Consider the following 54,918-nt stretch of genomic DNA (forward strand, 5'->3'; position numbering starts at 1 on the left):
GTTCTGAAACGCTTCCTGCGCCGCGCGCCGCCGCCCGCCGCCGCCCATGCCCTGCGGCTTGCCGCGGTCGAAATCCTGGCGCTGGGCGAGGCCCCGCATGCCGCCGCCGGCGGCGCGGTCGAGGCGCTGCGCGCCCAGCCGGGCGGCGAGCGTCTGACCGGCTTCGTCAACGCCGTCGCCCGCCGCATCGCGGCAGAGGGCCCCGCCCCCTGGGCCGCCCAGGACGCCGCCCGCGCGAACATGCCGGGCTGGATGTGGGGGCGCCTGTCGTCCGCCTGGGGCGCCGGCGCCGCGCGCCGCATGGCCGAGGCGCATCTGCTGACCCCGCCCACCGACCTGACCCCCAGGGACCCCGCCCGCGCCGCCGAGCTCGCCGAAGCGCTGGACGCCGAGCTCCTCCCCACCGGATCGCTCCGCCTGCGCGGCCGCGCCCAGCTCACCACTCTGCCTGGCTATGAAACCGGCGAGTGGTGGGTGCAGGACGCCGCCGCCGCCCTGCCCGCCCGCCTGTTCGGCGACGTCCGCGGGCTCCGCGCGCTCGACCTCTGCGCCGCGCCCGGCGGCAAGACCATGCAGCTCGCCGCCGCCGGCGCCCATGTCACCGCGCTCGACCTCATCGCCCAGCGGCTGGAGCGGGTCTCCGAAAACCTCGCCCGCACCGGCCTCGCCGCCGAGATCGTCCACGCCGACGCGCTGGACTGGACGCCGGACGCGCCCTTCGACGTCATCCTGCTCGACGCCCCCTGCTCGGCCACCGGCACCGCGCGCCGCCACCCCGACATGCCGCATCTGCGCGCGACCCTCGACCTTCCGGCCCTGACCGAACTGCAGGATGCGCTGCTCGATCGCGCCGCGGGCTGGCTCGCGCCCGGCGGCAAGCTGGTCTTCGCCACCTGCTCGCTGCTGCCCGAAGAGGGCGAGCAGCGGGCCGAGGCCTTCGCCGCCCGTGGCGCTTTGGCCACGGTCCCGATCGACCCCGCCCCGCTCGGCATCCCGTCCGAATGGGTCTCGGACCGTGGCTTTCTGCGCACGCGCCCGGATTTCTGGCCCGATTCCGGGGGCCTGGACGGGTTTTTCGCCGCGATCTTCAGCAAGGCCCCGTGACAGGAGCGGCCTCGCGCGCCATGTTGCCTCGAATCGTCGGTCATGGCTGCGCGGCATCGCTCCGCGCGGTCCTACCTGCGTTCGACGTCCCACAAGGGCGGAATGCGACGATGGGGGAGGCGAGACGCCGGTGAGCGGGTTGCTCGACAGTCTGGGATTGGGTCTGCGCGTGCCGGAGACGCTCGCCTTCCGGCCCGAGCCCCTCTGGATCGGCGACGCCGCCGCCGCCCGTCGCCTGATGGAAGGCCGTTTCCGCTTCGCCGGCGAGGAGGTGCAGGCCAGGGACCTCGGGCCGTGGCGGATCCCGCCCCCCTCGGACGCCTTCGCCGACGCGCTGCACGGCTTCGCCTGGCTCGACGATCTCGCCGCCGCCGGCACGCGGGAGGCGCGGCGTGTGGCGCAATCCTGGCTCTTCGGCTGGATCGCCCAGTTCGGCGATGGCGCCGGCCCCGGCTGGGGACCCGAGACCGCCGGCATCCGCGCCACCGCCTGGATGGAGCGCGCCGATTTCGTGCTGCGCGACGCCTCCGCCGACCTCGAACGCCGGTTTCTGCGCGCCCTCGCCCTGCATGAGCGGCGGCTGAAGAAGGGGATGGAGACGGCGCCCGAAGGCCTCGCCCGGATCCGCGCCGCCGCCGGGCACCTGAATTGCGTGCTGGCGCTGCATTCGGATGAAGCCCCCCGCCGCGCCGCGGCCAGACGGCTCGCCGCCGCGGCCTCGCTGGCGGTGGACGAGGCGGGGGGTCTGAATTCCCGCGCGCCGGAGCGGCTGTGCGAGGCGCTGATCGCGCTCGCCGCCGCCGCTCGCCATCTGAGCGCCGCGGGCCTGGACCCCGAGCCCGACCACGCCGCCGCCATCGCCCGCGCCCAGGGCGCGCTGCGCGCGCTGAGAATGCGCGACGGCGGGCTGCCGCGGTTCCATGGCGGGGGCGCGGGGGCGCCGGGCCGGCTCGACCATGCGCTGTCGCTGGTCCATGCGCGCAAGCCAGCCGCCGCGCGCGAGCGGGCGATGGGCTTCGTCCGCCTTTCCGCCGGGCGCGCCACGGTGGTGGTGGACGCGGCCCGGCCGCCGGCCACGCCGTCGGCGCATGCGGCGACGCTCGGCTTCGAACTGGCCTTCGGCGCGCTCCGGCCCATCGTCAATTGCGGCCCGGCCGGGATCGCGTCGGGCGACTGGGCCGCCGCCTGCCGCGCCACCGCCGCCCAGTCGACCCTGTCGCTGGAGGGCGTCAGCTCCGCCCGCATCGGGCCGAACGCCCGCGGCCCCGGCCCCCACCCCTTCGGCGAAGGCCCAAGGGTGGTGGAGGCGGAGACGGCGCAGGACGGCGACGGCTCGTGGTTTCTCGGCTCCCATGACGGCTATCTCGGCTCGCACGGGCTGGTGCATCATCGCCGCCTGTTCCTCAGCCATGACGGCCGCGACTTCCGGGGCGAGGACGTGCTGGAAAGCCCCGACGACGCCGCCCGCAGGCGGTTCGAGCGCGCGTCGAAGACCGGCGCGGACCGCGGCCTCGCCTTCGCGGCGCATTTTCACCTGCACCCCTCGGTCGAGGCCGCGGCCCGCGCCGACGGGACCGTGACCCTGACGATCGAGCGGACCGCCTGGGTCTTCTCGGTGATCGGGGGCGAGGCGCGGGTGCGCGACAGCGTCTATTTCGAAGCGGACCAGACCGCCCCGCGCGCGACCAAACAGGTCGTGGTCTCCGCCCGCGCGGTGGAGTATGGAGGCCGCGTTTCCTGGGGCCTGCGCCTGGGCGACCCGGCCTGAAGGCCTGGCCCGCCCGCCGACCGGCGCGCGCGACCCGGCCCCGACCCATCCTCCGCCGGCCCGCGCCCCGCAGCCGGCGTCATCGTTCCGCCCGGCCGCTCGCGCCGGCGCCGACCCGAGGCCAGAGCCCACCGATGACCGATACCCGCACCGATGCCCGCATTCCTGTCCGCCGCGCGTTGCTTTCCGTCTCCGACAAGGCGGGGCTGACCGATCTCGCCGCCGCCCTGCATGCGGCGGGGGCGGAGCTCGTCTCCACCGGCGGCACCGCCGCCGCCATCCGCGCCGCCGGCCTGCCGGTCCGCGACGTGGCCGAGCTGACCGGCTTCCCCGAGATGATGGACGGCCGCGTGAAAACCCTGCACCCGATGGTGCATGGCGGCCTGCTGGCGCTGCGCGACGACGCGGGCCATGCGGCGGCGATGGAGGCGCATGGCATCGCGCCGATCGACCTGCTGGTGGTCAACCTCTATCCGTTCGAGGCGACGGTCGCGAAGGGCGCGTCGCCCGAAGACTGCATTGAAAACATCGACATCGGCGGCCCGGCGATGATCCGCGCGGCCGCCAAGAACCATGGCCATGTCGCGGTGGTGACCGATCCCGAGGACTACGGCCCCCTGCTGGCGGAACTCGCCGAGGGCGGCACGACCCCGGCCTTCCGCACTCGCCTCGCCGCGACGGCTTACGCGCGCACCGCGGCCTATGACGCCGCGGTGTCGACCTGGATGGCCGCGCATGCCGGCGACGCGACGCCCCGTCGCCGCGCCTTCGCGGGCACGCTCGCGCAGAGCCTGCGCTACGGCGAGAACCCGCACCAGTCCGCCGCCTTCTACCTCGACGGCTCGGCCCGCCCCGGCGTGGCGACCGCCACCCAGCTCCAGGGCAAGGAGCTGAGCTACAACAACATCAACGACACCGACGCCGCCTATGAATGCGTGGCCGAGTTCGACCCGGCCGAGGGGCCGGCCTGCGTCATCGTCAAGCACGCCAATCCCTGCGGCGTCGCCAAGGGGTCCAGCGCGGCCGAGGCCTGGGGGCGGGCGCTGGCCTGCGACTCGACCTCCGCCTTCGGGGGAATCGTGGCCCTGAACGTGGCGCTGGACGCCGAGACCGCGGCGGAGATCGCGAAGATCTTCACCGAAGTGGTCATCGCCCCCGACGCGAGCCCCGAGGCGCGCGAGATCTTCGCCAAGAAGAAGAACCTGCGCCTGCTGACCACCGGCGGCCTGCCCGACCCGACCTCCGCCGGGCGGACGTTTCGACAGGTGGCGGGTGGATTTCTGGTGCAGGACCGGGACTCGGGCCGGGTCGAGCTCGCGGACCTGAACGTGGTGACGCGCCGGGCGCCGACGCCGTCGGAGCTCGCCGACCTGATCTTCGCCTGGCGGGTGGCCAAGCATGTGAAATCGAACGCCATCATCTACGCCAAGGACGGGGCCACGGTCGGCGTCGGCGCCGGGCAGATGAGCCGGGTCGATTCGACCCGCATCGCCGCCCGCAAGGCCGAGGACATGGCGAAGGCCATGGGCCTTTCCGAAGTCCCGACCCGCGGTTCGGTCGCGGCCTCCGACGCCTTCTTCCCCTTCGCCGACGGTCTGCTGACCACGGCAGAGGCCGGGGCGACCGCGGTGATCCAGCCCGGCGGCTCGATGCGCGACGCCGAAGTGATCGCCGCGGCCGACGAGGCGGGCCTCGCGATGGTGTTCACCGGGATGCGCCATTTCCGGCATTGAGCCCGCGGGCGCGGCGTGGGGGCCGGGAAGGCGGGTTCGCACCCGCCCTACCCTCTTTACGACGCCGGCGACGGTTTTCGACCCGCCGCAAGGCTGGTAGGGCGGGTGCGAACCCGCCTTACGCCGCCTCCGCCTTACGCCGCCCTAGACCCGCGCGCCCTTCGGCCGCTTCACGCCGCTGGTCAGCCGGTCGAGGCCGCCCATCACCATCTTGCCCAGCGGATTGCGGCGCACCGCGGCCTTGGCCTTCTCGATCCGCATCACGTCGCCGATGCGCCGGTCGAGATAGGCCCAGGTGTCGGCCCGCCCCTCGCTTTCGTCCCCCAGCCAGTAGAGCGTGACCGAGGAGATCACCCCCGACAGCGTGGCCCGCTTGGTGTACCAGTTCAGATCGTCCGAGCCGTCGCCCAGCGCCGTCCACACCGCATCGGCGGTGTTCCACACCATCCGTGCGCCGTGGCCGGCATTGACCGGCAGCGCGAAGAGCGAGGCCGCGCGGCGCACCGCCTCCCGGTCGGGCTCCGCCAGTTCCAGCCGCAGGCGCACGGCGTGGGTGATGCGGTCGGTCATGCCCATGCCGCCCATCGGGGCTGCGGCCAGCCCCTCGGCCATCCTGCGGTCGCCGCGCGCGTGAAACGCCATGGCGGCGTCGACCCCGCGCGGGAAGGCCAGGCGCGACATCTCCGGCGAGATCCCGGCCGCGGCGCCGGCGGCGGCGATGGCGGCGGGCGACCAGCCGTCGAAGGTCGCATGGTCGGCGATCGTCTCCAGAATCGCCTCGCGCGCCTCGGCGAGGCCGTCGGCGACGGGGGTGACGATCTCCGGGTCCACCGGGTCGTAGGCGGGGGCGTCGTGCTCGATTTCGCTCATGGCAGGCTCCTGCTTTCGGCTGGGGCTCGGGTCGGGCGCTCTCCCCAAGATAGGCCTGCGCGCGGGCGGTGGACAGGGGCGAGACCCATTGATATATAGCCCGCTCTTGCGACCCGTCAGCTTAGAAAGGTGGTGAAGTCCGTGCAGGTGATGGTCCGCGACAACAATGTCGATCAGGCTCTTCGCGCTCTGAAGAAGAAGATGCAGCGCGAGGGTGTTTTTCGGGAAATGAAGCTCCGACAGCATTACGAAAAGCCGTCGGTGAAGCGTGCCCGTGAACAGGCCGAAGCGATTCGTCGTGCCCGTAAACTCGCGCGCAAGAAATTGCAGCGCGAAGGTCTCGCCTGAGGCTTGCCCGAGCGGGGTGATGTCGCGCCCCGTGAACAAAAATCACGAAACCCCCGGTCCTGGTGGCCGGGGGTTTCGCATATCCGGGGGCGGCCGTTCGACCGACTCTCCCGGCCGAGCCCGGTCGGCGCCTCGGTCAACGTCATGCCGTCGCCGTCTCGGCGACGCATTTACGCCCGATAAGGCGCCATTGTTCGCGCCGTGACACATGATGCCGCGCCCCCCCGCCTGTCGAACAGCCCGGAGCTGTCTTTCACCGCGTCGCGCCCTCCGATCAGGGCCCGCCAGACCCGGAGTTCCACGATGAAGCTTCCCCGCCTCGCGCTCGCCGCCCTGCTCGCCGGCTCGCTCAGCGCCTGCGCCGCGCCCACCACCACGCCGCAGGGCCCGCGCTCGGCCTCCGCCCTGGCGGTGGAGAACCAGCAGTCCGAAGCGCTTCTGGCCGAGGCCCGCCAGAAGAACATGCTGCTCAAGGACCCGCAGCTGAACGGCTACATCAACGCCATCACCGCCCGGATCGACGCCCAGCGCGGCAAGCAGGCCTCGCGGCTCAAGACCTACATCCTCAAGGATCCGTCGGCGAACGCCTTCACCTCGGGCGCCGGCTACGTGTTCATCAACGCCGGCATGCTGGCCACGATGGAGAACGAGGCCGAGTTCGCCATGGTTCTGGCCCATGAGATCGCGCATGAGGATCTGGGCCATGTCACCGCCGGGATGCAGCGACGCCAGCAGGTCGGCATGGTCGGCGCGCTGCTGTCGATCGGGGGCGCGGTCGCGGGCCTGCCCAGCCAGCTGGTCGAGGGCGCGGTCGGGCTCGGCGCCCAGGCCTACACCGCCGACTTCTCGCGCGATCAGGAATCGGCGGCCGACCAGCTCGGCATGAAATATCTCGGCGGCGCGGGCTATAACGGGCTGGCGGGCGCGAAGTCCTTCGAGGTGCTCAAGCGCATGTATGGCGACTCCACCGGGGTGGCGGCCTTCTTCGCCGGCCATCCGGCCAGCGGCGACCGGCTCAATGACATGCAGGCGCTGGCGCGGGCGCAGGGCGCGACCGAGGGTCGGGTGGCCGAGAGCGAATATCTCAGCAAGACCAATCAGCTCCGCAAGGAGGTGCTGGCCTATTACAAGTCCAAGGGCGGCGCCGGTTCGGCCAATGTGGTCAACCAGCTGCGCCAGAACCTGAAGGCGGCGCGCTGAGGATCACCGGCGGCGCCCCGCCGCGCCGCCCGAAGACGCGAAACGCCGCCGCCCGGTCCCGGGCGGCGGCGTTGTCATGCGGGCCGGAGCCATGCCCTGCGGCCGGCCCCCCGACGCCGGTTCAGCCGTTGACCAGCGCCATGAAGATCAGCGCCAGGATGGTCAGGGTCGTGCCGATCATGATCACCCGCAGGAAACCCGCGAAGGTCTTCTCCTGCTCGGTGATGTCCATCTTGCCGTATTCGTGGTCGGCGCCGTGGCCGTCATGGCTGTCGTGATTGTCGGACATCCGGGCTCTCCCTCCGCGCGCGGGGCCTCGCCCCGGGCGCATGTGTTCGGTGGTTGACCGTCGAATAGCCCCGAGGGGCGCGCGCGATCAAGGCGGAAATCGTCGCGGTTGCGCCGATCAGGCGGCGAGTCGCCACCAGAGCGCGCCATCTTCGCGCAGCTCATGCGCCACCTCGCCCCGCTTGAGCATGTGGTTGAGGTGGCCGTAGGTCTCGTTGAGCGCGAGGCCGAAGACGTTCTCCTCGATCTCCCGCCCGAAGATCGGCACGAAGCACTGCACGGCGGTCCGCGGCTCGGTCAGGTGGCCGCGCAGGCGCTTGATGGCGCCGTGATGGTTGCCGATCAGCTGCTCGAACCGGGTCGGCAGGCCGGTGAACACCGCCTTGTGGCCGGGCAGCGCGATGTGATCCTCGCGCGCGAACTGCAGCAGACGCTCGCAGCTTTCCAGCCATTCGCCGACCGGATCGGCCGCGGGCTCGGTCGGGTGCACGCCGAGATTGGAGCTGATGCCGGGAATCGCCTGATCCCCGACGATCACCAGATTGCAGTCCTGCGACCAGAACGTCGCATGCTCGGGCGCGTGGCCGTTGCCCATCCGCACATCCCAGCGGCGGCCGCCCATGGTGATGACGTCGCCTTCCTCGATCCGGGTGTAGCCCTGCGGGATCCGGTAGGTGGCGTTGGAGAAGTTCATCGGCGCCTTCGCCGCGAAGCGTTCCACCATGTCGGGCGCCATGCCGCCGCGCACCCAATGGGCGACCTGCTGGGGCGGGTGGGTTTCGTTGTGGTCGAGCTGCAGCATCCGCGTCATCAGATAGGCGGTGCGGGTGGTCCAGAATTCGGCGTCGTCATGTTTCATGAAGCGGCCGACCAGCCCGATATGGTCGGGGTGGTGATGGGTGCCGACGATCCGCCGGATCGGCTTGCCGGCGAGCGGGCCCGCGCGCAGCTTCTCCCAGTCGTCGAGGCACTGGCGGTGGCGCAGCCCGGTGTCGATCACCGTCCAGCCGTCGCCGTCGTCCAGCACGTAAACGTTCACATGGGCGAGCCGGTTGGGCATGCCGATGCGGGTCCAGAGCACGCCCTCGGCCAGTTCCACCGCGGCTCCGTTCTCCGGCGGTTCGGCGACCGGGAAGCGGACGCCGGTGCGGGCGGCGGTCGTCACGCCGGCCATCAGGCGAGCGCCTCCGCGTCGAGCGCGTAGAGCGCGGACGCCCCCTCGGTCGCGGCGTCGCAGAGCGCCGCGACCAGCGGCAGTTCGCGCCCGAAATAGTAGCGCGCGAGGGCCACGCGGCGGCCCTGGTCCGCCCCGCCGACGCCCGCGCCCTTCAGCAGATAGCCGCCGCCCAGCAGCAGCGCCCAGGCGCGCAGATAATCGACGGCGCCGGCGGCCCGGTCGTTGGGCTCCGCCGCCAGCATCCAGTCCGTCGCCGCCTCCACCGCGTCGATGGCGAGGGCCAGTTGCTCGCCCAGCGGCTCGAGCGGCCCTTCGGCGGCCTTGACCGCGGCGCGCAGCTCTTCGATCAGGGCCGCCGCGGCCTCGCCCCCGTCGGCGAGCTTGCGGCCGACGAGGTCCATGGCCTGCACGCCGTTGGTGCCCTCGTAAATCGCGGTGACGCGGACGTCGCGGGAATATTGCGCGGCGCCGGCCTCCTCGATGAAGCCCATGCCGCCATGGACCTGCACGCCGATATAGGCGACCTCATTGCCGATATCGGTGCCGAAGGCCTTGGCGATGGGCGTCAGGAATGCGCCCCGCGCCTTCCACGCCTTGCCCTGCGCCCCGCCCGCGGCCCGCGCCATGTCGAGCGACAGCGCGGTGTCGAGGCAGATCGCCCGCGCCGCATCGGTCAGCGTGCGCATCTTCAGCAGCATCCGCCGCACATCGGCATGACCGACGATGGACTTCGAGCCGTCGGCGGTTTTGCCCTGCACCCGGTCCATCGCGTAGCCAAGGGCCTTCTGGCAGGCGGCCTCGGCGATGCCGAGCCCTTCCACGCCGACGCCCAGCCGGGCATTGTTCATCATCGTGAACATCGCCGCCATGCCGCCGTTCTCCGGCCCCACCATCCAGCCGGTGGCGCCTTCGTAGGCCATCACCGCGGTCGGCGAGCCGTGCAGGCCCATCTTGTGCTCGAGGCTCACCACCTTGAGCGTATTCGCCACCCCGGGGCGGCCCTCGGCGTCGGGGATGAATTTCGGCACCAGGAACAGCGACACGCCGCGCGTGCCGGGGGCCGCATCCGGCAGACGCGCCAGCACCAGATGGCAGATGTTCTCCGCCACGTCGTGATCGCCCCAGGAGATGTAGATCTTCTGCCCCGACACCGCGTAGGTCCCGTCGCCGTTGGGCCTGGCCTGCGAGGCCAGCGCGCCGACGTCGGATCCCGCCTGCGGCTCGGTCAGGTTCATGGTCCCGGTCCACTCGCCCGAAATCAGCTTGGGCAGGTAGAGCGCCTTGAGCTCGTCGGACGCATGCGCCTCCAGCGCCTCGATCTGGCCCTGGCTGAGCAGCGGGCAGAGCGACAGGCTGAGATTGGCGGATGCGAACATCTCCCCCACCGCGGTCCCCAGCGTCAGCGGAAGGCCCATGCCGCCATGCTCGGTCGAGGCGGCGAGGCCGACCCAACCGCCCTCGGCGATCTGACGATAGGCGTCGACGAAGCCCGGAGAGGCGCGGACCACGCCGTTCTCCAGCCGCGCCGGGGTCAGGTCGCCGTTGCGGTTGATCGGCGCGAGCACGCCGGCGGCGAGCTTGCCGGCCTCGTCGAGGATCGCGGCGCGCGTCTCCTCGGTGGCGTCGGCGAACAGCTCGGTCTCGGCCAGACGGTTGGCCCCGATCACATGGTCGAGGCAGAAGGCGAGGTCGCGGATCGGGGCTTGGTAGGACATGGTCATCGCTCCCTTGGCCGGGGGCGGCGGACGGCGGGTCGTCCCGGACCGCCCTGCGCCGGCTGGATGGCCGCTCTCGGGGTCGTCGGACACGCCAGCGCGCGCCGCCGCCCGTCGGGCGCGTTTTGCCCGGAAGCTAGGCGCGGGGCGGGGTCCTGTCCAGCGGAGACGCCGACGCAGGGGCGCCGTGATCCGTCGCCGGTCCGGCGGTGGTCGGGGGGGGCCGCGGCCCCGCCTGCGCGGGGATGGGGGCTTGCGGCGGCGCCGGCGACGCGGGATCAGGGGGAGAGCGGCCGCCCGGGCGAAGGGCGGCCCGAGCGGCGGAGGGCGCATGACCGCGAAACGCACCGCATGGCTGGCCCCGGACAGGGCGGGGATCGCCGAGGCCGCGCGCATCCTGCGCGACGGCGGCCTCGTGGCCTTCCCGACCGAGACGGTCTACGGCCTCGGCGGGCGCGCGGACCGCGAGGCCTCGGCCGCCGCGATCTACGCCGCCAAGGGCCGGCCGTCGTTCAACCCGCTGATCGTGCATGTGGCCGACCTCGCCGCCGCCGAGGCGCTGGCCGAGATCTCCGCCCCCGCCCGCGCGCTCGCCGCCCGCTTCTGGCCCGGGCCGCTGACCCTGGTGCTGCCGCGGCGCGAAAACTCCGGCCTCGCCCCCGCCGTCACCGCCGGCCTCGCGTCCGTCGCCATCCGCATCCCGGCCCATCCGCTGGCCCGCGCGTTGCTGGAGGCGGCTGGCGTCCCCGTCGCAGGCCCCTCCGCCAACCCGTCCGGCAAGGTCAGCCCGACCACCGCCGAACATGTGGCCGAGGGACTCTCGGGCCGCATCGACGCCATTCTCGACGGCGGCCCCTGCCCGGTGGGTCTGGAAAGCACCATCCTCACCTTCGACCCCGACGGGACCCCGCGCCTGCTCCGCCCCGGCGGCCTGTCGCTGGAGGCCATCGCGGAGGCCTGCGGCGCCCGGCCCGTGCTGGGCGGGGTGGGCGGGCGGGAGCCCAGCTCGGGCCGGGCGCCGCAGGCCGGCGCTCCCGCAGATCCCGCGAACCCCGCGCCCGCCATCGTCGCGCCCACGATCGTCGCCCCCGGCATGCTCGCCTCCCATTACGCCCCCGGCGCCGCCCTGCGCCTGAACGCGCCCGCGCCGCGGCCGGGCGAGGGCTGGCTCGGCTTCGGTCCCGACCCGACCGAAGCCGCCGCCGCCGCCCACGCGCTGAACCTCTCCCCGGCCGGCGACCTCGCCCAGGCCGCCGCCGCTCTCTTCGCCCATCTCCGCACGCTCGACGCAAGCATGGGCGGCGCCGGCGTCATCGCCGTCGCCCCCCTGCCCGAGACCGGAATCGGCCTCGCCATCAACGACCGGCTGGCCCGCGCCGCCGCCCCAAGGGACTTTTCCGATGCCCCGTGAAGACCTCGCCGCGCCCTCCCCCGCCTTTCTCGCCGCGCTCCGCGAAAAGCTCGGCCCCAAGGGCCTGCGCGAGGGCGACGACGCCGCCCCTTATCTGCGCGAGCCCCGCGACCTCTCCCAGGGCCAGGCCGCGCTGGTGGTCCGCCCCGGCTCGGTCGAGGACGTGGTCCATATCGTGCGGGCCTGCGGCGAGGCCCGCGTCGCGCTGACCCCCTGGGGCGGCGGCACCGGCCTCGTCGGCGGCCAGGTCCGGCCCGAAGGCCCTCCGGGCTTGCTGCTGTCCGTGGAACGCCTCAACCGCATCCGCGCCCTCCATCCCGACGACGACGCCATGATCTGCGAGGCCGGGGTGATCCTCGCCGACGCGCAGGCCGCGGCCGCGTCCGTCGACCGGCTGTTCCCGCTCTCCATCGCCTCCGAAGGCGCCGCGCGGATCGGCGGCGTGCTGGGGACCAATGCCGGGGGCGTCAACGTGCTGCGCTACGGCATGACCCGCGACCTCTGCCTGGGGCTCGAGGCGGTGATGCCCGACGGCTCGGTGTTCAACGGCCTCAAGCGGCTTCGAAAGGACAACACCGGCTACGACCTGCGCCACCTGCTGATCGGCTCCGAGGGGACGCTCGGCGTGATCACCGCCGCCTCGCTCCGCCTCCATCCCCGTCCGACCGAGATCGCGACGGCCTTCGTCGCCGTCCCCTCCCCCGCCGCCGCGCTCGAGCTTCTGCACCTGCTGCGCGGCCGGGTGGGCGAGCAGATCTCGGCCTTCGAGCTGATGCAGGGCTCCGGCATCCGCTTCTGTCTCGACGAGATCCCCGGCGCCCGCTGCCCGCTCGACCCGATCCCCGAATGGTCGGCGCTGGTCGAGGTCGGGGGCGGCGCGGGCTCCGGCGCCGCCGCGGCGCTGGAAGCCGCGCTGGAGGAGGCGTTCGAAAGGGGCCTCGCGCTCGACGGCGCGCTCGCCCAGTCCGAGCAGCAGCGCGCCGATTTCTGGCGCCTGCGCGAGACGATTCCGGAAGCCAACCGCAAGATCGGCTCCATCGCCTCGCATGACATCTCGGCGCCGCTCAGCGAGGTCGCGGCCTTCGTCACCGCCGCCTCGGCGCGGCTGATGCAGGAAGCGCCGGACATCCGGATCAACGCCTTCGGCCATCTCGGCGACGGCAACCTGCACTACAACCTCTTCCCCGCGAAGGGCCGCAAGCGCGACGACTATGCGAACCTGAAGCCGGTTCTGACCCGGATCGTGCATGACCTGATCGACGCGCATGGCGGCTCGATCAGCGCCGAGCATGGCATCGGGCGGTTCAAGACCGCGGATCTCGCGCATTACGGCGACCCCGCGAAGCTGGCCGCGATGCGCGCGATCAAGGCGGCGCTGGACCCGGCGGGGATCATGAACCCGGGGGCGGTGCTCGCCTGAGGCGCGCGCGCGCACGAAAAAGGGCCGGGCGATTCCCGCCGCGGCCCTGAATTCGTCCGGGTTCACCGGAATGTCGCTGGTCGCCCGGTCGCATCCGCGGCGCGTGCGCCCGCATGACCGTCCTGTCCATCGCCTACGCCCGCCACCTACGCCCGTCGTTTTCGCCTGCGGCCGTCACGCGGCGCCGCAGCCCCGATCCCACCCGGGCGCCGCGATGTTTTCCTGCAGGCCGCGGCGCCTCAGGCCGTCCCGTCCTCCGTCACACTTACCGCCGCGCAATTCCAACGCTTACGCCCTTTGCGCAACACCACGCATCCTTCGACCTACGCCACCACGCTCCGCCCGTCCGTCACACACGCCGTCTCACGCTCACGCCACCCCAACCACGCCACACTTCGCTTCACCCGCCGAACGCCACGCAACTCCACTCGACCACAAACACGCCACGCACTTGCACCCGCCTTTCCCGAGGCCCGCCCACACCACGGTCCCCGGGTCGCCGCGCGGGATCCGACCCCTCGATCCCGCATCTGAAGGAAGCCGACCTCGCCGGCGTCACGCCACTCACCCCAAACGCTCCGACGCCGTCCAAACACGCGCGAAGCGGCTTCCCCCTTACGCCCCGGCGGACGGCGGCCCGGGCCGTTCACCCAGGCCTGGCCGTCGTCCCCTCCGGCCAGACCGTGATAGGCTCCGCGGTCTCTACGCAGAGTAAATATCCAACATTTTCAAGGCTAAGCTCTGGTTACGGAGCATGGCTGACGAATCCTTTCACCGGACCCGAAACGCAATGGGGCGGCGCCCTCCGCAGGCGCCGCCCCGAGGCGGAGGGGGCGCGCCGGGCCCCGGCTCAGCGCGGCGCCATGTTGTGCGCGTCGCCGCCGCCGGGGCGGGTCATCTGGAAGAGCTCGCGCACCACGGCGTAATCCTTGTAGCCGCAGCGCGCGACCGGGTGGAACTTCTCCAGGTCGAAGATCCCGTCGGTCAGCATGGCGTCGTGGATATGCACCGCGACCACCGAGCCGAAGACCACCACATTGTCGGTGTCGGGCCCGGCCGTGGGCAGCGCCACCTCCTTCCACAGCCGGCATTCCAGCGTGGCGGGCGCGGCGGCGACGCGGGCGCAGTCGATCTCGACGCAGTCGGCCTTCTCCAGCCCGGCCAGCGCGAACTCGTCCTCCTCATGGGCGTAGCCGCCGGAGGTGAGGTTCATCGCGTCCTTCAGCTCCCAGCTCACGATATTGACCGCGAACACGCCCGAGGCGCGGATGTTGGCGAGGCTGTCCTTGGTCTCGGCCTCGCGCCCCACCTTGCGGCCGGTGACCGAGAACATGATCATCGGCGGCGCGTCGGCGACCCCGTTGAAGAAGGAATAGGGGGCGAGATTGTCGCGCCCCTGCGCGTCGCGGCTGGAGATCCAGCCGATCGGGCGCGGGGCCACGATGGCCTTGAACGGGTTGTGCGGCAGTCCGTGCCCGTCCTGGGTGAGGTAGTGCATGTGGGCGTCTCCATGATCGCGTCCCCCCGCTTCTAGACGAAACCGGCGAGCGCATGCTACGGGCCGGACCCGTCGCCATCCCCCGCAGCGTGGAAAAGGACCATCGATGTTCCGGATCATGCGCGAGCGCCCGCAGGACGAGCCCGAGGTGGAATGGCTCTACGACACCTGCTTCGCGCCGGGCCGCACGGCGCTCAGTTCCTATCGCCTTCGCGACGACGTGGCCGCGGTGCCCGAGCTGTGCATGCTCGCCCGCGACGAATACGACGCGGTGGCCGGCGCGATCCGCTACTGGCCGGTGCGGATCGGCGAGGCGGGGACGCCGGCGCTGCTGCTCGGCCCGGTGGCGGTGCACCCGACGCGGCAGGGCGAGGGGCTGGCCGCGATGCTGATCGGCGCGACGCTGGACGCGGCGGCGGATCTCGGCTGGACCCGCGTGGCGCTGGTGGGGGACGAGCCCTATTATCGCCGCTTCGGCTTCACGCGGGAGCTGGGCAAGGGCCTGGCGTTTCCCCCGCCGACCAACCCGGCGCGCGTGCTGGGGCGGGAGCTGGCGCCAGGCGGTTGGGATGGCGTGGCGGGCGAAGTGCGGCGCTGGGTGGACTGACCGACGGTCGGGCCTTGCGGCCCGCGTTCCCCGGTCACGCCGCCCGCCCCTCCTCCCGTGACGGAGGTCCGAGCAAGCCGACCCGCGCCTCGCACGTCCGGTCGGCGTTCCGCGGCCGGGTCGGGGGCGGGGACGCGTCAGCGGCCCTCGCGCCGCCAGGCCAGCAGGGCGAGCCCGGCCGAAAGGATCAGCATCAGCCAGCCCGGCGCCAGCGGGGTCAGCGCGATGTCGCGCACCGAATAGGCGTCGGCCCGGGCCAGCCCGATCCAGCCGCGCCCCGCCGCCGCCCGCCCCGGGCGCACCCGGCGCAGGTCGGGCATGCCGTCGGCCACCCGCATCACGCCGCCGCGCGTCGCCTCCGACAGACCCGCCAGCAGCGCGCCGGTCGACACCGGGTTCTCGAACTCCTTCGGCGCCGGTGGGCCGACCGCGGCCACACCCTCCAGCACCCCGTCGGTGAGGGTCCAGAGGCCGGTCTCCTCCGCCTCGAACGCCGCGCGCCAGAGGCCTGGACCCGACGGCTCGAACCGCGTCTCGATGGTTGCGCCCGAGGGCGAGACCGCGGTCAGCCGCCCCGGCTCGGTGGCGACCGAGCGGCGGGTGACCTCGACCTCGGCGCCGGCCACTTCGGCGGTCAGCGCCTCCTCCTCCAGCTCCGGCTCCTTCATCAGCCAATGCGCGAGCCGGCGAAGCAGCTCCGCCTGCGGCCCGCCGCCCTCGAAGCCTCGGGTCCACAGCCAGGCGTGGTCCGAGGCCAGCGCCGCCACCCGCCCCTTGCCGACCCGGTCGAGGATCAGCAGCGGCGCCCCCGCCCCGCTCATCACCGTCTGGCCCGAGGTCGGCTCCATCTCGATCACCCGGAACCAGCGGCCCCAGTTCGGCTGGGTCCCGCTCGGCGCGCCGCCGGCGACCGGCGAGGGCCCTTCATGGGTCAGGCCGGCGGTGACCGGGTGGCGCTGGCCGAGCTCGGTGATCTCGGGCCGGAATCCTTCCTCGATGATCCGCGCCGTGGGGCGCCCGGGAAGAATGTCGCGCAGCGGCGTGCGGTAGAGGCTTTCCACTCCCGCGAAGGCGGGCCCCGAGGCGATCAGCACCGCGCCGCCGTCGCGCACATAGCGCGCCACGTTCTCGATATAGGCGTTGGGCAGCACGCCGCGGCGGCGGTAGCGGTCGAAGATGATCAGGTCGAACTCGTCGACTTTGTCCATGAAGAGCTCGCGCGTCGGGAAGCTGATCAGCGACAGCTCGAACACCGGCACACCGTCCTGTTTGGTCGGCGGGCGGAGGATGGTGAAATGCACCAGGTCGACCGAGGGGTCGGCCTTCAGCAGGTTGCGCCAGGTGCGCTCGCCCGGATGCGGCTCCCCGGACACCAGCAGCACGCGCAGCCGGTCGCGCACGCCATTGACGGTGAACACCGCGGCGTTGTTGCGGTCGGTCAGCTCGCCGTCGCGCATCGGCATCGACAAGGACACCACGTTGGCCCCGCCATGCTCGATCTGCATCCGCAGCCGGGCCGAGCGTCCCACCGGAACCTCCGGCGTCGCCACCAGCCTGCCGTCCACCCGCATCTCGATCCGGGCGGAGCCGGTGGCGGCGGCGGGCGCATCGCCCAGCGCCTCGATGCGGAAGGCGACCTCCACCGTCTCGCCGACGATGCCGAAGGCGGGGGCGGCCTCGAGCGCGAGGCGGCGATCCCATTCGCCCTCCCGCCCGGTCACCAGCACATGCACCGGGGCGGGGAAGCTCTCGAGCGCGTCGGCGTCATGCGCCTGGCCGTCGGTGATCAGGATGGCGCCGGCGAGCCGGTCGGGCGCGACCTCCGCCGCGGCGGCTTCCAGCGCCTCCAGCAGCAGCGTGCCGCGATCCGCGTCGGCGACGCCGCCGGAATGCGGGGCGACGCGGGCGTAGCGGACCTCCAGCGGCGCATCGGGGTCGGCGGCGAGCGCGTCGAGCGCCGTGCGCAGCTCCCCCTCCGCGGCTTCGGTCTGCGCCGCGCGGCCGTCGATGGCGTTGGAGGCCGACGCGTCGGTCACCACGATGGCGACGTCAGGCAGGGGGTCCCGCAGCTCCTGGCGCAGCGACGGGTTGGCGAGCGCGACCAGCAGCGCCCCCGCCGCCAGCGCCCGCAGCGCCCAGCCGGGCGCCCCGCGCCACAGGCACAGCACCACCGCGGCCAGCGACAGCGCGCCCAGCGCGATCAGCGCCTCGAGCGGCAGCAGGGGGGCGAAATCAAGCTCGGCGTTCATGCGCGGGCTCCGTTCGCGCAGCCGGCCGCGGGGCGGGAGGCCCCGCGGCGATGCGCGTCAAAGGTCAATTTCCAAGCCGCTCCAGCAGCGCCGGCACATGCACCTGGTCCGACTTGTAGGAGCCGGTCAGCACATACATCACCAGGTTCACGCCGAAGCGGAACGCCATCTCGCGCTGACGGCCGCCATCGCGCCCCACGGGGGCGAGGAAGTCGCCGCGGTCGTTCACCGCCCAGGCCGCGGCCCAGTCGGCCCCGCCGATCACCACCGGCGACACGCCGTCGTTGAGGGCCCGGAACGGGGTCTCGCCGGCCGGCTGGTCGGCGGGGTCGGGGGTCGCCTCCAGCCACAGCTCGCCCCCGCGCCACCGGCCCGGGAAGTCCTGCAGCAGGTAGAAGGTGCGGGTCAGCACATGGTCGGAGGGCGCGGGCTCCAGCGGCGGCAGGTCGAGATCGGCGGCGAGGCGCCGCAGCGCCCGCCCCTCCGGCGTGCCCGAACCGGGGCCCGAGGCGAGATTGGCGTCGCGGGTGTCGAAGACGATCATGCCCCCGGTGCGGGTGAAGGCGTTGAGCCGCGCGTAGGCCGCGTCCGAGGGCGTGGCCATGTCGGCGGAGATCGGCCAGTAGAGCAGCGGGTAGAAGGCGAGCTCGTCGCGTTCCAGATCCACCCCGATCGGGTCGGCCGGCTCCACCGCCGTGCGCGCGGCGAGCACGCGCGAGAGCCCGGTCAGCCCGGCGGCGGAGGTCCGGTCGACCTCCGCATCCCCGGTCAGCACATAGGCGAGCACGGTGTCGCCGGTCGCGGCCAGCGCACGGGCGTCGGCCTCCCGGTTCGGGGTCGTCTCCTGGGCCTGCGCCGGCGCGACGCCGGGCGGCAAAGCCAGTCCCGCGGCCAGCGCCAGGGCGAGACCCGCGGCCGTCCGCATCCGGGCGCCGCGCAGCCGGCCGGAGACGGCCAGCGCCGCCACCGCGTCCACCGCCAGCAGGATCAGGGCCAGCGCCAGCAGCGGGCCCTGAAGGTCGCGCTCTTCGGCCCGGGTCATCCGCTCCACCCGCGCGCCGGCGGGGGGGGCGGGGGCGGGCGAAAGCTCGGCGTCCGCGGCGGAGAGGTTCACCGCCACCGCCCGGTCGCCGGAGATGTAGATGCCCGGAGGGGCGTCCGGCCCCGGCCGCGCCTCCACCAGCCGCGCGCCCTGCACGCCGCGCAGACGCCCCGGCTCCGCCGGGCGGCCATAGCCGTCGAGCACCATCGAGGGAGTCCAGATCGCGCCCTCCAGCGCCTCCAGCGTGGCGCTTGATCCCGCGGAGGCGGCCAGCGCCAGCCGCTCCAGCATCTGCACGAACAGGCCCGAGAGCGGCAGCGTCGACCATTCGGCGTTGGCGGTGACGTGGAAGAACACCACCCGGCCGAGGCCCCGGTCCGCCGCCGTCACCAGGGGCGTGCCGTCGGCGAGCGTCGCCAGCGTGCGCGCCGCCAGATCCGGCCCCGGCTGCGCCAGCACCTGACGCGAGACGGTCACGTCGGGGGCGACGGCGAGGCCGGCGAACACCCCTTCGGGCGGGAACGGGCGTACGGCCTGCGGGGCCTCCCAGCTCATCGCCCCGCCCACGGCGCGGCCGCCCGCGCGCAGGCGCACCGGCATCAGCGGGTCTTCGTCGGTCCGGCCGTCGCGCAGGGCGTCGGTCTCGGCCCGCGCGGTGCGGGGGCCGGCGAAGCGGACCAGCAGGCCGCCGGCCTCCATCCAAGCGGTCAGCGCCGCGCGGTCGGTGTCGTTGATCACGCCCAGATCCGCGAGGATGATCGCGTCCGGCCCGCTTTCGATCAGCATCGCCAGATCGCCCTCCACCACCTCCGCCGTCGGCTGCAGCGCCGAGCGGAGGTAATGCAGTTGCGAGGTCAGCGGCCGGGCGCCGGCGTCGTCCTCGCCCGAGATCAGCCCGACCCGTTTGCGCCGCACCGCGTCGTCGGCCAGCGCCACGCCGCCGGCGGAGGCGCCGGTGAGGATGGCGATCCGCTCCACCTGATTGCGCAGCTCCAGCGGCAGATCGAAGACCAGATCGGCCTCGTTCCCGCCTTCCTCGAACCGGGCTTCGGCGAGGGCCAGCCGACGCTCCCCCCCCTGCGGCCCGCGGCCGATGGCGGCGGCGGAAACGGGGCGCGGCCCTTCGGCGGCGTCGGCGCGGAACGCGGTGGCGACCAGCGCCCCCTCCGCCAGCACCGGCGGGCGCAGCCCAAGCGCCAGACGGTCGGGGCCGATCACGGTCAGCGGGCCGGCGGCGGACAGCGCATCGGCCAGATCGCTCTCGACCTCCTGCGCGTCATGGGCGAGGCCGTCGGTCAGCCACAGCGTCTCATAGCCGCCCAGATCCTCGGCCATCGCGTCCGCGGTTTCGGCGAAGCCGGCGCGGTCGGGGGCCCAGGCGGCGGGGGCGAGCGCCTCCAGCGCGCCGCGCCATTCGGCGGCGGGGCGGGGGTTGGGGCGTTCGCCCGGCGCGCGGGTCTGGGCGAGGTCGACGAGGATCACGGCGCGGTCCGCCCGCTCCGCCTGATCCAGCGCCTCCATCGCCCTTGCGCGGCGCGCCTCCCAATCGGGCGCGGAGCCCCAGCCGCTGTCCATCAAGATCATCAGCGGCCCCGCCCCCGCGAGGTCGGCCGAGGGGTTCTGGATCGGGCGGGCGAAGGCGAAGATCACCGCGGCGATGGCCGCGAGGCGCAGCAGCAGCAGCCACCACGGCGTCCGCTCCGGCATCCGCTCCGGGTCCTGGAGGCCGAGCAGCAGGCGCACGCCGGGGAAGAGCACGCGCCGCGGCGCGGGCGGCGTGGCGCGCAGCAGCCACCACAAGAGCGGCAGCGCGGCGAGCGCCGCCAGCAGCCAGGGGTTGAGAAAGGCGACGGCCCCGACGCTCAGCATGACGCGGCCTCCCGGGACGGGGAGAGCGCGCGATGAGCGGAACGCGGGGCGCGGCGGGTCAAATCAAAAATCTCCGATGGCGCCGTAGAGCCACAGCAGCGCCTTGCGCGGGCTCTCGTCGGTGCGGTGGATCAGGCAGCGCCAGCCGCAGCGGCGGGCGGTGTCCATCAGGTCGGCGCGGCGTTCGGCGAGACGTTCCAGATACGCCTCCCGCAGCCCACGGGCGCGGTGGGTCTCGAAGCTGACCGCGCCGCCGAGGCTTTGCAGCACCAGGCGTCCGTCGAAGGGAAAGCTCTCCTCCGCCGGGTCGACGATCTGGACATAGGCGCCCGACACGCCGCGTTCGGCGGCATGGATCAGCGCGGGGAACACCTCTTCCCGCGGGCCCATGAAATCCGACAGGAACACCGCCTTGCCGCCCGAGACCAGCGCGGTGCGGGGCGGCGCGCCGAAATCGGGGCGATCTTCGGCCACGCGCGACAGCTCCAGCGCCATGCGCATCAGCTGCGGCGACCCGGTGGAGGGGCGCGCCGCCTGGGTGCCGAGCAGGCTGGTGCGTTCGCCGCCGCGGATCAGCAGCACGCCCAGCGCCATCGCCAGCAGGCGGGCGCGCTCGGCCTTGGAGCGGGGCGCGAGGTCGGAGCGGTAGTCCATGCTCTGCGCCGGATCGACCCAGAGGGTGACGGTCTGCGCCGCCTCCCACTCCATCTCCCGGATGTAATACTGGTCGGAGCGGCCCGAACGGCGCCAGTCGATGGCGGTGGCCGGGTCGCCGGGCATGGCCTGACGATACTGCCAGAACGTCTCCCCCGGACCGGACCGCCGCCGCCCGTGCACGCCGGGCACGGTCGAGGCGGCCAGCCGTTCCGCCGCCGCCAGCAACGGCGGCAGCGCGCCCGAGACCTGCTCGGCGTCGCGTCTGAGCCAGGCGGGGCTGCCGCGGTCCGTGGAGGTCCCGGGCGCGCCGCTCACGCGGCGGCCTCGCGCGGGGCGTCGAGCGCGCGGGCGGCGAGATCGTCGATCACCGCCTCGATGGTCTGCCCCTCGGCTTTCGCCGAGAAGGTCAGCGCCATGCGGTGCTTGAGCGCCGGGCGGGCGAGCGCCCTGACGTCGGCCACCGAGGGCGCCAGCCGCTGTTCCAGCAACGCCTTGGCGCGCACCGCCATCATCAGCGCCTGGGCTGCCCGGGGCCCGGGACCCCAGGCGACGGTGCGGTTGACCTCGTCGGTCGCCTCCGGCTCTCCGGGACGGGCGGAGCGGACGAGGGCCAGGATCGCCTCCATCACGCTGTCGCCCACCGGCATCCGGCGGACGAGACGCTGGGCCGCGATCAGCGACGCGGCGTCGAACACCGGCTCCGCCATCGCGTCGTCGAGCCCGGTGGTCGCCATCAGGATCGCGCGTTCGGCATCCAGCGTCGGGTAATCGACGTCCACCTGCAGCAGGAAGCGGTCGAGCTGCGCCTCGGGCAACGGATAGGTGCCCTCCTGCTCGATCGGGTTCTGGGTGGCGAGGACGTGGAAGGGTTTGGGAAGCGGACGATTCGCGCCGGCGACCGTCACTTCGCGTTCCTGCATCGCCTGCAGCAGCGCCGACTGGGTGCGGGGCGAGGCGCGGTTGATCTCGTCCGCCATCAGCAGCTGGCAGAAGATCGGGCCCTGGATGAAGCGGAAGGCGCGGCCGCCGCCGGCCGCCTCCTCCAGCACTTCGGCGCCCAGGATATCGGCCGGCATCAGGTCCGGCGTGAACTGGATGCGGTTCGCGTCCAGCCCCATCACGCCGCCCAGCGTCTCCACCAGACGGGTCTTGGCGAGTCCGGGCGCGCCGACCAGCAGCGCGTGACCGCCCGACAACAGCGCGTTGAGCGTCAGGTCGACGACCGTCTCCTGCCCGATCACCCGCCGCGCCACTTGCGCGCGCGCCCGGCTCAGGGTCTCCCCGAGCCGTTCGATTTCGGCCACGAGGTCGTCGCTTGCATCGCTCATCAGATCTCTCCGGCAGGCGCGGGGCCGCGACGCATTGGGCGCGGGCGGGCGCGGAACTTGGTCCGGTCGGGGCGCGCGTCGTGTCGCAAGGATCGCGTCCCGGTCTTTGAAACAGTAGGGCGGGCGACTAGCTTGTCCAAGGGCGCTGCTGTCGCCGCACCCGCGAAACGGAGGAAACCATGGCCCCCGCCGATCAACAGGTCGCGAGCCCGACCCCCGCGCCCGATGCCGAGGGACTGGCCGCATCGATCAAGCAGGCCGGGACGCGCACGCGCGGTCCGGCCCCCGTCCACCTTTGGAACCCGCCCTTCTGCGGCGATCTCGACATCCGAATCGCCCGGGACGGGACCTGGTGGTATCTGGGCACACCCATAGGCCGGATTCCGTTAGTGAAACTTTTCGCTTCGGTGCTCCGGAAGGACGGAGACGACTATTTTCTCGTCACTCCGGTGGAGAAAGTCGGAATCCGGGTCGATGACGCGCCCTTCCTGGCCGTCGACTTCACCATAGCCGACCCCGGCGGCCCGGCGCAGGCGCTCACCTTCTCCACCAGTCTCGACGACGCGGCGGAGGCCGGACCCGACCACCCGATCCGCGTCGCCCGCGATCCGGAGTCCGGCGAGCCTTCGCCCTACATCCTGATGCGCACCAATCTGGAGGCGCTGATCGACCGCAAGAGCTTCTACCGCCTGATCGAGGTCGGCGAGCATCGCGAGATCGACGGCGCCCGCTGGTTCGGCCTGCGGTCCCACGGGGAATTCTTCCCGATCATCCCCTCGGCCGAGTTGCCGGAAGACTGAGGCCCCCGCCTCCGCCCTGCCCGCCCCTGCCCTGCCCCGTCGAAAGGATCCGGCCTGACCGAAAGGATAGGGCGGCGGCGCGGAAGGGTGCGGCGGCGATCCGGCCGCACGCTCGAACCATGTCGTAAACCCGGGCAAATCTTTCCTTGCCGCCCCGACGGAGCCCGCCGCTCCTCCCGCCCAAGCTGCAAGGAATCCGCCATGACCTCTCCCGCGTTCACCGCCGCCCTCGCCGCCGACGACGTCCCGCCGACCTTGCGGGCCGATGTGGTCGAGCGTCTGGCGCTGGCGGTTTCGGCCCGGCTGCGCGGCCGGCTGTTCGCGGCGGAGACCCGGATCGAGGCGGCCCTGACCGACGACGAGCGCTTCCTGGCGCAGGATGCGGCCGACGAGCTGGTCTGGCTGCTGGGCCGGATCGACCTGCATGTCGCCATCGCCCGCGACAGCCGGGGCGGGATGGTCGAGCTCGACCCCGCCCTGCATGAGGTGCTGACCGCGAGCGGCAAGCTCGCCCCCTTCCCCACGCGTCGCAGCCCCGCGCCGGAGCCCGGGACCCGCGCCCCCTGCGCGGCGGGCTTCACCGTCGCCTGAGCCCGCCGCCCCGTCGGGCGCGTCGAACGCCCGCCGGCCGCAATCGGGAGGGGACTTGCCCGCCCCCCTCTCTCCCGGCGCCCGGGTTTCGCCTGCGCGGGGCATGCAGATGCTTGCCCCATCGCTCGAGTTGCGCCACTTGATGGGAATGACCGACGCGATTTCGCCCCAATTCACCGCACCACCCGCCGGCGACGCGCCCTTCGCCGCCATCGACGCGGCCATGGTCCGCGCCGCGGTGCTGCACGGGCGCCCGGGCGAAAGCTCCGACTTCGACCTGCTGCCCGGCGGCCGGCCCGGGCGCGCGACCGCCCCCCTGCGGCTCGCCGGGGTGCTCTGCCCGCTGGTCGACCGCGGCGACGGGCTGCGCGTGATCCTCACCCGGCGCGCCGATCACCTGCGCCAGCATGCGGGCCAGGTCGCCTTCCCCGGCGGGCGTATGGACCCGACCGACCCCACGCTGCTCCACGCCGCCCTGCGCGAGGCGGAGGAGGAGATCGGCCTCCTGCCTCGCCAGGTCGATATCTTCGGCCGGATCGACGGGCATGAGACCGGCACCGGCTACGCCATCACCCCCTTCGTCGGCCTCGTCGACCCGGATTTCGCGCCGCGCGCCGACCCTTCGGAAGTGGCGGAGGTGTTCGAGCCGCCGCTCGCCTTCCTGATGGATCCCGCCAACCGGCGGATGGAGACGCGCTTTTTCCAGGGGCGCGACCGGCATTATTACGCGATGCCGTGGGAGGGGCGGTATATCTGGGGCGCCACCGCGCGGATGCTGGTGGGCCTGTCGGAGCGGCTGGAGATGCTGGCCGGCCGCGCGCCCGACCGCGAAGACCCGGTCCGCGGCGCGCCCGACCGCGACGCCCGCTGATGCCGCCGCCCGCGCCGTTCGCAAAAAACACGCCGTTCGCCCACGAAAGGACGTCATGACCATCGAGGCCGAAGACGCCCGCGCCAACCGCGGCGGATCGCCCTCCGTCGCCGATGACGAGGCCGGGGGCGGCGCCGACCGGCTCGACGCCGCCTGGCTGCGCGATCCCGCGGCGCGCGAGATCTGCGCGGCGCTGGAGGCCGGCGGCGCCCGGCTCTATTTCGTCGGCGGCTGCGTGCGCAACGAACTGCTGGGTCTGCCGGTGCGCGACCTCGACCTCGCCACCGACGCCGAGCCGGAGGAGGTCCAGCGCCTGCTCGACGCCGCCGGGATCCGCCATGTGCCCACCGGGGTCGAGCACGGCACCGTCACCGCCGTCCTGCGCAATCGTGGCTTCGAGATCACCACCTTCCGACGCGACGTGACCACCGACGGGCGTCATGCCGAAGTGGCCTTCGGGGCGAACCTGGTCGAGGACGCCGCCCGGCGCGATTTCACCATGAACGCCCTCTACGCCGCGCCCGACGGCACGCTGCTCGACCCGGTGGGCGAGGGGCTGGCCGACCTGCGCGCCCGGCGCGTCCGCTTCATCGGCGACGCCGACGCCCGCATCGCCGAAGACCGGCTGCGGATCCTGCGCTTCTTCCGGTTCCACGCGCTTTACGGCGATCCGTGGCGGGGGATCGACGCGGGCGGGCTCGCCGCCTGCGCCGCCGCCGCCGAGGGGGTGGAGACGCTGGCGCGCGAGCGGATCGGGGCCGAGATGCGCAAGCTGCTGGGCGCCGACGATCCCGGCCCCGCGCTTTGCGCCATGCAGGCCTGCGGGGTGCTGGCGCGGGTGCTGCCGGGGGCCGACGCGGCTTCGGTGGCGCCGCTGGTGGCGATGGAGGCGCGCACCGCGCCCCTGGTCGACTGGAAGCGCCGACTGGTCGTGATGGGCGTGACCCCCGACGACGCCGCCGCTTGGCTGCGCCTGAGCCGGGCCGAGCTGCGTGCGCTGCGCGCCATCCGCGCCGCGCTGGCGGAGGACGCCCCGGCCGCCCAGACCGCCTATCGCCACGGGGCCGAGGCCGCCCGCGACGCCGCCCTGCTGCGCGCCGCGGCGACCGGAGCGCCCCCGCCCCGCACCCTGCAGCGCGACATCGCCCGCGGCGCGACCGCCAGCTTCCCGGTCGCCGCCGACGACCTTCTGGCCCGCGGCATGAAGCCCGGCCCCGCGCTCGGCCGCAGGCTGAACGAGCTCGAGAACCTCTGGGTCGCCTCCGACTTCACGCTGTCGCGGGGCGCGATGCTCGACAGCTGACGCCCCCTCGCGCCGCTTATGAGCCTGTTCACAACCCGTGATTTGACCTTTCGACCGCTTGCCCGCAGGCTCCGTGAAAAGTCAGTTCTGCTGACGTATAACCGGCATGGGAGGCCCCGGTGATCCAGACGATGTTCGACGGCGTGTCGCTGGAAACCGTGGCCGCCATCGGCGCCATGGCGCTGGCCGGGACCTGGTCGCCGGGGCCCAACAACGCGCTGCTTTCGGCCTCGGGCGCCCGTTTCGGGTTCCGCGCCACGCTGCCGCATGCGCGCGGCGTGGCGCTGGGCTATCCGGTGATGCTGTTCGCGCTGGCGCTCGGGCTGGGGGCGGTGTTTCGCCAGAGCGAGCTGCTGCGCGAGACCCTCCGCTGGGGGGGCGCGGCCTTGCTGCTCTGGCTCGCCTGGCGGACCGCGACGGCGCCGGCGCCCGGCAAGGGGCGCGGGCGGGACCGGCCGTTCACATTCCTGGAGGCGGCCGCCTTTCAGTGGGTGAATCCCAAGGCCTGGGTGATGAGCCTCGCCGTGATCTCGCAATTCGCCGATGGCGCGGCGCCGGTGCGCGACGCAGCTGTGATCACGGCCGTCTATGTGTGTTCGGGACTGGGTTCGGCCCATGCCTGGGCGGGGCTGGGGGCGGCGATCGGGCGGTTTCTGGGCGAGGGCTGGCGGCTTCGGGCGTTCAACGTGGCGATGGCGCTTTTGCTGCTGGTCGGGGTCGCGGTGCTGCTGACCGAGGACCTGACCCCCCCGCCCGCATAGGAAAATCAGAGCCCGGCCACCCGCGCCGCCTCCGCCCGCCACCAGGGGAGGCTCGTCAGCCGACGGCGCAGGGCGGTGTCGGTGGCGGCGGGGGCGTTTGCGATGTAGCGGACCGCCTCGTCCCGCGCCGGGCCGGTCAGGGACAGCAGCCAGGCCTCCGCCGCCGCGTGGTCGAAGGGGCGGCCGGCGACGTCCGAAAAATTGGCGGGGAGCTCGGTCCAGACCACACCGGCGGCGCCGGTGGCGGCACACCACGCCTCGGCCGCCGGCGCGATTTTCCCAACGATCACAGATCCATCCCGGCTCCACGCGCCGATATTCGCCTCGGCCGAGCGTTCGCGCCGCGCCAGATCCGCCCGCGCCTCCGCCACCGACCCGCGCACGGAAACAATGGCGTGGGAGGGGCATGGCGACCCGTGCTCGGGGTCGACGCAGACCACCAGCCCCATCAGCCGCTTCGGCGAGATCCGCGAGAATTCGAGCGGCATCGCCGGGCCGGCATCCATGAACCACGGGCCCGAAACATGGGGGGCGAGGTCGTCCAGATCCCAGATCAGCGAGCCATAGCCGAGGATGACCACCCGGTCGCGAAACGCCTCGATCATCGCCCGAAACCCCCGTGTGAAAAGCGTGCACCGAACGTGCACCGAGCGTGCACCGGTTTCGGGCATACGACGACGGGCGGCGCACGGCCAGCCCGTCGCCGTCCCGTTCCCAAAGGGCGCGTGCGCGCGAAAGATTTTCGTCACAACACGCACGAAGCATCTGCGCAAAGCTGCCGATCCGCGCTAGCGATGAGCGCGTCGCAACGCGTGCTCACCAGAAGGCTGTTCCCAGATGAGATCCAATATCGCGGCCCTTGCGCTGGGGATCCTCGCGATCGCCGCTTCGCCCGCCATGGCGACGGTGGTGCAGGTCGGCGACGTCGCCGGCATGACCCAGGGCGCCTACACGCTCGACAACCTCGACGACCTGACCTTCGTTCCCGGCTTCACCGCCTCGAGCGCGAGCGGGCTCCTCACCGCCAATTCGGATTGGGCGCCCGCCTACCATTCAGGTTCGGCAGGGCTCGCCACCGGCCGCACCGCCGACGTGACCCCGCTGACTCTGAGCTTCGCGACGCCCACCTCCTCGGTCGGCCTTTGGTTCGGCAATGACGACGCGTGTTGCGAGACGGCCTTCGAGGCGGCGATGGACATCTTCGGCGCCGGGGGCAGGTTCATCGACACCATCGCCGTCGCGGCCAACATGAACGACGCCGTCGACCAGTTCATCGGCTTCGTCAGCGACGAGGCGATCTGGTCGGTGACGATGCGCTACGGCGGCGGCGTCTCCGGCGGGCCATACGCCGAGCTCTTCGTCGTGGTGGACGACCTGATGTTCAACAGCGTCGGCGCGTCCGCCGTGCCGCTTCCCGCCGCGGCGCCGCTGCTGATCGCAGGCCTCGGCGGGCTGGCGATGATCCGGCGGCGGCGCCGCGCCTGACGAGAGCGGCTTCGAGGATGACGCGCCGCCCCCTGCCCTGGGGGCGGCGTTTCTCATTCCGCAGGGGCCGGGGCGATCAGGCGGACCCGGCACGCCGAAAACTTGAATTCGGGGATCTTGCCCACCGGGTCGAGCGCGGGGTTGGTGAGCAGGTTGGCGGCGGCCTCGACGAAGGCGAAGGGGATGAAGACCATGTCCTCGGCCACCGCCCGGTCGGCGCGGGCCGAAAGGCGGATGGCGCCGCGGCGGGTCTCGACCTCCAGCAGGTCGCCGGGCCAGGCGCCGAGTTTTTTCAGCGTCTGGGGGTGGAGGGCGGCCGTCGCCTCTGGCTCCAGCGCATCGAGGGTGGTCGCGCGGCGGGTCATGGCGCCGGTGTGCCAGTGCTCCAGCATCCGGCCGGTGGTGAGGATCAGGGGGTAGTCGGCGTCGGGGACCTCGGCCGGCGGGGTGATGCGGGCGGGGGCGAAGCGGGCGCGGCCTGACGGGCGGGGGAAACGGTCGCCGAAGACGACGGACGCGCCGGGGTCCGTGGGGCCGGTGGTGGGGTAGGTGACGGCGCCTTCGGCGGCGAGCCGGTCCCAGGTGATGTGGTCGAGCGACGGCATGCCGGCGGCCATCTCGGCGTAGATCTCGCGCGGGTGCGCGTAGCGCCAGCCGAGGCCGAGGCGATTGGCGAGGTCTTGCGTGATCTCCCAGTCCGGGCGCGCCTGCCCCGGAGGGGCGACGGCGGGGCGGCCCATCTGCACGGTGCGATTGGTATTCGTCACCGTGCCGGTCTTTTCCGGCCAGGCGGCGGCGGGGAGGATCACGTCGGCGAACATCGCGGTCTCGGTCAGGAACACGTCCTGGACGATGAGGTGTTCGAGGCGGGCCAGCGCCTCGCGCGCATGGGCGGCGTCGGGGTCGGACATGGCGGGGTTCTCGCCGAGCACATACATGCCCTTGATCTCGCGGGCGAAGGCCGCGTCGATGATCTCCACCACCGTCAGGCCGGGTTCGGGGGAAATCTGGGTTCCGCCCCAGAGGGTTGAGAAGAGCTCGCGGGCGGCCTGCGACGTGACGGGCTGGTAGTCCGGCAGCACCATCGGGATCAGGCCGGCGTCGGAGGCGCCCTGGACGTTGTTCTGGCCGCGGAGCGGATGCAACCCGGTTCCCGGTCGCCCGACATGGCCGCAGAGCAGCGCCAGCGCGATCAGGCAGCGCGAATTGTCGGTGCCGTGGATGTGCTGGGAGACGCCCATGCCCCAGAAGATCATGCCGGCCTTCGACGTGGCGAAGGCGCGGGCGACCTCGCGGATGGTCTCGGGGGGGACGCCGCAGAGGGGGGACATGGCTTCGGGGGTGAATTCGGCGACGTGCTCGGCGAATTCGGCGAAGTTCTCGGTGAAGGCTTCGATATACTGGCGATCCTGCAGGCCCTCGGCGACGATCACCTGCATCAACGCGTTGAGCAGGGCGACGTCCGTGCCCGGGCGGAACTGCAGCATCCGCCAGGCGTGCCGCTTCAGGCCCTGGCCGCGGGGGTCCATGACCACCAGCTTGCCGCCGCGTTTGACGAACTGCTTGAAGAAGGTGGCGGCGACCGGGTGGTTCTCGGTGGGGTTGGCGCCGATGACGATGGCGATGTCGGCATGCTCGATCTCGTTGAAGGACGCGGTGACGGCGCCGGAGCCGACGTTTTCCATCAGGGCCGCGACCGAGGAGGCGTGGCAGAGGCGGGTGCAGTGGTCGAGGTTGTTGTGGCCGAACCCCTGCCGGATGAGTTTCTGGAAGAGATAGGCCTCTTCGTTGGAGCATTTGGCGGAGCCGAAGCCGGAGACGGAGGCCCCGCCATGGACGTCGCGCAGGCGCGCGAGGCCGTGGGCGGCGTGGTCGAGCGCCTCGTCCCAGGTGGCTTCGCGGAAATGGGTCCAGGGGTTGGCGGGGTCGACGTTCAGGCCCTTGGGCGGCGCGTCGTCGCGGCGGATCAGGGGCCGGGTCAGGCGGTGGGGATGCGCGACGTAGTCGAAGCCGAAGCGGCCCTTGACGCAGAGGCGGGACTCGTTGGCGGGCCCGGGGGCGCCGTCGACCCAGGCGATTTTGCCATCCCGCAGGCGATAGTCGATCTGGCAGCCGACGCCGCAATAAGGGCAGACGGAGCGGACGGCGTCGTCGACCGCGGCGCTGTCGCCGTGGCCGGCCGCGTCCACCGCGGTCGCGGGCATCAGCGCGCCGGTCGGGCAGGCCTGCACGCATTCCCCGCAGGCGACGCAGGTCGAGGCGCCCATGGGATCATTGAAATCGAACACGATCTCGGCCGCGGCGCCCCGGCCCGCCATGCCGATCACGTCGTTGACCTGAACTTCCCGACACGCCCGGACGCAGAGCGTGCAGTGGATGCAGGCGTCGAGATCGACCCGCATCGCCACATGGCTCGCGTCCGGCGCGGGGCGGTCGGCGTCGGGTCGGGCGGGGAAGCGGGAAGCGGCGATGCCGGCGAGATCCGCCATGGCGCGGAGGTGGGAGGAACGGTCGGGCGCGGCCTCGCGCGCCGGCTGATCGGCCATCAGCAGCTCGAGCACCATGGCGCGGGCCTTTTCGGCGCGGGGGGAGGCGGCGCGGACGGCCATGCCCTCGGCCGGGGTCCGGCGGCAGGAGGGGGCGAGGACCCGCTCCCCCTCGATCTCCACCATGCAGGCGCGGCAATTGCCGTCGGCGCGATGGCCCGGCGCCTCGGTCAGGCACAGATGCGGCAGGCGGCGGCCGAGGCGCAGCGAGACCTCCCAGAGGGTCTCGTCGGGGCGGGCCTCGACCTCGGCCCCGTCGAAGGTGAAGCGGATCGGCTGGTCCATGGTCTGCCCTCCTTCGCCGGTCGCGGCATTGCGCGTCCCCCCGGCGCCCCGTCCGGTTCGCACCAGCTTAGCGCGCCCGCGGGGCGAGGTCGCGGTCCGATCGCATCCGGGGCTCGGCGGGCGCGAATGCCCCCGCATAGGGATGCGGTCAACCTAGATCGTCAAAGTATCGAAACCTTATTTTCAGCGGATACGATTCCGAAAAACGTTTCGCTCCCCTTATATATGCGCACGTAAGCGATTTGATCTGGATCAAGGTTCGTAAAGCTTCGGGGACTATGGTGGCGGACATCAACCATACCGCCGCGCCAACGGTAGTCATGAAGAACTGATCGGGAATCGTCCATGCAGCTTCAAGCTTTCCTGCCGTTCCGGCTGTCCCGGCTCGCCGCCAAGACCACCGCCGCCGTCGCCCAGATTTACGGCGAACGATTCGGGCTCACCCGGGACGAATGGCGCGTGCTCGCCGCGACCGGAGAGGCGAGGGACCAGCCGACCCGCGCCATCGCCGAGCGGACCGGGCTCGACAAGGTGGCGATCAGCCGGGCGGCGTCGAGCCTCGAGGATCGCGGCCTGATCCAGCGCTGGGAGGACCGGCGCGACCGGCGGATCAAGATGGTGCGGCTGTCGCGCGAAGGCGCCCGCACGCTCGCCGATATCGAGCGGATGGCCCGGGCCCGGGAGGCCTACCTGCTCGACGGGCTTACCGCAGAGGAACGCGAAGTCCTGGAGCGTGTGATCGAGAAGCTGGCGCAGCGGGCCGAGGCGCTTGCCGATCCCGCCTTCGCCGGGCGCTGCCGGCCCGATTGCGAGGGCGATTGCGCCGGCCATGCCGCGCGCGACGCCGACGAGATCGCGGCGCCGGACGTGGCGCCGGGCGTGGCGGGGGCGGGGGCGGTCCACTTCGTCGACGCCCAGAACAATCGCGACATCCGGATATCGGGCCCGAGCCAGAGCGACAGCGCCCCGAGGGCGATGCGCGGGGCCGAGGCCGCGCCCCAGGTCCGCCGCGCAGCCGTTCATTGCCAATGACTCAGGGGCCGCTGCGGGGGCGTCGACCAGACGACTTCGCCGGGAGAGGCCCGGTCAGTCCAGGGATTTCGGCGTGGCATGGGCGATGACCCGCGCCGCGCCGAATTGCGTTTCGGCCCAGCGCGCGGCCGTCGCCTCCATCGCCACGACCGCGGCGGTGGGAAAGCGGGCGAAGGCCTCGGCGAAGGCCGCCGCCGGCGGGCCGGCCTGCATCCGGCGCAGCATCGCGGGCGTGCCGGGCTCGTGACCCAGCATCAGCACCGTGCGCGCCTCGGGCGGGGCGGCGCGCAGATGCTCCAGCATCGTCGCCGGCTCGGCGAGATAGAGCGCGCGTTCGGTTCGCGCCGGCGGCGGCGCGGCGGAAAGGCCGGCGCCCTCGAGGAGCCCCGCCCAGGTCTCCTGCACCCGTCGGGCCGAGGACAGCAGGGCCGCGTCGGGCAGCAGCCCCTGCGCCGCCAGCCAGGCCCCCATGCGCGGCGCGGCGCGGCGGCCGCGGGCGTTCAGCGGGCGGTCGTGGTCGGACATCTCCGGGTCGCCCCAATCCGACTTGGCGTGGCGCATCAGCACGAGGCGGAGCATGACGGGAACCTCTGGATCGGGGGATCGGACCGGCGGATCGCGAGCCTAGGGGGTGCGGCGGCCGGCGTCCATGGCGGGACCGGGGGCAGGCTCATCGCGCGCGGAACGGGAAGGCCAGAGACCAGAAAAGGCGGGAGGGCGCGTCGTCCTGATGCGCCTCGAGCCCCAGCCGCAACCCGGCCTCGCCGCCCTGGGCCCGCGCGGTGTAGGTGCCGAACAGGCGGTCCCACCAGCTGACCGAGAAGCCGTAATTGCTGTCGGTCTCCTCCCGCCGCACCGAATGGTGGATGCGGTGCATGTCCGGCGTCACCAGCAGCCAGCGCAGCGGGCGCTCGACCGAAGCGGGCAGGCGGATGTTGGCGTGGTTGAACATGGCGCAGCCGTTGAGCAGCACCTCGAAGGCCAGCACCGCGGCGGCGGGGGCGCCGAGCGCGTAGACCAGCCCGATCTTCAGCAGCATCGACAGCGCGATTTCGACGGGGTGAAAGCGGATGGCGGTGGTGACGTCGACGTCGCGGTCGGCGTGGTGGACCCGGTGCAGACGCCAGAGCCAGGGGACCTTGTGGGTGGCGACATGCTGGGCCCAGATCGCGAGATCCAGCACCACGAGGCTGAGGACGAAGGCGAGCCATCCGGGCGCGCCCAGCGCGGGAAACAGCCCCCAGCCCTGCGCCTGCGCGTCGAGCGCGGCCCCCACCGCGGCGGCCGGAAACAGCAGCCGCACCACGACCGAATCGACCGCCACGATGGCCCAGTTGGTCAGCCAGCGCCGGGCCTTGGGCTGAAGGGCGGGCCGGGCGGCGCGCGCCAGCTCCCACCCCGCCATGACGACGAAGATCCCGATGAAGACCCCGAGGCGGATGAACGGCTCATGTTCCATGCCCCCAGCAAGTGCGGCCGGGGGCGGCGGCCGTCAAGCGCCGGGCGCGCCCTGTCGCGAAGCCGTGTTCAGCGGCGCGACTTCGCCCGGGCCTGATCGCGGACGCGATGACGGAAGAAGAGGTAAAGCGGCAGCCCGCAGCTGACCCCGATCAGGAAAGTGGCGGGGATCACCAGCAGGACCCAGGACAGGCCGCGGCGCGCGACATCTGCCGCCACCGCCACCGTCAGCGCGAGGGCGGCGAGGCCGAGATCGTAGAGCATGCCCTCCGCCGCCTCGTTCACCGTCCAGGCGTCGAGCAGGCCGGAAAGCGAGACGCCGTTCGCCTCGAACCAGAGCAGGAACTTGCGCATGGGAATGATCGCGCCGACCACCGCGAGCAGCAGGTAAATCACCGAAAAAACGGGCATGTCGTCCCCCCCTGAAAGCCGGTTGTCGTCACACGGCCGGAGTTCCCCAACATGGACCGCGCCGCGCATCTCTCAAGATGCGCGGATGACGAAACTCATACGGCTCCCATCAGCTCAAACGAAAACGACCCTGATTTCATCCCGCGGACCCGAACATGCCGCACCGACGCCGCCGGGCCCCGCCGAACACGCCCAACAGGGACAGCCCCCCGGCCAGCAGCGGCGCGGCGCCGGGCAACGGAGTCGTGACCGGGGGCGGCGCTGCGAAATAGGTCAGGTCGTCGATGGCGAACAGGTCCTGCCCGACGATGAATTCGTCCCAGTTCAGCACGATGGAGAAGCCGGTGATCGCCCCGTAGACGCTGAGGTCGATGGTCTCGGCCGTGAAATGATCGTGGTCCCAGGCATGATGCAGCAACTGGACCGGCGCGGTCGCGGTCATCACCTCGATCTCCGCCGGACCGTCGTCGCCGATGAGCGAGAAGGAGACCCCGATCGCCGGCATCAGAAAGGTGACGGTCAGCACCTCGCCGAAGAAATCGGAGAGGTTGTCGTCGTTGATCAGCACATTATGCGCGGACGTCGCGTAGGTCGCGTCGTACGTCATCGGCGAGCGTCCGCCGGGCAGCGAGAACATCACCCCGGGGAACTGAGCGGACACCGGGGTCAGGTTGGGAAGGCCGTCGAAATCGATGGTCAGGGCCGAGACCGGCGCGCCCGACCCGAAGGCGACGCAGGCGACGAGAACAGCGACGGCGCGCTGTGCGATGGACATGGGATGTTCCGGAGGAGAAGCGGACCGAGCGTCGGCCATCGCGAAGCGATCCAGAAGGCGTCTCCCGTCGGCGACGCTCTCATTTTTGCGACGCTACGTAAAGTGCCGGGGGTCACATCTCACTCGGTGCGGTCGCGGATCGGTTCGACCACCTCGCCCGGGGCCAGCAGGCGCGGGGCGTCGGAGCGGTAAGCGCCCGGGGGCGGGACCGGATCGGCCTTGCGGGCGCAGGCCGCGGGGACCAGCGCGGCGGCGGCCAGCAGGGTCAGGAGGGCGGCGCGGGTCATGCGGATTTCTCCGCGGCGAGCTGCGCGCGCCAGCGGGCGGCCTGCTCGCGCACCCGGGTCGGCGAGGTGCCGCCATGCGACAGGCGCGAGGCGGCGGAGGCCTCGACGGTCAGCACGTCGAACACGCCCTCGGTGATCTTGGGGTGGGCGGACTGCATCTCGGCGAGCGTCAGGTCGGGGAGATCGCGGTCGGTGTCCTCGGCGAGCTTGACCAGCGCGCCGACCACATGATGGGCGTCGCGGAACGGCAGGCCCGCCTCGCGCACCAGCCAGTCGGCGAGGTCGGTGGCGGTCGAAAAACCGGAGGCGGCGGCGGCGCGCAGATTGGCAGGCAGCGGGCGCATGTCGCGGACCATCCCCTCCATCGCCGCAAGGGCCAGCATCAGGCTGTCCGCGGCGTCGAACACCTGCTCCTTGTCCTCCTGCATGTCCTTGGAATAGGCGAGCGGCAAGCCCTTCATCACGGTCAGCAGGCCGACCATGGCGCCGGTGATGCGGCCGACCTTGGCGCGGGTCAGCTCGGCGGCATCCGGGTTGCGCTTCTGAGGCATGATCGAGGAGCCGGTGGAGAAACGGTCGGACAGGCGCACGAAGCGGAACTGGGCGGAGGACCAGATCACCAGCTCCTCGGAGATCCGGCTGAGATGGGTGGCGCAGATCGTGGCGGCGGCGAGGAATTCCAGCGCGAAGTCGCGGTCGGCGACGGAGTCGAGCGAGTTCTCGGTCGGACGGTCGAAGCCCAGCGCCGCGGCGGTCATGTGGCGGTCGATCGGGAAGCCGGTGCCGGCGAGCGCGGCGGCGCCGAGCGGGCATTCGTTCATCCGGACCCGGGCGTCGGCGAAGCGGGCGCGGTCGCGGGCGAACATCTCCGCATAGGCCAGCATGTGATGGCCCCAGGTGACGGGCTGCGCGGTCTGGAGATGGGTGAAGCCGGGCATGACCATGTCGGCCCCGGCCTCGGCCTGACCCACCAGCGCCTCGATCAGCGCGGTGAGGCCGGCGACGGCGGCGTCGGCCTGGTCGCGGACCCACATCCGGAAATCGAGCGCCACCTGGTCGTTGCGCGACCGCGCGGTGTGCAGGCGCCCGGCGGCGTCGCCGATCAGCTCGCGCAGGCGGGATTCCACGTTCATGTGGATGTCTTCGAGCGCGGTGGAGAAGGCGAAGGTCCCGGCCTCGATCTCTGACAAGACCGTGAGCAGGCCGGCGTCGATCTGGCGAGCGTCGTCGGCCGTGATAATGCCTTGGGCGGCGAGCATCGCGGCATGGGCCCGCGAGCCGGCGATGTCCTGGGCGGCGAGGCGCTTGTCGAAGCCGATCGAGGCGTTGATCGCCTCCATGATCGCATCGGGGCCGGCGGCGAAACGGCCGCCCCACATGGCGTTGGCGGCGGCGTTCGATTTGCTATCGTCGCTCATGGTCGGGGACCTCGTCCTCGCGTGGAAAGGATCTGGGGGAAGAATATGAGCATGCGCGCACCTCTTCTGGCGCTCGTCATAGGCGCCTTCGCGACGCTTGGAAACCCTGCGGGCGCGGGCGAGGCGGGTCTGGATCCCGCCGCGCGTGCGAAGATCGAGGCGCTGCGCGGCCAGGCGATGGGACGGCTGGTGCTGCTGGACGCGCCGCGGGAACTGCCGGCGGCGGAATTCGAGAACCCCAACGGCGGAACCGTCACGCTGGCCGATTTCGCCGGACATGTGACGCTGGTGAACCTGTGGGCCACCTGGTGCCCGCCCTGCCGCGAGGAGATGCCGAGCCTGGATGCGCTGCGCACGCGGATGGAGGGCTCGGGGATCGAGGTGCTGACGGTGGCGGTGCAGCCCGGCGCGCGGCAGAAGGCGAAAGCCTACATGGAAGAGATGATGCTCTACGCGCTGGAGCCCTATGGCGACGGGCGCAACGCCCTGCCCCGCGCGGTGGGAATTCTGGGGCTGCCGACGACGATCATCCTCGACCCTGAAGGGCGCGAGATCGCGCGGCTGCAGGGCGATGCCGACTGGGCCTCGCCGGAGGCCGAGGCGGTGCTGCGCGCGCTGGCGGAGCGTTTTGGCGCGGACGGCTAGGCCGGGGCATTTGGAAGGGGGAGCGCCGCGTCGACGGCCCGCCGGTCGGGGCGGGGCGCCCGCGGCGCGCTGAGCCGGGGGCGCGGGTTGCGACGGGCGCCCGGGCGGAGTGGTGTTCGCCCGGACTCGAGGGCCTCAGCGGCCGACGGTCATCCGGCGCAGGGTCGCGTCGCGGTCGACGAAATGGTGCTTCAGCGCGGCGATGGCGTGCACGGCCAGCAGGGCGATCAGGGCCCAGGCGGCGAGCTCGTGGATTTCGCCGAAAATCCCCTCCAGCGCCCGGTCGCCGGGCACGAAGGGATCGGGCAGCGCGAAGAGGCCGAACACCCTGTTCTTGATGCCGTAGCTCTCCTGCAGCTCCGACGCCGAGGCCATCAGCCAGCCCGAAAGCGGCATGATCAGCATCAGCGCGTAGAGCGCCCAATGCGCGGCCTCCGCCGCACGGACCTGCCAGCGCGGGGTTCCGGGGATCGCGGCCGGCGCGGGATGGGTGGCGCGCCAGATCAGGCGAAGGACCGCCAGCGCGAAGGCGACGAAGCCCCAGCTCTTGTGCAGCTGCACGAGGGCGAACTGCTCGTAGACGTCCGGCACGAAGTCCGACATCCAGATCCCCAGCCCCAGCATGAACAGGATCACGCCCGCGGTCAGCCAGTGGAAGGCGCGGGCGGGCCAGCCCCAGGCGGCTTCGGTGTTGCGCAGGCGCATGTCGGGTCTCCGGTGGTGTCGGACGGGCTGCGGGCGCGCGCCCCGGTCCGCGACGGACCGGAGCGCGCTGCGGCGGCGGGATCAGCCCTTGGGGCTGGCCTCGAGGTCGATGCGGATCGGCATCTCGACGCCCACGGCCGGGGCGGCGAAGCTGATGCCGTAATCGGTCCGGTCGAGGGTCCCGGTCACGGTGAAGCCGGCGATGGTCTGGCTCGGGTTGAACGGCGACGGGCCGAGCTTGTTGAGCACGACCTCGAAGACCTCTTCCCGGGTGACGTCCTTGATGGTGACGTCGCCGGTGACCTCGGCGCGGTCGCCGCTGACCAGCTTCACCGATTTCGACACGAAGGTGATCTCGGGATGGGCTTCGACGTCAAGGAAATCCGGGGATTTCACGTGGACGTCGCGGGCCTCCCAGCCGGTGTCGACCGAGGCGGACTTGATGGTGAAGGCGACCTTCGAGTCCTCGATGGCGTCGGGGTCGAAATCGATGGTCGCGTCGAAGTCGCGGAACCAGCCGTGGACGACCGAGAAGCCGAGATGGTTGACCGAGAAGCCGACCTGGGCATGGGCCTTGTCGACGACATAGGGCTCGGCCGCGGCGGGGAGGGCGCCGGCGAGCAGCGGGGCGGCGAGAAGGAAGGCCGCGAGCGAGCGGTGGGCGAGGCGCATGGGGAAGTCTCCGTAGCGTGGCGTTCGATGTCTCCCGATCTAGGGCGCCTTGCGCTGCGGCGCAGCAGGGGTTTTTCGCACAGTTTGTTTCCGCTTACGCATGAACTTTCGCGTCATCGACGGATTGTGGCGACGTTGATGCGCGCGCCCGGGCCAACGCGCTTGCGTGTTCGGCAGGTCCGCGTCGTCGCCATGTCGAGGGCGTCGTATGGGGCGTCGTAGGGGGCGTGGCCGGGGGCGTCGTCGGGCACGGCCTTTGCGCGCGCCTCCCCCGGCGGCGACCCGCCGGGGAGGTCCGCCCACCCGCCCCGCGCGCGGCCGCGCCCTGGCCTTCAGGCGGCGCGGCGGGCGCGCGAGGCCTTGCCCGTGGCGAAGGCGCCGAGGCTTTCGGCCTGGGCGTCGAGGTCGTGGCCGAGCTGCTCCGCCGCCGCTGCGGCCTCCGCGGTTTCGCGGGCGTTCTCCTGCACCGTCTGGTCGAGATGGGAGATCGCGGTGGTGATCTCCTGCACGCCCTGCCCCTGTTCGCGCCCCGCCGAGGCCGCGTCGGCGATGGCGGCGGCGAGCCCGTCGATCGAGCTGACGATCTCCTGCAGCGACGCGCCGGTGGCGTTGACCAGGTTCACCCCCTCCGCCACCGTGGCGGCGGAGCCCTTGATCAGCTCGGAGATGTCGCGCGCCGCTTCGGAAGAGCGCTGCGCCAGCGTGCGCACTTCGGAGGCGACCACGGCGAAGCCCTTGCCGGCCTCCCCGGCCCGCGCCGCCTCCACCGCCGCGTTCAGCGCCAGCAGGTTGGTCTGGAAGGCGATGGAGTCGATCACGGAAGTGATGTCGGCGATCTCGCCCGAGTTCTTCTCGATCCGGCGCATGGCGTCGATGGCCTTGTCGGCGGAGCCTGCGCCCTGTCGGGCCCGGGCGCGGGTGTCGTCGGTCATCTTCTCGGCCGCAGTGAGATTGGCGGCCGAGCCGCTCACCGTTTCGGAGATCTCGGTCATCGTGGCCGCCGTCTCCTCGATGGTCGAGGCCTGGCTTTCGGCCCGCCCGGTCAGGCCGCGCATCGCCGAATTCATCCGGCCGATGGCGTCGCGCTGCGCCTCGGCCCCTTCGCGGACGAGAGAGATGGCGGCGCCCAGCTGATCCAGCGAGCCGTTGGCTTTCTCGCTCAGCCGGGCGAGCTGACCGCCGTAGCGGCCGGTCATCGGGCGGGCGAGGTCGCGGCGCGACATCGCCTCCAGCGTCCCGTCGAGATCGGCGAGGAAGGACGACACGATTTCCGACAGCCGGTTGGCGGCGCCGGCGAGCTCCTGCATTTCCGGCGCGTCGAAGCCGACCTGGACCCGGCGGCTGAAATCGCCGGCCACCGCCGCTTCCACCACCCCGTTCACCTCGTCGCGCAGCGCGCTCAGCATCCGGGCGTTGGCCTTTTCGGCCTGCTCCGTCGCCGCGGCCCCGTCCTGGCGGCGGCCCTCGGCCTCCGCGAGCGCCAGGCGCAGACGTTCGACGCCGCGGCCGAGATCGCCGATTTCGTCGGCGCGCGCGCTGGCATGAACCGGGCTGACGAGATCGCCCTGCGCCAGATGCGCGACCGCGACGCCCAGCGTCTTCAGCGGCCGCACCGCCACCCCCGCCACGCCCCAGGCCGCGACGCCGGCGAAGATCATCGCGACGATCCCGGAGAGCCCGGCGCCCAGCGCCTCGCCGCCCAGCGCGGCCATCACGCCCGCCTTCTGCACGCCGACATAGAGAATGCCCTCCACCCCCCCGGACGCGCCGACGATGGGGAAATAGGCGGTGTAATAATCCTTGCCGAGGATCGTCGCCTCGCCCCGATAGGGCCTGCCCGACATCACCACCGGCTGCACCGCGCCGCCCTTGCCCAGCACCGTGCCCACCGCCCGCGCGCCGTCAGGCTTGCGGATGTTGGTGGAGCGGCGGACGAATTCGCCGGCGGCGGGGTCGAGCACGAAGATCGTCGCCGTCTCCCCGGTCACGCCGGCGATGCGGTCGATGGCGACATGCGAGGAGACGTCGGGGGCCGAGGTCCAGCTCAGCCCCTGCACCGCGCCGTCGGGGCCGAAGCGGGCGACGAGTTCGGGCAGGGTCGCGTCGGCCATGGCGGCGGCGGCGCGCAGCGAGCGGTCCTGATTGGCCTGCGCCTCCGCCGTCAGCCGGTCGGAGGCGCGCCAGACCGACAGGGCGGTCATCAGAACCACCGCGATCAGCACCATGGCGACGGTGATCGCGGTCGCGCGCACTCGCAGATTGGTCATCAGATGAGGTCCCCTTCCCGGAAAACATCCGGTCAGATGACCCATTCGCCTTAAGATGGGGTTTCCGGGGCGGCGGACGCCCGCCGCGCCCCGCCTGCGCGCCGCGCCCGCCTAGCGGGTCGGAACCGGGGTCTCGCCGCGGTAATCGTAGAAGCCGCGGCCCGTCTTGCGGCCCAGCCAGCCGGCCTCGACATATTTCACCAGCAGCGGACAGGGGCGATACTTGGTGTCGGCCAGCCCGTCATGCAGCACATGCATGATGGCGAGACAGATATCGAGCCCGATGAAATCGGCGAGCTGCAGCGGCCCCATCGGGTGATTGGCCCCGAGGCGCATGGCCTTGTCGATGCTCTCCACCGTGCCGACGCCCTCATAGAGGGTGTAGACCGCCTCGTTGATCATCGGCAGCAGGATGCGGTTGACGATGAAGGCGGGGAAATCCTCGGCGGTGGCGGCGGTCTTGCCGAGACGCTCGACCACGCCCTTCAGGGTCTCGAAGGTCGGCTCGTCGGTGGCGATGCCGCGGATCAGCTCCACCAGCTCCATCACCGGGACCGGGTTCATGAAGTGGAAGCCCATGAACCGCTCGGGCCGGTCGGTGGCCGAGGCGAGGCGGGTGATCGAGATCGACGAGGTGTTCGAGGTCAGAATGGTGTTCTCGCCCAGATGCGGGGCGAGCGAGGCGAAGATGGCGTGCTTGACCTTCTCGTTCTCGGTGGCGGCCTCGATCACCAGGTCGGCGCCGCCGATTTCGGCGAGGTCGGTGCAGCGGGCGATGCGGGCGAGGGCGGCGTCCTTGTCGGGCTCGGAGATCGCGCCGCGCGACAGCTGCCGGGTCATGTTCCGGTCGATCAGCGCGATGGCCGCGTCGATCCGGGCGGCGTCGACATCGTTGAGACGGACCTCGTAGCCCGCGAGCGCGAAGACATGGGCGATGCCGTTGCCCATCTGTCCCGCTCCGATGACGCCGACCGTTTGGATGTCCATCTCGCCCGCCCTTTCGGTGATTGGTTCGCGGGGAACCCTATGCGGCGCCGCGGGAGGCGGCAAGGGGATGCGCCGGCCGAGGGGACGGCGGCCGCTGCGGCAGCGGCCTGCGGCATTCGTCCTTGGCCGCAGCCTCTCGGCTGCACAGCCTCGGGTCAACTTCAATCTGCAGGCATTTCCGCCCGACAGCAGGAGGCGGCCTTCATGCGCCTCGCACGAAACTCGCCCGCCGCCGTCGCCCCGGGCCCGTTCGGCCTCGGCCTCGCGCCCGCTCCGTCGTCGGCCGAGGCGAGGGCGGTCTATGACAGCGAAGCCTGGGTCTCCATCAAAGACCTCCTGTTCTTCAACGAGGCGGGGACGGGGCCCGGCGACGCCGTGATCAGCGACCCCTCCGGTTCCGTCCGCGGGTTCGCCGACCATACCGGCGCCGGCGACGCGCATGTCGACACCTCGCTGTTTTATGCGGACCTCCGCTCGGGGAGGTTCCGATGATCGTGGAGGCCACGCAGGAGGCGACCTCCGCCGTCGACCCGGCGGATCCTTGGCCGAAGTCCGTCCGGTCGGTCACGTGGGTCGGTCAGTTCTACGATTTCGTCGTGAACAACCCGACGGTCGAGACGCCTGGGCGCGCTGAGCCTCCTGGCGCGCCGGCGCCGCGCGCGGGTCGGGGGACGGGCCTGACCGCAGGCCTCGCGCCGGGGGCGATGGCGCGCCAAAAGCATCCGCACGTTGCGTAACTTCGGCGCGTGCCCCATGGTCGCGCGGATCCGGGGGCGCGTTCGCTCCCGGCGATTTTCCGGAGAGATCGCTCCCATGCGCGCCATTCATGCCGCGGCCACGGCCCTGGCTTTCCTCGCGGCGCCGGCGACGGCCCACGCGCTCGCGCAATGGTCGGGGACCGCCTCGGTCAGCGCGACCATCGCTTCGGTGGCTTATGTCGACGACGGGACCGACGCCTCGCTCATGCTGCAGCTCGATCCGTTCGACGACGACGCCGGCTATGACGAGGGCGTCCACGGCTCCGGCGCCGGCTCCGGGACGTCCGGCCACGACGATGCGGGCGCCTTCGCGGCCTCCGCCTCCGGCTCGGGATCGTCGAGCGCGCCGCTGGGGATCCATTTCGGCAACGCCTACGCCTATTGGGACTTCGACATCATCAACCTGGACCTGACGCGCGCCATTCAGGTGACGATCGACTGGGTGATCACGGCCGAAGGCGAAGCGTCGATCACCGACGAGGCGGGCGAATACAACGAAGCCTTCGTCTACGCCTACGGTCTGGTCTACGCCGACTCCGAACCCTACGCAGGCTGCACCTGCGACCTCGACCTCGCGCAGTTCGCGATCCTGAGGGAAGCGGAGTCGGACGCCGCGCTCGGACCGTTCGGGCCGACCGCGTTTTCGGATTCCGGGACCAGCGCCTTCGTGCTGGACGCCGACGATTGGCTGACCTTCTACGTGGGCGCCGACGTCTACGGCGCGGCGATCACCGGCGACGTGCCGCTTCCCGCCGCGGCCCCGCTGCTGATCGCGGGCTTCGGCGCGCTGGGCCTCGTCGCCCGCCGCCGGCGCGCCGCCTGAACGCTCGGAGGGGCGCGCGCCCGCTGCGCGCCCCTCGCTTCTGGACTTCGCCGCCCCTCCGCTTCACGATCCGCTCCGATCGTCGTTCACGAGGGAGAGCCCCATGCGCACGCGCGCCGCGCTGGCCGTCCAGGCCGGAAAACCGCTTGAAATCACCGAGGTCAATCTCGAAGGTCCCCGGGCCGGCGAGGTTCTGGTGGAGATCATGGCGACCGGCATCTGCCATACCGACGAATTCACCCTGTCGGGCGCCGACCCCGAGGGGCTGTTTCCGGTGATCCTCGGCCATGAGGGCGCGGGGATCGTGCGCGAGGTCGGCGCGGGGGTGACCTCGGTGCGCCCCGGCGACCATGTGATCCCGCTCTACACGCCCGAGTGCCGGGAATGCCCGTCCTGCCTGTCGCAGAAGACCAACCTCTGCACCTCGATCCGCGGCACGCAGGGCCAGGGGCTGATGCCGGACGGAACCTCGCGGTTCACCACGCTCGATGGCGACCCGATCCTGCATTACATGGGCTGCTCGACCTTCTCGAACTTCACCGTGCTGCCCGAGATCGCGCTGGCGAAGGTGCGGGAGGACGCGCCCTTCGACAAGATCTGCTACATCGGCTGCGGGGTGACGACGGGCGTCGGCGCCGTGATCAACACCGCCAAGGTGGAGATCGGGGCGAAGGCCGTGGTCTTCGGGCTGGGCGGCATCGGGCTGAACGTGATCCAGGGCCTGCGGCTGGCGGGCGCCGACATGATCATCGGCGTCGATCTGAACAACGACCGCAAGGCATGGGGCGAGCGCTTCGGCATGACCCATTTCGTCAACCCGTCCGAGATCGGCGAGGATCTGGTCCCCTATATCGTCAACCTGACCAAGACCCCCTTCGACCAGATCGGCGGGGCGGACTACACCTTCGACTGCACCGGCAACGTCAAGGTGATGCGCGACGCGCTGGAATGCGCGCATCGCGGCTGGGGCGTGTCGGTGGTGATCGGCGTGGCGCCGGCGGGGGCGGAGATCGCGACGCGCCCTTTCCAGCTGGTGACGGGCCGCACCTGGAAGGGCACCGCCTTCGGCGGCGCACGCGGCCGGACCGACGTGCCGAAAATCGTCGACTGGTACATGGACGGCAAGATCGAGATCGACCCGATGATCACCCACCTGCTGAAGCTCGAGGACATCAACAAGGGGTTCGATCTCATGCATGCGGGCGAGAGCATCCGCTCGGTCGTGGTCTACTGACCCCGGCGGAGGATGGCGGGTCGAGACCCGCCCTACGTTGACGACCGGCCGCGGGGGGGAGGGGCGCCCCCCGCGCGCCAGACGGGCGCAAGATGCGGGATTTCCCGCGAATTCCGAGCGATCTTCCCCTGATCCCCCACGGAAACGCTTGACCTCGGCCCGCCGCGCGCCGTCTACGGGAAGCGTTGCGCAAAGGAGCCCTGTCATGGCCGATCCCCTTCCCCGCTTCGCCGTCCTGATCGACGCCGACAACACCACGCCGAAGGTGGCCGAGGGCCTGTTCCTGGAGATCGCCAAGATCGGCGAGGCCTCGGTCCGGCGCATCTACGGCGACTTCTCGGATGATCGGCTCAAGGGCTGGGCGAAGATCCTGGCGCAATACGCCATCATCCCGCATCAGCAGTTCGCCTACACGCAGGGCAAGAACTCGTCCGACATCGCCCTGGTGATCGACGCCATGGACCTGCTGCATTCGGGGCGGTTCGAAGGGTTCTGCCTGGTGTCGTCGGACAGCGACTTCACGAGGCTCGCGTCGCGCATCCGGGAGCAGGGTTTCGACGTCTACGGCTTCGGCCAGCGCAAGACGCCGGAGGCGTTTCGTCAGGCCTGCCGCCGGTTCTTCTACATCGAGAACCTGATGGCCGACATGGAGGCCGCCGCGGTCGTCGCCGCAGAGGAGGTCGCGGGGGAGATCGCGGCGGAAGAACCCGCGCCCGCACCGGCCCCCGGCTCCGCCGCCGCCGCCGCGCGGGCCGCGCGCGCCGCCGCGGATGCGGGCGACGACGAGGGCCCCTCGCGCGAGCCGCGTCACGAGCCGGAGGCCGAGACCGACGGCGCCGCGCCGCGCAAGCCCGAAGCCCCGTCCCGCGCCGTGCCGGTGATCCGCAAGTCGATGGAGGGGATGCAGGACGAGGACGGTTGGGTGAGCCTCGGGGTGATCGGCCAGCGGGTCGGCAACCTCGCGCCCGATTTCGACAGCCGGACCTACGGCTCGGCCAAGCTGTCGGACCTGATCCGGCGGGCCGGGGCGTTCGAGATGGAGAAGGACGAAGCCAACCATGTCCGCGTCCGCCTGCGCGCCGGGCCGGCGCGGGAGGAGACGCGGCCGCGTCCCCGCACCCGCGCCGCAGCGCGGCGGCCGGAGCCGAAAGACGCCTGAGCAGGACGCCGGAGGGGGGCTCTGGGGGTCGCGGTCGTGTCGCCCGGTTTCCGGCCCCCGTCTCGGCTGATCGGGGCCGAGGATTTCGCGGAACAGGCGATGGGGCGGGTCGGAGCTGGCCGCCGGATCGCCGCCCGCCAAGATGCGCCGCTCAGGTCCGGGCCCGCATGTCCGTATTCGGACGAATTTTCTGAAATAAAAGAGCGTTTTCGAAGTGAACCTGGCGGAAAGGCTGATCGCCCCGCCTCGCGGGCGCCTATTGGTTGCGCCCGCGCGCAACGCCTTCTAAAGGGCTCTGGCCAGCCCGGCGTGGAGAACCCGCCCTTGTCCTTGGCGTTTCGCCGCGGCGACCGGAAAGGTCGGCGACGGCGGCCATGAGTACCGCGTGTCTCATTGCGTGTCAGGACGTGCCGGCGTTTCCGGCCGCGCGGTTCGCGCAGGGCCGGGCCGGGGCGGCCGCCGTCGAGCTGGTGGCGGTCGTCCCGGTTCCCGCCATGTGCGCATGAGGACCGGCGCGCTCGGAACCATCCGCCCGTTCCTGAAGCTCCGCCTCAGCCCGGCACGCCGGCGGGGCCGGCCCCGGTCAGGCGTTCCATCAGCCGGCGACGGGCCTGGGGCACCCGGTTGATCTCGACCCCGGTGAAGACATGCAAGGTGTTGAGATCCTGATCGATCACCGCGTGATCCGACACCCAGCCGCCCAGCAGCAGGTAGGAGCGCAGCAGCGGCGGCATGCGGCGCATCGCGAGCTTCATGTCCGGCCGGCGCAGCCGCAGCGCCTTGGCGAAGGCGAAGACCAGCGGCGATTTCACCCGCGGCAGCCAGCGCTTGGGGGCGAGGTGCTTCTCCTTGAGATAGGCGAAGGCATCCATATAGGCCTCGGCGTCGACCCCTTCGAAGGACGAGCAGCCGAACAGCAGCTCCACCCCCTCCGCCTCCACGAAACGGGTCATCGCGCCCCAGGCGGCGCGGATCACCTCGGGGTCGCGGACGCCGGGGGCCATGCAGAAGCGGCCCATCTCCACCATCGGCGAGGGATAGTCGGCCAGCGCCGACAGCTCGTAATACTGCGCGGAATAGGAGCGCCCGATCTCCGCCCCGCCGGCGAGCCGCATCAGGCGGAAGCAGCACAGAAGCTCGCCCGAGCGCGCGTCCTCGACCAGCGCGTGCCAGCAGAGGTCGTCGAAGGCGTCGCGGTCCAGCCCCTCGGCCCGGTCGCCGGTCAGCGCCGCGCCGGGACGGGCGGCGATGAAGGCCCGAAAGCGCAGACGCTGGGCGGCGATCACGTCCTCGGGATCGCGGGTGAAGCGGACCGTGTGGCGGCCCCGGTTGATCGCGCGCATATGAGGCTCCAAGTCTGGTCGTTCCGCATTACATAGTGCGGCAGGCGTGACGCGGATATGACGCGCCCGCGACGCGACCGAGACTTTTTCGAAGGGAGCCCGACATGACGGACGAAGCCCGGACGATGGACAAAGTGGTGAAGACGGACGCCGAATGGCAGGCGCAGCTGTCGGAGCTGGCCTTCAAGGTGACGCGCAAGAAGGGGACGGAGCGGGCCGGGACCCACGACGATTTCCCGAAAGTCGCCGGGGAATTCCGCTGCGTGTGCTGCGACGCGCCCCTGTTCGAGCAGGGCGCCAAGTTCGAGAGCGGCACCGGCTGGCCCAGCTTCTTCGCGCCCCTGTCGGAGCAGGCGGTGGCGCTGCACGAAGACCGCTCGTGGTTCATGCGCCGGACCGAGGTGCTGTGCGCGCGCTGCGACGCGCATCTGGGCCATGTCTTCCCCGATGGCCCGGCCCCGACCGGCCTGCGCTATTGCATGAACGGCGTGGCGCTGAAGTTCGACCCCACGAACTGACCGGGGGGCTTCCCCCCCGCGCGCCACGGGTCAGGCGATGGCGGTGAAGATGCGGGCGGCGCCGGTCAGCGTGGCGGCGCGGCCTTCGAACATGCCGCGCAGCCGGTCATGGACCGCGGCGATCCGCTCCTCGGATGCTTCGGCGAGGCGGGAGGCGACGGGGCCGTTGCGCAGGATGAACCCGGCCGCGTCGCCCGCCGGATCTTCGGAGTCCTGCGGGGCCATCGGCATCGGCACGTCGATGTCGCGCCAGGCGATGCTGCGCCAGCCAGCCTCGGCCAGCCAGCCCGCGACCTGTTCGGGATCCGCCCAGCCGAAGGGGCCCGGGGCGCCGGGGGCGGCCTTCTGCGGGGCGGGCAGATCCTCGAGCAGGTCGGCGCACAGGGTCAGGGGCTCGCGCACCCAGGCGTTTTCGCCAGGTCCCCTCCAGGCGACGCAGACCAGCGGCGCGGCGTGGCGCATCCGCGCGCGCAGCGTGGCCCAGGCCGGCGGGGCCGGGTCGAAGAACATGCAGCCGAAGCGGGAGAAGAGCGCGCCGAAGGGTCCGGGCGGCGGGGCGGCGCCGGCGTCCGCCTCCACGAAGCGGGCGGCGCCGGCCATCGGCCCGGCCTCGGCCGCGCGCGCGGCGGCGAGGGTCACGAGGTCGGGCGAGATGTCGACGCCCACCGCATCCGCCCCGCGCCGGGCGAGCGCGCGGGTGGTGGCCCCGGCGCCGCAGCCCAGATCGAGCACCGGCAGCCGCTCGAGCCCATGCGCCCCCACCGCGTCGGCGAGGGTGGCGAGCGCCTCGGCCCCGAACCCGCCGAGCGCGCGATCCTGCATCTCGGCCCTTGCGGCCCATTTCGCGCCCAGGTGGCCGCGCCATTCGTCGGCTGTCGTCATCGGTCGCTCTCCTTGCCTCGGGCCGGGTCGGGCGAGCTGGATGGAACGCGCCGCGGCCCTACAGATCGCGAAGCGGGCGGCAGGGGTCAAGGCATTGCGGACCGGGGAGCTGCGGCGTCATCGGCGCCCGGGGCGCTGCACGGCGCCGTCAATGGACGGGAAACCGGACGGGTGCTAACGAGTCCCGATGCGCACAGTATCCTCCCAGGCCGATCCTGCCCTTCCCGACGCCCCCCGCGAGGTTTCCGGCGACGCCGCGCTGCGCGACGCCTTCGCGCGGGTGGAGAGCTGGGTGTTCGACCTCGACAACACCCTCTACCCGCCGCATGAGCGGCTGTTCGACCAGATCGAGGCGAAGATCGCCGCCTATGTGATCCGCGAACTGGGCGTGGACGATGCGGAGGCCGCCCGCCTGCGCCGCGCCTACTGGCACGATCACGGCACCACGCTGGCGGGGCTGATGATCCATCACGGCATCGACCCGGATCCGTTCCTGGACGAGGTGCACGACATCTCCTTCGCGCCGCTGAGCGTCAATGCGGGGCTCGCGGCGGCGATCGCGGCGCTGCCGGGGCGCAAGATCGTCTACACCAACGGCACCGCGCCCTATGCGCGCAAGGTGGCGGCGGCGCTGGGGCTCGACGGGCTCTTCGAGGCGTTCTACGGCGTGGACGACGCCTTCTACACGCCCAAGCCGCAGCCGGCGGCCTATACGCGGATTTTCGGCGCGGACGGGCTGGACCCGAGGCGCGCCGCGATGTTCGAGGATGATCCCCGCAACCTGGAGGCCCCGTTCCGGCTGGGGCTGGAGACGGTGTGGGTGACCCCGGACACGGCGCTTCCGACGCCGCCGCATGTGCTGCACCGGACCACGGACCTCACGGGCTTTCTGCGCCGGCTGATCTGAGATCCGGGCGCCTGCGCAAGGCGCGGGCTCCGCGCGCTTCGCGGGCAGGCGCGGCGGGCAGGCGCAGCGGGGGCGCCCGGTCTCCCGCGACACCGGCGCGCGCCCGCCGGGCCGCGACGCCGCGTTGCCAGCGGGGGCCGCACGCCCCATCTTCATGGCCATGGACCGCATCGACACAGACATCCTGATCGTGGGCGGAGGGGCCGCCGGCCTCGCCGCCACATGCCTCTTCGCCGCGGAGGGGTTCGACGTCGCCTGCGTCGACGCCGCCCCGCCGGTCACCGACGCCGCCGCGCCCGGGGCCGATCTGCGCACCACCGCGCTGATGACCCCCTCGGTCGAGGCTCTGACCCGGGCCGGCGCCTGGGCGCATCTCGCGCCCCACGCCGCCCCGCTCGCCACCATGCGCCTCGTCGACGCCGGCGGGCCGGAGGCGACGCCGACCCCGCGCGAGACCGCCGATTTCGTGGCGGCCGAGATGCAGCCCGAGCCCTTCGGCTGGAACCTGCCCAACACGCGCCTGCGCGAAGGGCTGCTCGCCCGCATCGCCGAGCTGCCCCGCGCCCGCCTGCGCGCGCCTGCGAGCCTCGCGGCCCTCACCCTGCGCGAGGCCGGGGCCATCGCGCGGCTTGCAGAGCCCGAGGGCCCCGGCGCCCAGGTCCGCGCCCGGCTGGTGGTCGCCGCGGACGGGCGCGATTCCGCCGCCCGCGACATGGCCGGGCTGACCGCAAGGCGCTGGAGCTACGCGCAAAAGGCGCTGGTCTTCGCCGTCTCCCATCCCGAACCGCATGGCGACGTCTCGACCGAGATCCACCGCACCGGGGGGCCGTTCACCCTCGTCCCCCTGCCCGACGCGGGCGACGGGACGCACCGGTCCTCGGTGGTGTGGATGGAGACGGGGCCGAAGGCGGTGGCGCTGGCGGCGCAGGCCCGCGACGATGCGGAGGGGTTCGGCCGGGCGCTCAACCTGCGCGCCTGCGGGGCGCTGGGCGGGTTGACGCCGGCCTCGCCGATGGCGGTGTGGCCGATCGTGGCGCAGCTCGCCCCCCGGCTCGACGGGCCGCGGACCGCGCTGATCGCCGAGGCCGCGCATGTGATCCCGCCGATCGGGGCGCAGGGGCTGAACATGTCGGTGGCCGACGCCGGCGCGCTCGCGCGCATCGCCGGCGAGGCGCTGCGGGCCGGCGGCGACCCGGGCGCGCCCGACACGCTGGCGCGGTATCACCGGGCGCGATGGCCGGAGATGGCGGCGCGGGTGGCGGGGATCGACGCGCTCAACCGGGCCGCGATGGCCGAAAGTCAGGTGCTGCGGGACCTGCGCCGCATGGGCCTGCGCCTCGCGCATGACGCGGCGCCGGTGCGGCGCGCCGCGATGCGGATGGGGATGGGCGCGAAGACCTGAGGGGGGCGGCGGGCGTGCGCCCGCCCTACGCCACGCAGGTAGGGCGGGTGCAAACCCGCCGTCCCCCGCCCCCCGCTCAGAACACCCGTTCGTGCACGATCCGGTCGAGATACTCGCCATAACCGGACTTCTTCAGCGGCGCGGCGAGCGCCAGCAGCTGTTCGGTCGAGATCCAGCCCTGGCGCCAGGCGATCTCCTCGGGGCAGCTGACCTTCAGACCCTGCCGCTCCTCGATCGTCTCCACATAGGCGCCGGCCTGCATCAGCGATTTATGGGTCCCGGTGTCGAGCCAGGCGTAGCCGCGGCCCATCATCTCCACATAGAGATCGCCGCGGGCGAGATAGGCCTTGTTGACGTCGGTGATCTCCAGCTCGCCGCGGGGCGAGGGCGCGATGCCGGCGGCGATGTCGAGCACGTCGTTGTCGTAGAAATAGAGGCCGGTGACGGCGTAGTTCGACTTGGGCGCGACGGGCTTCTCCTCGATGTCGAGGGCCAGACCGTCCTCGTTGAAATGCACCACGCCGTAGCGCTCGGGATCCGAGACGCGGTAGCCGAAGATGGTGGCGCCGGTCTTGCGGGCGGAGGCGGCGCGCAGCAGATCGGCGAAGCCGTGGCCGTAGAAGATGTTGTCGCCGAGCACGAGCGCCACGTTGTCGTCGCCCACGAAGTCGCGCCCGATGATGAAGGCCTGCGCCAGTCCGTCGGGGGAGGGCTGGGCGGCGTAGCTGATCGACATGCCCCAGCCGGAGCCGTCGCCGAGCAGGCGGCGGAACGGCTCCGCGTCATGCGGCGTGGTGATGATCAGCACCTCGCGGATGCCGGCGAGCATCAGCACCGACAGCGGATAGTAGATCATCGGCTTGTCATAGACCGGCAGCAGCTGCTTGGAGACGCCGACCGTCACCGGATGCAGCCGCGTGCCCGAGCCGCCGGCGAGAATGATGCCCTTCATGGGGTGTCCTTTCAGGCGGATTTCAGAAGGTCGAGCACCCGGCCCAGCGCCTCGGGCCAGGGGCGGGTGGGTACGCCGAACTCGGCCTCGAACTTCGAGCAGTCCATGGCGGAGTTGGCGGGCCGCGCCGCGGGGGTCGGGTAGTCGGAGGACGGGATATGGGCGACGTCGGGGGCGGAGGGGATCATGGAGCGGGCGAGGGCGCCTTCGAAGATCGCTTCGGCGAAACCGGCCCAATGGGTGGTTCCGGCCCCGGAATAGTGGAAGACGCCCCAGGCGGGGTCGCCCTCGGGCGCGGTCGCCAGACGCGGCGCGATGGCGAGCAGCGCTTCCGCGAGGTCGATGGCGGAGGTCGGTTTTCCGCGCTGGTCGGCGACGACGGTCAGGCGTTCGCGGTCGGCGAGACGCAGCATGGTCTTCACGAAATTCGCGCCGAAATCGCAGTAGACCCAGGCCGTGCGGATCACGCAGGCGCGGGGGTTCGCTTCCATCACCAGCCGCTCGCCCGCCAGCTTGGTACGGCCGTAGGCGCCCAAAGGCGAGACGGGGTCGGTTTCCACCCATTCCCCCGCCTTGTCGCCGGGAAACACGTAATCGGTGGAGATCTGGATGATCCCGGCCCCGACTTTCGCGGCGCCGCGGGCCAGCGCCTCGGCCCCCGTCGCGTTGATGGCGTAGGCGAGGGCCTCCTCGCTTTCGGCCTTGTCCACCGCGGTATGGGCGGCGGCGTTGATGACCAGCGACGGGCGCGCGGCGATCACCGCCGCCTCGGCCTCTTCGGGCCGGGTCAGGTCGACCCGGTCGAGGCCAAGCGCGGTCAGCGTCGGGTCGGCGCGCAGCAGGCACTCCGAAAGCTGGCCCTGACGCCCGATGACCAGAATGCTCATGTCGCGCCCCCCAGCCGCTTGCCGTCATAGGTTTTCGCGCGGATCGCCCGCCACCAGGGCTCGTTATCCATGAACCAGGCGAGCGTCCGGTCCATGCCGGTCTCGAACGTCTCCTGCGGGGTCCAGCCGAGCTCGTCGCGGATGCGGGTCGGATCGATGGCGTAGCGCAGGTCGTGGCCGGGGCGGTCGGTGACGAACGCGATCAGGTCCTCATGCGGGCCGGCCTTCGGAAACCGGTCGTCCATCCAGGCGCAGATGAAGCGGACCACGTCGATATTGGTCTTCTCGGCATTGCCGCCGATGTTGTAGCTGCGCCCGTTGCGGCCCTTTTCCAGCACGGTGAGCAGCGCGCGGGCGTGATCCTCCACATGCAGCCAGTCGCGGATGTTCTCGCCCCGCCCGTAGACCGGCAGCGGTTTGCGGTCGCGGGCGTTGAGCGCCACCACCGGGATCAGCTTTTCGGGGAACTGCCAGAGGCCGTAATTGTTCGAGCAGTTGGTGGTGACCACCGGCAGCCCGTAGGTCTCGTGCCACGCCCGCACCAGATGGTCCGACCCGGCCTTGGAGGCGGAATAGGGCGAATTCGGCGCGTAGGGCGTCGTCTCCGAAAACGGCGCGTCGTCGGGGCCAAGCGTGCCGTAGACCTCGTCGGTCGAGATATGGTGGAAGCGGAAGGCGGATTTGCGCGCGCCAGGCAGGCGGGTCCAGTAATCGCGCGCCGCCTCGAGCAGGGTGAAGGTGCCGGTGACATTGGTGGCGATGAAGGCCGCGGGTCCGTCGATGGAGCGGTCCACGTGGGACTCGGCCGCCAGATGCATCACCGCGTCGGGCTGGTGGGTGGCGAAGACCGCGGCCATCGCCCCGGCATCCGCGATATCGGCCTGGACCAGCGTGTAGGCGGGGTGGTCGGCGCAATCCTCCAGCGCCTCGGGCGTCGCGGCGTAGGTCAGCTTGTCGACATTGACCACGGAAAGCCCGCGGTCGCGCATCGCGTGACGAATGGTGGCGGAGCCGATGAAGCCCGCGCCTCCGGTGACCAGCAGTTTCATGGGCGGCTCCGGCTCATCTTCGGGCGATCAGGCGTAGGTGAAGGGCGAGGCCCAGTCGGCGAGTTTCGGCTGGGCGGCGTCCTTGGCGGACAGGACGGGGGCGGAGACCCCGGCCTCGGCCAGCGGCCAGTCGATGGCGAGCGTCGGGTCGTCCCAGGCGACGCCGCCGTCGGCGGCCGCATCGTACCAGCCGTCGACCTTGTACTGGACCTCGGCGTTCGGGGTCAGGGTGAGAAACCCGTGCAGGAAGCCGCGGGGGACCAGCAGCTGGGCGCCCTCCTCGGCGTCCAGGTGCACGCCGCGCCACTGGCCGTAGGTGGGCGAGCCGACCCGCACATCCGCCGCCACGTCCCAGATCGCGCCCGCGGTGCAGCGCACCAGCTTCGCCTGGGCCGAGGGGGGCGCCTGGTAGTGCAGTCCGCGCAGCGTGCCGGGCTGGGCGGACATCGAGTGGTTGTCCTGGCAGAAGTCGGTCGTCAGCCCGGCGGCCTCCATGGCGCGCGCGCTCCAGGTCTCGCGGAACCAGCCGCGATGGTCGCCATGGCGCGCAGGCGTGATCAGGGTCAGCCCCGGAAGGTCGAGCGCTTCGAATGTCATGCAGTCCCCCGTCGGACGCGGGGCGGCCCATGTTAGGCGCGCCCCCCAGCGCGCAGAAGGGCCAAGCCGGGCCCCGAGGTCAAGGGCGGGGGCCGGCCTGACGGGCGACAGCGGCGAAATAGCCGGGCGGGGCGCAGGTTGCCGGCGCGCCCGGGGGGATCAGTCGCCCAGCGCCACGCCCTCGCGCCGCGGGTCGGCGCCGCCCTGCAGGCCATCGCCCAGCGCGATGGCGTGCAGGCCCGAGGTCTGGGGGCCGGTCCGGATCGGGTAGCCCATCGCCTCGAGCGCGGGGGCGAGCGTCTCGGCGGTCGTGCCCGCCTCCAGCTCGAATTTTCCGAAGCGATTGAGCAGATGCGGCGCGGCCACCGCCTGCTGCACGTCCATCCCCCAGTCGATCCGCGCGATGATCGCCTGAAGCACATAGCCGATGATGCTGCTGCCGCCCGGGGAGCCGATGACCAGCGCCGGCGCCCCGTCGCGCATCACGATGGTCGGGGCCATGGAGGAGCGGGGACGCTTGCCCGGCTCGACCCGGTTGGCGATGGGGCGGCCGTCGTCGTCACGGGTGGCGAAGGAGAAGTCGGTGAGCTCGTTGTTCAGGAGGAACCCGTCCGGGGTCATCAGGCGCGAGCCGAAGCCGTTTTCGATGGTGGTGGTCATCGAAAGCGCGTTGCCGAAGCCGTCGACGATGGAGATGTGGGAGGTCGAGGGCAGCTCGATCGCGATGTCGTCGCCCTGCGCATGGTCCCAGCCGGGATTGCCGGGGGCGACGTCGTCCAGCGCGCGGTCGCGGTCGAGCAGCTTCGCGCGCTCCGCCAGATAGA

At 72.1% G+C, this 54,918-nt stretch carries 51 protein-coding genes (1 of these 51 only partly in view); 23 read left to right on the forward strand and 28 right to left on the reverse strand.

The window, feature by feature from the left end; all coding sequences use genetic code 11:
• The 3 genes from ACTB72_RS01840 to purH all read left to right on the forward strand — a co-directional run.
• On the forward strand, positions 1 to 1,104 hold a 1,104-nt coding region (locus ACTB72_RS01840; protein ID WP_463035273.1), incomplete at its 5' end, for an RsmB/NOP family class I SAM-dependent RNA methyltransferase.
• Positions 1,105 to 1,234: 130 nt separating this feature from the next.
• Positions 1,235 to 2,872 carry a heparinase II/III family protein gene (locus ACTB72_RS01845; RefSeq protein WP_463035274.1) on the forward strand — a complete coding sequence of 546 codons (1,638 nt, stop codon included), beginning with the start codon at positions 1,235 to 1,237 and terminating at the stop codon, positions 2,870 to 2,872.
• A 134-nt stretch (positions 2,873 to 3,006) separates the two neighbouring features.
• Positions 3,007 to 4,605 (forward strand): bifunctional phosphoribosylaminoimidazolecarboxamide formyltransferase/IMP cyclohydrolase, encoded by a 1,599-nt coding sequence (gene purH, locus ACTB72_RS01850; RefSeq protein ID WP_463035275.1) that lies wholly within the window; start codon positions 3,007 to 3,009, stop codon positions 4,603 to 4,605.
• 144 nt (positions 4,606 to 4,749) lie between these two features.
• Here the strand turns inward: purH and ACTB72_RS01855 are convergent, their stop codons facing one another.
• The gene (locus tag ACTB72_RS01855; protein ID WP_463035276.1) at positions 4,750 to 5,475 is read right to left on the reverse strand and encodes a COQ9 family protein; all 726 of its coding nucleotides are present in this window, start codon (positions 5,473 to 5,475) and stop codon (positions 4,750 to 4,752) included.
• 141 nt (positions 5,476 to 5,616) lie between these two features.
• Here ACTB72_RS01855 and rpsU point away from each other — a divergent pair, with 141 nt between their 5' ends.
• The gene (gene rpsU, locus ACTB72_RS01860) at positions 5,617 to 5,823 is read left to right on the forward strand and encodes a 30S ribosomal protein S21 (RefSeq protein ID WP_092680954.1); all 207 of its coding nucleotides are present in this window, start codon (positions 5,617 to 5,619) and stop codon (positions 5,821 to 5,823) included.
• A 303-nt stretch (positions 5,824 to 6,126) separates the two neighbouring features.
• Positions 6,127 to 7,023 carry a M48 family metalloprotease gene (locus tag ACTB72_RS01865; protein WP_463035277.1) on the forward strand — a complete coding sequence of 299 codons (897 nt, stop codon included), beginning with the start codon at positions 6,127 to 6,129 and terminating at the stop codon, positions 7,021 to 7,023.
• 121 nt (positions 7,024 to 7,144) lie between these two features.
• Here the strand turns inward: ACTB72_RS01865 and ACTB72_RS01870 are convergent, their stop codons facing one another.
• From ACTB72_RS01870 to ACTB72_RS01880, 3 genes are all read right to left on the reverse strand, one after another.
• Entirely contained in the window at positions 7,145 to 7,312 is a 168-nt protein-coding gene (locus ACTB72_RS01870) for an aa3-type cytochrome c oxidase subunit IV (RefSeq protein WP_463035278.1), read from the reverse strand.
• A 117-nt stretch (positions 7,313 to 7,429) separates the two neighbouring features.
• Entirely contained in the window at positions 7,430 to 8,485 is a 1,056-nt protein-coding gene (locus tag ACTB72_RS01875) for an MBL fold metallo-hydrolase (protein WP_463035279.1), read from the reverse strand.
• Positions 8,485 to 10,203: an acyl-CoA dehydrogenase gene (locus ACTB72_RS01880; protein ID WP_463035280.1), complete on the reverse strand. Its 1,719-nt coding sequence runs from the start codon at positions 10,201 to 10,203 to the stop codon at positions 8,485 to 8,487. Before ACTB72_RS01880 ends, ACTB72_RS01875 begins: the two co-directional genes overlap by 1 nt.
• Before the next feature lie 331 nt (positions 10,204 to 10,534).
• Here ACTB72_RS01880 and ACTB72_RS01885 point away from each other — a divergent pair, with 331 nt between their 5' ends.
• Both ACTB72_RS01885 and ACTB72_RS01890 read left to right on the forward strand, forming a co-directional pair.
• Positions 10,535 to 11,614 (forward strand): L-threonylcarbamoyladenylate synthase, encoded by a 1,080-nt coding sequence (locus ACTB72_RS01885; RefSeq protein WP_463035281.1) that lies wholly within the window; start codon positions 10,535 to 10,537, stop codon positions 11,612 to 11,614.
• A complete protein-coding gene (locus ACTB72_RS01890; RefSeq protein ID WP_463035282.1) occupies positions 11,604 to 13,034 on the forward strand; it encodes an FAD-binding oxidoreductase in 1,431 nt (476 codons plus the stop codon). Before ACTB72_RS01885 ends, ACTB72_RS01890 begins: the two co-directional genes overlap by 11 nt.
• A gap of 850 nt (positions 13,035 to 13,884) precedes the next feature.
• Here the strand turns inward: ACTB72_RS01890 and ACTB72_RS01895 are convergent.
• Complete coding sequence (locus tag ACTB72_RS01895) at positions 13,885 to 14,532, reverse strand: flavin reductase family protein (protein ID WP_463035283.1); 648 nt, start codon at positions 14,530 to 14,532, stop codon at positions 13,885 to 13,887.
• 106 nt (positions 14,533 to 14,638) lie between these two features.
• On the opposite strand from ACTB72_RS01895, the gene ACTB72_RS01900 reads away from it, so the two are divergent.
• The gene (locus ACTB72_RS01900; protein WP_463035284.1) at positions 14,639 to 15,139 is read left to right on the forward strand and encodes a GNAT family N-acetyltransferase; all 501 of its coding nucleotides are present in this window, start codon (positions 14,639 to 14,641) and stop codon (positions 15,137 to 15,139) included.
• 137 nt (positions 15,140 to 15,276) lie between these two features.
• Here ACTB72_RS01900 and ACTB72_RS01905 read toward each other — a convergent pair whose 3' ends face one another.
• The 4 genes from ACTB72_RS01905 to ACTB72_RS01920 form a co-directional block, all read right to left on the reverse strand.
• Positions 15,277 to 17,388, reverse strand: a complete 2,112-nt coding sequence (locus tag ACTB72_RS01905; RefSeq protein WP_463035285.1) for a hypothetical protein — start codon at positions 17,386 to 17,388, stop codon at positions 15,277 to 15,279.
• 64 nt (positions 17,389 to 17,452) lie between these two features.
• Positions 17,453 to 20,299, reverse strand: a complete 2,847-nt coding sequence (locus ACTB72_RS01910; RefSeq protein ID WP_463035286.1) for a DUF4159 domain-containing protein — start codon at positions 20,297 to 20,299, stop codon at positions 17,453 to 17,455.
• A gap of 63 nt (positions 20,300 to 20,362) precedes the next feature.
• The gene (locus ACTB72_RS01915) at positions 20,363 to 21,271 is read right to left on the reverse strand and encodes a DUF58 domain-containing protein (RefSeq protein WP_463035287.1); all 909 of its coding nucleotides are present in this window, start codon (positions 21,269 to 21,271) and stop codon (positions 20,363 to 20,365) included.
• On the reverse strand, positions 21,268 to 22,284 hold the full coding sequence (locus ACTB72_RS01920) for an AAA family ATPase (RefSeq protein WP_463035288.1): 1,017 nt from the start codon (positions 22,282 to 22,284) through the stop codon (positions 21,268 to 21,270). The genes ACTB72_RS01915 and ACTB72_RS01920 overlap by 4 nt, the downstream gene beginning before the upstream one ends.
• A gap of 179 nt (positions 22,285 to 22,463) precedes the next feature.
• Between ACTB72_RS01920 and ACTB72_RS01925 the strand changes: the two genes are divergently transcribed.
• The 5 genes from ACTB72_RS01925 to ACTB72_RS01945 all read left to right on the forward strand — a co-directional run bounded on the left by ACTB72_RS01925 (position 22,464) and on the right by ACTB72_RS01945 (position 26,610).
• Positions 22,464 to 23,084 (forward strand): DUF1285 domain-containing protein, encoded by a 621-nt coding sequence (locus ACTB72_RS01925; protein ID WP_463035289.1) that lies wholly within the window; start codon positions 22,464 to 22,466, stop codon positions 23,082 to 23,084.
• Positions 23,085 to 23,285: 201 nt separating this feature from the next.
• Complete coding sequence (locus tag ACTB72_RS01930; RefSeq protein ID WP_463035290.1) at positions 23,286 to 23,675, forward strand: hypothetical protein; 390 nt, start codon at positions 23,286 to 23,288, stop codon at positions 23,673 to 23,675.
• Between the two features lie 148 nt (positions 23,676 to 23,823).
• Positions 23,824 to 24,546, forward strand: a complete 723-nt coding sequence (locus tag ACTB72_RS01935; RefSeq protein WP_463035291.1) for a CoA pyrophosphatase — start codon at positions 23,824 to 23,826, stop codon at positions 24,544 to 24,546.
• 55 nt (positions 24,547 to 24,601) lie between these two features.
• Complete coding sequence (locus ACTB72_RS01940; protein ID WP_463035292.1) at positions 24,602 to 25,849, forward strand: CCA tRNA nucleotidyltransferase; 1,248 nt, start codon at positions 24,602 to 24,604, stop codon at positions 25,847 to 25,849.
• Positions 25,850 to 25,968: 119 nt separating this feature from the next.
• Positions 25,969 to 26,610, forward strand: a complete 642-nt coding sequence (locus ACTB72_RS01945; RefSeq protein WP_463035293.1) for a LysE family translocator — start codon at positions 25,969 to 25,971, stop codon at positions 26,608 to 26,610.
• 5 nt (positions 26,611 to 26,615) lie between these two features.
• On the opposite strand, the gene ACTB72_RS01950 is transcribed toward ACTB72_RS01945, so the two are convergent.
• Positions 26,616 to 27,215 (reverse strand): hypothetical protein, encoded by a 600-nt coding sequence (locus ACTB72_RS01950; RefSeq protein ID WP_463035294.1) that lies wholly within the window; start codon positions 27,213 to 27,215, stop codon positions 26,616 to 26,618.
• A 232-nt stretch (positions 27,216 to 27,447) separates the two neighbouring features.
• Between ACTB72_RS01950 and ACTB72_RS01955 the strand changes: the two genes are divergently transcribed.
• Positions 27,448 to 28,095 carry a VPLPA-CTERM sorting domain-containing protein gene (locus ACTB72_RS01955; RefSeq protein WP_463035295.1) on the forward strand — a complete coding sequence of 216 codons (648 nt, stop codon included), beginning with the start codon at positions 27,448 to 27,450 and terminating at the stop codon, positions 28,093 to 28,095.
• Between the two features lie 53 nt (positions 28,096 to 28,148).
• Here ACTB72_RS01955 and fdhF read toward each other — a convergent pair whose 3' ends face one another.
• On the reverse strand, positions 28,149 to 30,926 hold the full coding sequence (fdhF, locus tag ACTB72_RS01960; RefSeq protein ID WP_463035296.1) for a formate dehydrogenase subunit alpha: 2,778 nt from the start codon (positions 30,924 to 30,926) through the stop codon (positions 28,149 to 28,151).
• A gap of 345 nt (positions 30,927 to 31,271) precedes the next feature.
• Between fdhF and ACTB72_RS01965 the strand changes: the two genes are divergently transcribed.
• Complete coding sequence (locus ACTB72_RS01965; RefSeq protein WP_463035297.1) at positions 31,272 to 31,958, forward strand: MarR family winged helix-turn-helix transcriptional regulator; 687 nt, start codon at positions 31,272 to 31,274, stop codon at positions 31,956 to 31,958.
• A gap of 54 nt (positions 31,959 to 32,012) precedes the next feature.
• Here the strand turns inward: ACTB72_RS01965 and ACTB72_RS01970 are convergent, their stop codons facing one another.
• From ACTB72_RS01970 to argH, 6 genes are all read right to left on the reverse strand, one after another.
• Entirely contained in the window at positions 32,013 to 32,537 is a 525-nt protein-coding gene (locus ACTB72_RS01970) for a SixA phosphatase family protein (protein WP_463035298.1), read from the reverse strand.
• Positions 32,538 to 32,628: 91 nt separating this feature from the next.
• Positions 32,629 to 33,417 carry a sterol desaturase family protein gene (locus ACTB72_RS01975; RefSeq protein WP_463035299.1) on the reverse strand — a complete coding sequence of 263 codons (789 nt, stop codon included), beginning with the start codon at positions 33,415 to 33,417 and terminating at the stop codon, positions 32,629 to 32,631.
• A gap of 68 nt (positions 33,418 to 33,485) precedes the next feature.
• Complete coding sequence (locus ACTB72_RS01980) at positions 33,486 to 33,827, reverse strand: DUF2834 domain-containing protein (RefSeq protein WP_463035300.1); 342 nt, start codon at positions 33,825 to 33,827, stop codon at positions 33,486 to 33,488.
• Positions 33,828 to 33,963: 136 nt separating this feature from the next.
• Complete coding sequence (locus ACTB72_RS01985) at positions 33,964 to 34,602, reverse strand: hypothetical protein (RefSeq protein WP_463035301.1); 639 nt, start codon at positions 34,600 to 34,602, stop codon at positions 33,964 to 33,966.
• Positions 34,603 to 34,721: 119 nt separating this feature from the next.
• Positions 34,722 to 34,889: a hypothetical protein gene (locus ACTB72_RS01990; RefSeq protein ID WP_463035302.1), complete on the reverse strand. Its 168-nt coding sequence runs from the start codon at positions 34,887 to 34,889 to the stop codon at positions 34,722 to 34,724.
• Positions 34,886 to 36,307 (reverse strand): argininosuccinate lyase, encoded by a 1,422-nt coding sequence (gene argH, locus ACTB72_RS01995; RefSeq protein ID WP_463035303.1) that lies wholly within the window; start codon positions 36,305 to 36,307, stop codon positions 34,886 to 34,888. The genes ACTB72_RS01990 and argH overlap by 4 nt, the downstream gene beginning before the upstream one ends.
• 51 nt (positions 36,308 to 36,358) lie before the next feature.
• Here argH and ACTB72_RS02000 point away from each other — a divergent pair, with 51 nt between their 5' ends.
• Positions 36,359 to 36,952 carry a TlpA family protein disulfide reductase gene (locus tag ACTB72_RS02000; RefSeq protein ID WP_463035304.1) on the forward strand — a complete coding sequence of 198 codons (594 nt, stop codon included), beginning with the start codon at positions 36,359 to 36,361 and terminating at the stop codon, positions 36,950 to 36,952.
• A gap of 135 nt (positions 36,953 to 37,087) precedes the next feature.
• Here ACTB72_RS02000 and ACTB72_RS02005 read toward each other — a convergent pair whose 3' ends face one another.
• The 4 genes from ACTB72_RS02005 to ACTB72_RS02020 all read right to left on the reverse strand — a co-directional run bounded on the left by ACTB72_RS02005 (position 37,088) and on the right by ACTB72_RS02020 (position 41,583).
• Complete coding sequence (locus ACTB72_RS02005) at positions 37,088 to 37,657, reverse strand: cytochrome b (RefSeq protein ID WP_463035305.1); 570 nt, start codon at positions 37,655 to 37,657, stop codon at positions 37,088 to 37,090.
• Between the two features lie 81 nt (positions 37,658 to 37,738).
• A complete protein-coding gene (locus ACTB72_RS02010) occupies positions 37,739 to 38,329 on the reverse strand; it encodes a YceI family protein (protein ID WP_463035306.1) in 591 nt (196 codons plus the stop codon).
• A 332-nt stretch (positions 38,330 to 38,661) separates the two neighbouring features.
• Positions 38,662 to 40,596, reverse strand: a complete 1,935-nt coding sequence (locus tag ACTB72_RS02015; protein ID WP_463035307.1) for a methyl-accepting chemotaxis protein — start codon at positions 40,594 to 40,596, stop codon at positions 38,662 to 38,664.
• A 111-nt stretch (positions 40,597 to 40,707) separates the two neighbouring features.
• Complete coding sequence (locus ACTB72_RS02020; RefSeq protein WP_463035308.1) at positions 40,708 to 41,583, reverse strand: 3-hydroxybutyryl-CoA dehydrogenase; 876 nt, start codon at positions 41,581 to 41,583, stop codon at positions 40,708 to 40,710.
• Between the two features lie 204 nt (positions 41,584 to 41,787).
• On the opposite strand from ACTB72_RS02020, the gene ACTB72_RS02025 reads away from it, so the two are divergent.
• The 4 genes from ACTB72_RS02025 (at position 41,788) to ACTB72_RS02040 (ending at position 45,557) form a co-directional block, all read left to right on the forward strand.
• Positions 41,788 to 42,075 carry a hypothetical protein gene (locus ACTB72_RS02025; RefSeq protein WP_463035309.1) on the forward strand — a complete coding sequence of 96 codons (288 nt, stop codon included), beginning with the start codon at positions 41,788 to 41,790 and terminating at the stop codon, positions 42,073 to 42,075.
• 321 nt (positions 42,076 to 42,396) lie between these two features.
• Positions 42,397 to 43,164, forward strand: a complete 768-nt coding sequence (locus tag ACTB72_RS02030; RefSeq protein ID WP_463035310.1) for a VPLPA-CTERM sorting domain-containing protein — start codon at positions 42,397 to 42,399, stop codon at positions 43,162 to 43,164.
• A gap of 103 nt (positions 43,165 to 43,267) precedes the next feature.
• Complete coding sequence (locus ACTB72_RS02035; RefSeq protein ID WP_463035311.1) at positions 43,268 to 44,398, forward strand: S-(hydroxymethyl)glutathione dehydrogenase/class III alcohol dehydrogenase; 1,131 nt, start codon at positions 43,268 to 43,270, stop codon at positions 44,396 to 44,398.
• Positions 44,399 to 44,603: 205 nt separating this feature from the next.
• Positions 44,604 to 45,557: an NYN domain-containing protein gene (locus tag ACTB72_RS02040; RefSeq protein WP_463035312.1), complete on the forward strand. Its 954-nt coding sequence runs from the start codon at positions 44,604 to 44,606 to the stop codon at positions 45,555 to 45,557.
• 551 nt (positions 45,558 to 46,108) lie between these two features.
• On the opposite strand, the gene ACTB72_RS02045 is transcribed toward ACTB72_RS02040, so the two are convergent.
• Complete coding sequence (locus tag ACTB72_RS02045) at positions 46,109 to 46,900, reverse strand: GNAT family N-acetyltransferase (protein ID WP_463035313.1); 792 nt, start codon at positions 46,898 to 46,900, stop codon at positions 46,109 to 46,111.
• Positions 46,901 to 47,004: 104 nt separating this feature from the next.
• On the opposite strand from ACTB72_RS02045, the gene msrB reads away from it, so the two are divergent.
• Positions 47,005 to 47,418: a peptide-methionine (R)-S-oxide reductase MsrB gene (gene msrB / locus ACTB72_RS02050; protein ID WP_463035314.1), complete on the forward strand. Its 414-nt coding sequence runs from the start codon at positions 47,005 to 47,007 to the stop codon at positions 47,416 to 47,418.
• 30 nt (positions 47,419 to 47,448) lie between these two features.
• Here the strand turns inward: msrB and ACTB72_RS02055 are convergent, their stop codons facing one another.
• Positions 47,449 to 48,300, reverse strand: a complete 852-nt coding sequence (locus ACTB72_RS02055; RefSeq protein WP_463035315.1) for a class I SAM-dependent methyltransferase — start codon at positions 48,298 to 48,300, stop codon at positions 47,449 to 47,451.
• Positions 48,301 to 48,487: 187 nt separating this feature from the next.
• On the opposite strand from ACTB72_RS02055, the gene ACTB72_RS02060 reads away from it, so the two are divergent.
• Entirely contained in the window at positions 48,488 to 49,207 is a 720-nt protein-coding gene (locus ACTB72_RS02060; protein WP_463035316.1) for a pyrimidine 5'-nucleotidase, read from the forward strand.
• Positions 49,208 to 49,367: 160 nt separating this feature from the next.
• Positions 49,368 to 50,609: an FAD-dependent monooxygenase gene (locus ACTB72_RS02065; RefSeq protein ID WP_463035339.1), complete on the forward strand. Its 1,242-nt coding sequence runs from the start codon at positions 49,368 to 49,370 to the stop codon at positions 50,607 to 50,609.
• 76 nt (positions 50,610 to 50,685) lie between these two features.
• On the opposite strand, the gene rfbA is transcribed toward ACTB72_RS02065, so the two are convergent.
• From rfbA to ggt, 5 genes are all read right to left on the reverse strand, one after another.
• Complete coding sequence (gene rfbA / locus ACTB72_RS02070) at positions 50,686 to 51,561, reverse strand: glucose-1-phosphate thymidylyltransferase RfbA (protein WP_463035317.1); 876 nt, start codon at positions 51,559 to 51,561, stop codon at positions 50,686 to 50,688.
• Between the two features lie 11 nt (positions 51,562 to 51,572).
• Positions 51,573 to 52,448, reverse strand: a complete 876-nt coding sequence (gene rfbD, locus ACTB72_RS02075; RefSeq protein ID WP_463035318.1) for a dTDP-4-dehydrorhamnose reductase — start codon at positions 52,446 to 52,448, stop codon at positions 51,573 to 51,575.
• Entirely contained in the window at positions 52,445 to 53,497 is a 1,053-nt protein-coding gene (gene rfbB / locus ACTB72_RS02080; RefSeq protein ID WP_463035319.1) for a dTDP-glucose 4,6-dehydratase, read from the reverse strand. Before rfbB ends, rfbD begins: the two co-directional genes overlap by 4 nt.
• A gap of 27 nt (positions 53,498 to 53,524) precedes the next feature.
• Positions 53,525 to 54,094: a dTDP-4-dehydrorhamnose 3,5-epimerase gene (gene rfbC / locus ACTB72_RS02085; protein WP_463035320.1), complete on the reverse strand. Its 570-nt coding sequence runs from the start codon at positions 54,092 to 54,094 to the stop codon at positions 53,525 to 53,527.
• A 159-nt stretch (positions 54,095 to 54,253) separates the two neighbouring features.
• Positions 54,254 to 54,918, reverse strand: partial view of a gamma-glutamyltransferase gene (gene ggt, locus ACTB72_RS02090; RefSeq protein WP_463035321.1) — the 3' portion only. It continues 1,132 nt past the right edge of the window; the window shows 665 of its 1,797 coding nt (coding positions 1,133-1,797); the start codon falls outside the window, past its right edge; the stop codon is at positions 54,254 to 54,256.

The organism is Albimonas sp., assembly GCF_055129145.1.

Coding starts and splice junctions, on each gene's coding strand:
- purH (WP_463035275.1), top strand. CDS start 3,007: ATGACCGATACCCGCACCGATGCCCGCATTCCTGTCCGCCGCGCGTTG.
- ACTB72_RS01855 (WP_463035276.1), bottom strand. CDS start 5,475: ATGAGCGAAATCGAGCACGACGCCCCCGCCTACGACCCGGTGGACCCG.
- ACTB72_RS01865 (WP_463035277.1), top strand. CDS start 6,127: ATGAAGCTTCCCCGCCTCGCGCTCGCCGCCCTGCTCGCCGGCTCGCTC.
- ACTB72_RS01870 (WP_463035278.1), bottom strand. CDS start 7,312: ATGTCCGACAATCACGACAGCCATGACGGCCACGGCGCCGACCACGAA.
- ACTB72_RS01875 (WP_463035279.1), bottom strand. CDS start 8,485: ATGGCCGGCGTGACGACCGCCGCCCGCACCGGCGTCCGCTTCCCGGTC.
- ACTB72_RS01880 (WP_463035280.1), bottom strand. CDS start 10,203: ATGTCCTACCAAGCCCCGATCCGCGACCTCGCCTTCTGCCTCGACCAT.
- ACTB72_RS01885 (WP_463035281.1), top strand. CDS start 10,535: ATGACCGCGAAACGCACCGCATGGCTGGCCCCGGACAGGGCGGGGATC.
- ACTB72_RS01890 (WP_463035282.1), top strand. CDS start 11,604: ATGCCCCGTGAAGACCTCGCCGCGCCCTCCCCCGCCTTTCTCGCCGCG.
- ACTB72_RS01895 (WP_463035283.1), bottom strand. CDS start 14,532: ATGCACTACCTCACCCAGGACGGGCACGGACTGCCGCACAACCCGTTC.
- ACTB72_RS01900 (WP_463035284.1), top strand. CDS start 14,639: ATGTTCCGGATCATGCGCGAGCGCCCGCAGGACGAGCCCGAGGTGGAA.
- ACTB72_RS01905 (WP_463035285.1), bottom strand. CDS start 17,388: ATGAACGCCGAGCTTGATTTCGCCCCCCTGCTGCCGCTCGAGGCGCTG.
- ACTB72_RS01910 (WP_463035286.1), bottom strand. CDS start 20,299: ATGCTGAGCGTCGGGGCCGTCGCCTTTCTCAACCCCTGGCTGCTGGCG.
- ACTB72_RS01920 (WP_463035288.1), bottom strand. CDS start 22,284: ATGAGCGATGCAAGCGACGACCTCGTGGCCGAAATCGAACGGCTCGGG.
- ACTB72_RS01925 (WP_463035289.1), top strand. CDS start 22,464: ATGGCCCCCGCCGATCAACAGGTCGCGAGCCCGACCCCCGCGCCCGAT.
- ACTB72_RS01930 (WP_463035290.1), top strand. CDS start 23,286: ATGACCTCTCCCGCGTTCACCGCCGCCCTCGCCGCCGACGACGTCCCG.
- ACTB72_RS01935 (WP_463035291.1), top strand. CDS start 23,824: ATGACCGACGCGATTTCGCCCCAATTCACCGCACCACCCGCCGGCGAC.
- ACTB72_RS01940 (WP_463035292.1), top strand. CDS start 24,602: ATGACCATCGAGGCCGAAGACGCCCGCGCCAACCGCGGCGGATCGCCC.
- ACTB72_RS01950 (WP_463035294.1), bottom strand. CDS start 27,215: ATGATCGAGGCGTTTCGCGACCGGGTGGTCATCCTCGGCTATGGCTCG.
- ACTB72_RS01955 (WP_463035295.1), top strand. CDS start 27,448: ATGAGATCCAATATCGCGGCCCTTGCGCTGGGGATCCTCGCGATCGCC.
- fdhF (WP_463035296.1), bottom strand. CDS start 30,926: ATGGACCAGCCGATCCGCTTCACCTTCGACGGGGCCGAGGTCGAGGCC.
- ACTB72_RS01965 (WP_463035297.1), top strand. CDS start 31,272: ATGCAGCTTCAAGCTTTCCTGCCGTTCCGGCTGTCCCGGCTCGCCGCC.
- ACTB72_RS01970 (WP_463035298.1), bottom strand. CDS start 32,537: ATGCTCCGCCTCGTGCTGATGCGCCACGCCAAGTCGGATTGGGGCGAC.
- ACTB72_RS01975 (WP_463035299.1), bottom strand. CDS start 33,417: ATGGAACATGAGCCGTTCATCCGCCTCGGGGTCTTCATCGGGATCTTC.
- ACTB72_RS01980 (WP_463035300.1), bottom strand. CDS start 33,827: ATGCCCGTTTTTTCGGTGATTTACCTGCTGCTCGCGGTGGTCGGCGCG.
- ACTB72_RS01985 (WP_463035301.1), bottom strand. CDS start 34,602: ATGTCCATCGCACAGCGCGCCGTCGCTGTTCTCGTCGCCTGCGTCGCC.
- ACTB72_RS01990 (WP_463035302.1), bottom strand. CDS start 34,889: ATGACCCGCGCCGCCCTCCTGACCCTGCTGGCCGCCGCCGCGCTGGTC.
- argH (WP_463035303.1), bottom strand. CDS start 36,307: ATGAGCGACGATAGCAAATCGAACGCCGCCGCCAACGCCATGTGGGGC.
- ACTB72_RS02000 (WP_463035304.1), top strand. CDS start 36,359: ATGCGCGCACCTCTTCTGGCGCTCGTCATAGGCGCCTTCGCGACGCTT.
- ACTB72_RS02005 (WP_463035305.1), bottom strand. CDS start 37,657: ATGCGCCTGCGCAACACCGAAGCCGCCTGGGGCTGGCCCGCCCGCGCC.
- ACTB72_RS02010 (WP_463035306.1), bottom strand. CDS start 38,329: ATGCGCCTCGCCCACCGCTCGCTCGCGGCCTTCCTTCTCGCCGCCCCG.
- ACTB72_RS02015 (WP_463035307.1), bottom strand. CDS start 40,596: ATGACCAATCTGCGAGTGCGCGCGACCGCGATCACCGTCGCCATGGTG.
- ACTB72_RS02020 (WP_463035308.1), bottom strand. CDS start 41,583: ATGGACATCCAAACGGTCGGCGTCATCGGAGCGGGACAGATGGGCAAC.
- ACTB72_RS02025 (WP_463035309.1), top strand. CDS start 41,788: ATGCGCCTCGCACGAAACTCGCCCGCCGCCGTCGCCCCGGGCCCGTTC.
- ACTB72_RS02030 (WP_463035310.1), top strand. CDS start 42,397: ATGCGCGCCATTCATGCCGCGGCCACGGCCCTGGCTTTCCTCGCGGCG.
- ACTB72_RS02035 (WP_463035311.1), top strand. CDS start 43,268: ATGCGCACGCGCGCCGCGCTGGCCGTCCAGGCCGGAAAACCGCTTGAA.
- ACTB72_RS02040 (WP_463035312.1), top strand. CDS start 44,604: ATGGCCGATCCCCTTCCCCGCTTCGCCGTCCTGATCGACGCCGACAAC.
- ACTB72_RS02045 (WP_463035313.1), bottom strand. CDS start 46,900: ATGCGCGCGATCAACCGGGGCCGCCACACGGTCCGCTTCACCCGCGAT.
- msrB (WP_463035314.1), top strand. CDS start 47,005: ATGACGGACGAAGCCCGGACGATGGACAAAGTGGTGAAGACGGACGCC.
- ACTB72_RS02055 (WP_463035315.1), bottom strand. CDS start 48,300: ATGACGACAGCCGACGAATGGCGCGGCCACCTGGGCGCGAAATGGGCC.
- ACTB72_RS02060 (WP_463035316.1), top strand. CDS start 48,488: ATGCGCACAGTATCCTCCCAGGCCGATCCTGCCCTTCCCGACGCCCCC.
- ACTB72_RS02065 (WP_463035339.1), top strand. CDS start 49,368: ATGGACCGCATCGACACAGACATCCTGATCGTGGGCGGAGGGGCCGCC.
- rfbA (WP_463035317.1), bottom strand. CDS start 51,561: ATGAAGGGCATCATTCTCGCCGGCGGCTCGGGCACGCGGCTGCATCCG.
- rfbD (WP_463035318.1), bottom strand. CDS start 52,448: ATGAGCATTCTGGTCATCGGGCGTCAGGGCCAGCTTTCGGAGTGCCTG.
- rfbB (WP_463035319.1), bottom strand. CDS start 53,497: ATGAAACTGCTGGTCACCGGAGGCGCGGGCTTCATCGGCTCCGCCACC.
- rfbC (WP_463035320.1), bottom strand. CDS start 54,094: ATGACATTCGAAGCGCTCGACCTTCCGGGGCTGACCCTGATCACGCCT.